This is a genomic window from Sinomicrobium endophyticum, assembly GCF_052983315.1.
The window spans coordinates 173,015-230,685 of the sequence record NZ_JBRKIS010000002.1 but is presented as its reverse complement, the minus strand read 5'-3'; the positions used below and the strand labels follow the sequence as shown (position 1 = coordinate 230,685).

The window sequence follows — 57,671 nt, the reverse complement described above, 5'->3', positions numbered from 1 at the left end:
TGGTATTGTCTTTCAGAATATGGGGACGGTACTTTTGGAGAAAAAGGAATAACATAACAAAGGCCAGAGTCACCAGGATGATGTATCCGAAAAGTATCCAGTAATAATTGGTCCCCTTCCATAGGTGCGACTCATACTCCCTTTCCAACGATCGTAATACCTCGTATTTCTCTCCTTCCACTACCTCGCCATTGAGAATAATACGTTTTCCCCTCTCAACAGTCCCTTTGGTGGCATAAATATTCTTGAGGTCTTCTTCCAGCGCCTTGTCGGACAATTCTTTGTTTAGGCTTACATTTGGCTGCACAACACTCTTGAACAAATGATAAAAATCATCCTGAAATGCAGAAAGCTTTCGTTGTTCCAGATAGCTGAAAAGCGCCTTTTCCAGATCTCTTATGCGAATGAGTTTATCTCTGGCAAGAGTACTTACCTCGTTACCTTTTACCAGGTTGACAAACCTGCTGTCCGGCATAAGCTCATCATCTGCTATTACCCCGTCGGTATATATCCTGGTCAGAAACTCCTGCCCTGCCCTTTCAAGATTTTTATTCTGAAAGACTTTCGGGTATTCTTTTTTATAATTAGCTATTGCCGTTGAAATTATATTGGCATTGTACGAATAATACGGAACAAAATCTGCCTGTACCGCCGCCTTCTCTTTCTCAACCTCCTTTTCGGTTTTTAAAATCGGAAAGTCAAACGGGGCATACAGGTTTTCGTATTGCCACGGTTTTCCTTTCTGAAATTCATATTTGAATTTCCCGGCCTTGGGAAACAGGTAAACAACCAATGCCGTAGCACATATAAGAAGAAAAGACTTGTAAATCAATGACTGGTTACGGTATATGTTATGCAGGGCATCTTTCATTAACAGGTATATTTACTTCAAATTTACACAAAAAAGCGTCACTGCAAATTTTACGCGGGCCAATAACCTTCTCTTTCGGAAGTGTTTTTGAAGTGGACAGCATTTTTTCCGGCCTCCTTCGCCCGAAATCTCCGGGAGCAGGTGTTTTATTCGTGGTAAAATTCATATCTTTAAACTTCTTATACAACTCTGCTAACTCTCATAACTATGAAAAAAATCTACGTAATCCTGTTACTGTGCTGTAGCTGTTTCACAAGCTTTGCGCAACAAAATCTTGAAAAGGACATTGCTGATATCGAATCGAAAGTCATTGAATGGCGAAGGTATTTTCATCAGAATCCCGAACTCTCCAACCGGGAATTCAACACCTCAAAGAAAATTGCGGAACACCTGAAAGGACTCGGAATAGAAGTACAGACGGGAGTTGCCAAAACCGGGGTTGTCGGTATCCTCAAAGGGAAAAAGCCCGGAAAGATCATCGCCTTACGTGCCGACATTGATGCACTGCCTGTGACTGAACGGGTGGATGTCCCTTTTAAGTCTACCGTACAAACAGAGTACTTAGGAAAGGAAACCGGTGTTATGCACGCCTGCGGACACGATACACACACTGCTATAATGATGGGCGTTGCAGAAGTCTTATCCAAAAATAATGACTTTGCGGGAACGGTAAAATTCATTTTCCAGCCGGCTGAAGAAGGTCCGCCACCGGGAGAAGAAGGAGGTGCCGACCTTATGGTACGCGAAGGAGTTCTGAAAAATCCGGATGTGGAAGCCATTTTCGGTCTTCATATAAGTTCTATGCTGGATGTGGGACAAATTATATATAAACCTGGCGGTACCATGGCTGCCGCACAGGAATTTGAGATTCACGTAAAAGGTGAACAATCACACGGTTCTGCACCATGGACAGGGATAGACCCCATATTTGTATCTGCCAAGATCATAGATGGATTACAATCTATTATCAGCCGTGAAATGGAACTTACCAATGAAGCTGCAGTGATTACCGTAGGCAAAATAACCAGTGGTGTACGTCATAATATCATTCCCGAAACCGCGGAAATGCTCGGTACTATCCGTACTTTAGACTATGATATGCAAAAACTGCTTAACAGCAGAATGGAAGAAATGGTAACTACTATAGCCAAGGCATATAAAGCAGAAGCCACAATTAAAATCGCCAAGGGGATCCCGATAACCTACAACGATCCGGACCTCACCGCAAAGACCCTGCCTTCGCTGCAAAAAGCGGCGGGTGAAGAAAATGTCATACTCACCAAGGCCGTAACAGGCGCTGAGGACTTTTCTTTTTTCCAGGAAAAAATTCCGGGATTTTACTTCTTTCTCGGGGGAAAACCCAAAGACAAAGCTCCTACACAGCACCATACCCCGGACTTCTATGTGGATGAAAGCGGTATGATACTCGGAGTCAAAACCTTTACGCAAATTGTTTTTGATTATTTAGGGAAATAAATGAGTTTAATATAATAATCCGGAGTGGCAGATTATGGTACGCCGGTAATCACATTTTTTGTTATGCATACATTGTTATTGTTTCTCGGGAAAATTCCCTGGTGGGGATGGGTACTTGTTTTTCTTATTCTGATTGCCATACGCGACATTTTTGTACAGAGATCACATACTATCAGCCATAACTTTCCCATTGTAGGACATCTGCGTTACTTTCTCGAGAGTATAGGCCCGGAACTCCGCCAGTACCTCGTAGCCAATAACCGCGAAGAACTCCCCTTTAACCGGACGGAACGGGGCTGGATATATGCTTCGGCAAAACGGGAAAATAATTACGAAGGTTTCGGCACGGACCAGGACATCTATTCGCATCAGTATATTTTTATAAATAATGCTATGCTCCCTTTTAAGATACCGAAGGGACACCCGAATACTACCGACAAACATTTTCTTCCATGTGCCAAGATCATGGGGGCTTACCGCAACAGGAAAAGGCCTTTTCGCCCCGGTTCCGTTATCAATATATCGGCCATGAGTTTTGGTTCGCTGTCTGCAAAGGCCGTGGAATCCATGAACCTGGGAGCAAAAAAGGCAGGCGCCTATCACAACACGGGCGAAGGAGGACTTTCTCCCTATCATTCTATGGGTGCCGATGTAGTGTTTCAGATAGGTACGGGATATTTCGGGGTTCGCGATAAAGAAGGAAACTTTTCCATGAAGAAACTAAAGAAGCTTACCGAAGAAAATTCTTTTGTCCGGGCTATAGAGATTAAACTCTCCCAGGGAGCCAAGCCCGGTAAAGGCGGTGTGCTTCCGGCAAAGAAAATCACCCGGGAAATAGCTGATATTCGACATGTAGATATGGGGAAAGATGTGCTCTCTCCTGCAAACCATACCGCTTTTTCTTCCATAAAAGAATTGATTGACTTTATCGAAAAAATCGCAGAAGAAACAGGTCTTCCCGTAGGAATCAAAGCTGCTGTGGGTAAACTTGACCAATGGCACGAACTGGCTTCTCTCATGAAAGAAACCGGAAAAGGTCCGGACTTCATTACCATTGACGGCGGTGAAGGAGGCACAGGTGCTGCCCCTCCCAGCTTCGCCGATCACGTTTCCCTGCCCTGGGTCTATGGTTTTAGTGATGTTTACCGTATATTCAAAGAACTGGATATCGCGGACCGCCTCGTATTTGTAGCCAGCGGGAAACTGGGGTTTCCGGCAAAAGCCGCAATGGCATTTGCCATGGGGGCAGATTGTATCAATGTGGCCCGTGAAGCCATGATGAGTATCGGTTGCATACAGGCCCAGTCATGCCATACCAACCGCTGCCCCAGCGGGGTGGCCACACAGAACAAATGGCTCCAAAGCGGTATAAACATCCCTCTCAAATCGGACAGGCTTCAACAGTATTTTGATACTTTCCGCAAAGAATTCCTGGAAGTAACGCATGCCTGTGGCTATGAACATCCCTGTCAATTTACCATGTACGATGTAGATATAAGTGTAGGAGACCGCAATCTTACACAAACTCTTGCTGCCACCTATAAATACAACAAGGTTAAAGTTCCTTTCGAAAACACGGAAAAACTCAAAGAATGTCCGCATCTGGGAGGTAAAAGCAAAACCAATAGCTGAAAACCCGGTCAAAAACTCCCGGTTTTGTGTAAAAATCGGGAGCTTGAATACCGTACTACACATTCATCCCTCACTTTTAACGAATTTCATTAGATATCTTCAAGGGAATACTTTAAAAAATAAAGAAAAATATCACATTAAAAGTAGACAAAAAACTATAAAAACATAATTGTGTTAAAAATAATGCAACAGTACTTTTTTATACTTGTTAAAATTCTTTTGCACAATATTTTTAAGGCAGGATAGTTTTATATTTATCAAAAAAGCCCCCATGACGCTTATAAAAAAAAGTATACTTTTTGCTTTATCCCTGTTATGCTATATTTCCTTTGCTCAGCAAAAGTATACCCTCAGTGGTACGGTAACCGATAAAAGAAGTAACGAAAGCCTTATCGGTGTAAATATTGTAGTGGCACAATCCGGCACAGGAGTATCTACCAATGAATACGGATTTTATTCCCTTACCCTTCCGGAAGGCAAACACACGGTTCAGATAAGCTATTTAGGTTTTTACACCATTTCCCGCGAAATTGATCTGCAAACGGATACGCGTCTCAACTTTCAGTTAAGCGAAAGCTCTCAACAACTGGATGAAGTCGTGGTTACCGAAAATTCCGGCCTGCAGAACATCAGTTCCCCGCAAATGAGTGTAAACGAGTTGTCTATTAATACTATCAAAAAAATGCCGGTAGTGCTTGGAGAAACCGATATTCTGAAATCTATCCTCTTACTACCCGGTGTTACCAGTGCCGGAGAAGCTGCCTCCGGCTTTAATGTGAGAGGCGGAGCGGCCGACCAAAACCTTATTCTCCTTGATGAGGCAACCATTTTCAACTCTTCTCACCTCTATGGCTTTTTCTCCGTGTTTAACCCGGATGCCATCAAAGATATCAAGCTGTATAAAGGCGGGATTCCCTCTCGTTACGGGGGAAGAGTATCTTCGGTCCTGGATATTTTTCAGAAAGACGGTAACAGTAAAAATTTTCATATGAACGGGGGGATCGGGGTACTTTCCAGCAGACTACTGGCCGAAGGTCCGATAGTAAAAGATAAGGGATCTTTCCTCGTTGCGGGTCGTAGCTCGTATGCCCATCTCTTTCTGAAACTAACCGACAACCAGAATGCCGCATATTTTTACGATCTGAACACCAAAATCAGCTATCGTTTTAATGACAACAACAGTATTTTTATCTCCGGATACTTCGGAAGGGATGTTATAAGTATCCGCAACAGTTTTAAAAACACTTACGGGAATTCCATCTTTAATTTCCGGTGGAACCATATTTTTTCCGATAAAATATTTTCGAATCTTTCGTTGATCTACAGCGATTACTACTATGGCCTTAGCCTGGACTTCGTGCAATTCAACTGGGATTCAGGAATTCAGAATTACAATATCAAATACGATTTTAAGCACTATCTCAATCAGAACCTGAAGCTTTATTACGGCGTGAACGGAGCGTATTATAAATTCAACCCCGGGGAAGTTACCCCTACCGCCGAGAATTCCGGGGCAAATTACAGGAAACTGGATGATAAATATGCCCTGGAAACCGCAATATACCTGGATATAGAACACTCTATTTCGGAAAAACTCAACCTGCAATACGGTCTCCGGATCAGCAGTTTTTACCGCCTTGGACAAACCAATATGAATCTCTACGAAAACGGCAATCCCGTTGTTTTTAACGAAGATTACGGAATTTATGAAAAGGCAGAACCTACAGGCACGGAAACCAAATCGAGAAAGGAACTCATAAAGACCTTCACCTATCCCGAACCCAGGGCTTCCCTGTCCTATAAACTAAACAACAACACCTCTCTGAAAGCCAGCTATAACCGGATGGCTCAATATCTGCACCTTATTTCCAATACCAGCTCTCCCACCCCCCTGGACGTATGGGCGCCAAGCGGGAAGTATATAAAACCCCAGTTACTGGACCAGTACGCAATAGGCTATTTTCACGATTTCAAAAATGGTAACTATTCCCTGGAAACAGAAGGATTCTACAAAACCATAAAAAACCGGATTGATTACATAGACGGAGCAGACCTTATTGCCAATAATGCCATAGAACAGGTTATTCTGAACGGAGAAGCCCGGGCTTACGGAATAGAATTTCTCCTCAGGAAAAAGAAAGGACCATTACAGGGCTGGCTGTCCTATACCCTCTCCCGTTCCGAGCAAAGAACCGCTGCACGCACCCCTCAGGAAACAGGAATAAACCATAGTCAGTGGTATAATACACCATATAATAAAACGCACGACGTGTCACTTACCGGTTCCTATACTTTTAATCCCAAACTCACTCTCGGGCTCAATTTTATAGTACAATCCGGACAACCCGTAACCTATCCGGACGGGTATTACGAATACCAGGGAGTACATTTTCCAAGTTATAACGGAAGAAATGATGAAAATCTCCCCGCATACCACCGTCTTGACCTTTCTCTTACCTACATCCCGAAGCCGGAAAAAGAAAAAGGTTGGCAAAGCGAGTGGGTTTTTGGTATTTACAACCTATACAACCGAAGGAATGCTGCCTCCATAACGTTCAGACAAGACCGGGAAACAGCCAGGAATGAAGCGGTAAGGTTATCCATCTTCGGTATTGTTCCTTCCGTTTCCTATAATTTTAAATTTTAATAAGATGACAACAGCTATCCGATACATATTTCTTTTTACACTGACAGTAGCGTTGGTGAGTTGTGAAGATACGGTTCAGGTAGATCTCCCGGAAGCTACTCCGCGCCTGGTTATAGAAGCATCTATAAACCTGCCTAAGGAAAGTCTTCCAAAGGCACAGCAGATAAAACTTACCACTTCCGCGCCTTACTACAATAACAAAGTCCCCGCCGCAACAGGGGCATCCGTAGAAATCACAGACGGTAAAGGGACAGTGTATGTATTTGCGGAGGACGGGAATTCCGGAGTATATAAAAATTCGGAATTCGTGCCGGAAATCGATCAGTCGTATACTCTTGATATTGTTTATGACAACGAACACTACAGGGCCACGGAAACCATGAGGTCTGTAGCAGAAATAGAAGATATTATCCAGTCCCGGGGCGGAGGATTCAGTGGAGACGACTATGATATTAAGGTCTATTTCACCGATCCGGCCGATGAGGACAATTACTATCTCTTCGAATTTATCCCAAATATCGATCTCATTCCTAACTTACAGGTATACGAAGATGAATTTATTCAGGGAAACCGGATTTTTGCATATTATACCGACGAAGACCTGAAACAGGGAAATGAGATTACCATAAGGATGTATGGCGTAACGGAACGCTTTTACAACTTTATGAATATCCTGCTCGAACAAAGTTCCAGCCAGGGCAATCCGTTCCAGACCCAGCCCGCAACGGTACGGGGGAATTGTGTGAACCTTACCGACAAGGACAATTTTCCCTTCGGCTATTTTCGCTTGTCAGAAATGCATGAAGTAGTATATACGTTGCAATAAAAATTACCGGACAATCCCTCCTGGACTGCAAGTTCAGAGGTTAGAAAGTAGCAATCCTGCCCCTCCGGCCGGGAAATTGCCATAGTTATCAGGTTACCCGGTTATTTAGTCAACACGCAATTAACCAATAACTGAACAAAGTAAAAGTTTATAGAAACTAAAGTAGCTGCAATAGTCCCGATATTATCGGGGCAAAGAGGTATTCAAAGGAAACAAACCACTAATACTTGTTCCATGCAAGTATCGGAATATAAATCTCACTTGGTGAGTTAAACTGAAAAGCGGGATGTTCTTTCCAAACATCCCGCTTTTCTTATTTCGTATTAAAACTGCCGAAAACACTGTTTCCGTAACACAATAATCAAATTTACTTCAGTTCAAACCCTACATGTACCGTAGCTTTGATACTCATTTCTCCTATGGCTACAGACTCTCCACTACCGGAAGCATCGGCTTCGGCCTTCATCATGGCATATCTGGGCATTGGTATGGGTTCAGGTTGTCCGGTTTCGGACAGGTAAACAGGTTCGCCTACACTTTTACCAAGAGCAGAAGCATATTCTTCCGCTTTTTTCCTGGCATTTTCTACCGCTTTTATACGGGCCTGGCTTTTCAATTCCTCAATATTCGAAGCATTGAATTCTACTCCGTCTATACGGTTTACCCCGGCATCCAGCAATCCCTGGCTCAGGGCTTCGTATTTAGACAGGTCTTTCAGACGTATGGAAAGAGATTGATTGGCCACATACTTGTACTCCTTGGTCTGGTAATCGTAATTCTTATTCAGGTTCAGATACTCGGTCTTTACGTCCTTGCTATCTATTTTCATATCCTTGCAGAATTTCAATACCTTATCGATAAGGGCATCATTAAGCTTTTTCACATCCAGGGCGGATTTACCTTCGTTTTCCACCCTGACTTTAAGGGTTACGTTATCCGGAACCACTTTTACCGTTCCTTCTCCCGAAACGGAAATTATACGGGACGGGTCCTTTACCATTACGGAAGGAGTTTGTGCTTGTAATGCCATAGTAGTACCTAATACTAAAGTTAAAAAGATTTTTTTCATAATATACATTGCTTTTTGTGTTTATATTCTTCCCCTTATACAACTGCCGTGCCAAACCGGAAATTCACAATTATTTTATATGAAAAACAAAGGAATATCCTAACGGAATCCTTGGAAACCAGAATGATTTTCTGCAAGATTCCAAAGTAACACAAAGGTAGATTTTTTTGACAGATGGAAGTTATATTTTCCCCATTTTCCCAAGAATGTATAGCAGAACAATCGGCAAGGCAAGCAGCCCCACCATCAAGGGATCCTGGGTGATCAGCCCGGGCTGAAAGGCAAGTGTCAGCACGTAACCGCCAATGGCGCCACCAAAATGCGCCGTATGCCCTATATTTCCTACCCGGTTTTTCATACCGTAGATGGAATAGAGTAAATACCCGATACCGAATATATATGCCGGAATGGGAATGGGAATGAAAAAAAAGTAAATGCTCATGCCCGGATTGAGTAGTATACCGGAATAAATAATTCCGGTCACGGCTCCACTCGCACCAACAGCGCTGTAATAACTCTCATTTTTATGGAACTGAAAAGACAACAGGTTTCCGGCCAGCAAACTCGCCAGGTAAATTCCCAGAAATTTCAGATCACCGAAATGAAATACCACGATCGGGGCAAAGAAGTAGAACGTTATCATGTTGAACAGCAAATGCGTAAAGTCCACATGCAAAAATCCGGAGGTCAGCATACGCAGTTTTTCTCCTTTTTTTATTGCCTTTATCTCAAACTTATAACGTTCAAAAAAAGAAGGATCGTTAAATCCTTTGATGGAAACCAGTACATTAGCAGCAATCACCGCTATCATCACTATATTCAAATCCATAGAATGGTATGTTTGTAACCTTATGTGTTCAAATATAGCTATATTTGCCGAAAATTCTAAGAGATATAATGCAGCTTCTGATCTTTATTCTGGTATACCCCGTATTGTGGGTTATTTCTTTACTCCCTTTCCGGATTCTTTACCTGATCTCCGATGTAGTTTGTCTTATACTCTACAGAATTGTGGGATATCGTAAAAAAACCGTAAGAAACAACCTGAAACTAGCCCTTCCCGGCCTGCCAGACGAAGAAAGACTGGATATCGAAAAAAAGTTTTACAGGCATTTGTCTGATGTTTTCCTGGAAATGATAAAATCCCTTTCGATCTCAAAAACCGAAATAAAAAAACGCTATACTTTTACCAATATAGAGGTAATACAAAAGCTGGAAAAGGAAAAAAGCATTGTATTGATGTTTCCTCATTATGCCAACTGGGAATGGAGTTCCACAATAAACCTATATGTCACTACTTCCAAAGGATATGCCGTATATCAGCGAATTAAAAACAAATACTTTAACGATCTGGTTAAAAACATTCGGGAAAAAAATGGTACTACCCTGATCGAAACCAGGGAAACCATTAAGGTCATACGAAAAAACCAAATGAACAAGGTTCCTGCTATTTACGGCTTTTTAAGTGACCAGTCCCCTCAGTTGAGCAAAGCAGTATACTGGCAGGAATTTATGGGTATAAAGGTCCCTATACACATAGGCCCTGAAATACTTGCCAAACGAGCAGACCTGACCGTGGTATATATGCACACTGAAAAAATAAAAAGGGGATATTACAGCACAACCCTAAAAACACTTACAACATCCCCTGTAGCACATCCGGATTATCAAATAACCGATATGTATATGCAGGAGGTGGAACAACAAATAAGAAAAGCCCCGGAATACTATTTCTGGACCCACAAACGGTGGAAACACATGGGAAAAGAACCTGTACAGGATTGACACACAAGACTTATAACGTGTGATCGCTACGAATATTTTGGGGCCACCCCTAAGTCTAAAATCTAATATATCCTATCTGATATCTAAAAAGTAATTTTCTCCCAGGAACCTGCATAAACCGGCGCTATCTTATTCAGAGAATTTTTAAGACTTACGATATCCACTTTCGGACCGTCGGAAAAGATATTGAGTATTTCATCCTTCTTGGCGTCAAAAAAAACCTGAAGCAAAAAGGAATTAGGCCGGGTGGAGTTAACACGCTCCAGGAATTTCATGGATCTGGCCATAGATTCTTTCCCCGAAGCCGGATCTTCGATCATCCTGTCCAGTCCCATCCGGTGGTATTCATACAAAGCGGTACGATAGCTTTTAAACGGATTGGATAATAAGTTATCTACGAGTCCCCATCGGCTCTTGTTTCCGTCCGATTGTTTCCATCCGGAATAATTACTACTCTGTGCGAGGTTGACAATATTCCTGGCCTGCTGGTAATAGTCCGTTCCCCCTTCCGGTGCAAAAGTATCCGCATCCATTCCGAGTATGACATAAACATAATACGTGATCACCGATACGAGATTGGACTCAAAAGTGTTCAAATTAAAGAAAAGCGGTTGAAATTCCAGGTAACGGAAATCAAACTGCCTGTCCTGGAAATTAAATACCGGAGATTCGTAAGCCGTATTGTATACCGGACGTGAAGACTGCACCTGAAGAGAGGCGGAAAAACGGTCCGATTCATATTGGGAAACCGTTATATACATGCTACAGTTTATCCTTTCCTGCATAGCATACATACGGTTTGTCCATTTGGTTTTGTTTATAAAATCGGTAAGGGATTTTTCCAGAGTTTCAAATATCTGCCTGTTACTCTGTCGTACCTGGTCGGCATCTACTATTACTTTGCAATTGAGTTCCTGTGCATGGAGAAAAGAACTCCATAATGTAAGAAGCAAACAGAATAAAAGAGCTGATTTTTTCATTTTCGGTTCAAGTAAATGCGACTGTTTTTAGTAAATTATACCAGGAAAGAAACCTGCTCACATCCCGTTCCGAAGTGGGGACTTTCCATCATTCCTCTACGGCATTCTGCGTTGTATCTCCGTAAAAATATCCCGGGCAACGTCCGATTTGGGTTTCAGTTCGAACGACACCTCGTGTTCATCCCTGTCTATAAAGGTAATCTTATTTGTGGATTTACCAAAACCAGCCCCCTTGTCATTAAGTGAGTTCAGCACAATGGCATCCAGGTTTTTTCTGCGGAGTTTTCCTTTGGCATTCTCCGTTTCATCATTGGTTTCCAGGGCAAACCCCACCAGGTACTGGTCTTTTTTAATGGCTCCTATCGAAGCAAGGATGTCTTTCGTAGGCTCCAGTTCTATAGTCAGGGAAGTATCTTTTTTCTTTATTTTCCGGTCCTGAACGGTCACCGGCCTGTAATCGGAAACAGCAGCGGCCAATACAGCTATGTCCGTATCGGCAAATATTTTATGTACGGCCTGGTACATCTCTTCGGCGTTCACCACCCGAATTGTCTCTATTCCCGGAATATCCGCAGGGAGATATGTCGGACCGATAACCAGTTTTACTTCTGCTCCAAGCGACACCGCAACCCTGGCAAGCTCTATTCCCATCCTCCCGGAAGAATGGTTTCCGATAAAACGAACCGGGTCTATGGCCTCATAAGTTGGTCCCGCGGTTATAAGCACTTTTTTTCCGTGAAGTGGCAGGTTATTCCGAATATGCTTTTCCATAAAAGCCACAATATCTTCCGGCTCCGCCATGCGGCCTTCTCCGGTAAGTCCGCTGGCAAGTTCACCGTGAGTAGCGGGAATTACTATGTTTCCGTAAGCCTTAAGGGTATTAAGCGTATTTTGTGTAGAAGGGTGTTTATACATGTCCAGATCCATTGCCGGGGCAACATAAACCGGGCATTTGGCAGACAGATATGCCGCCAGAAGAAAGTTATCCGAAACGCCGTTTGCCATCTTAGCCATACTATTGGCCGTGGCCGGGGCAATAATCATGTAATCCGCCCAGAGTCCGGCTTCCACATGGTTATTCCACACCGCACTACCATCTTCCTCATCTGTAAAGGAAGAAAGTACCGGGTTTTTGGAAAGTGTGGATAATGTAAGCGGGGTGACAAATTCCCTGGCATTTTCGGTCATTATTACCCGCACATTGGCTCCGCCTTTAATAAATAACCGCACCAGAAAAGCAGTCTTGTAAGCGGCAATGCCCCCCGTAATGCCTAAAAGGATATTCTTGCCGCTTAAAACAGACATTTACGCTTCTTTTTCGGTATTTCTGTAATATATTTTATTATTTAACCACTCTTCTACCGCAATAGCGTGAGGCTTGGGAAGTTTTTCATAGAACTTGGAAACCTCGATCTGTTCCTTGTTTTCGAATATTTCTTCCAGGCTGTCGGTATACGTGGCAAATTCCTCCAGTTTTTCTATCAGTTCCTTCTTGATCTCGGAATTGATCTGAATGGCCCTTTTGGCAACGATAGATATTGCCTCGTAGATATTCTCCGTCGGGGCATCCATCTTGTTTTTGTCGAGGGTAATGGTAGAAACCGGGGCCTCTGTTTTTCTCAAATTGCTCATCTCTCTCTTCTTATTTGCTAAATTGTTGTAATTCCTGTTCTACTACGGCCATCATTTTTTCGGCCTCTTCGGCATACTTCGTATCCGGAAAATACCTTTTTAAGGTATTATAAGAATCCTTGGTATGATTCAAACGCTCTTCCATTCTTGCATAAATACTATTTACTGCAAGGTTATAGGAAGAAAGCATCCTGTAATACATCGCATCTTCCCGAAAAACGGTTCCGGGATAATTCGAAAGAAAATTGTCAAATGATTTTATAGCCGCTTTGTAATCACGGATACGGTTAAACTGTTTGGCAACTTCAAAATCCTTCCTCTCCAGTTTGGTCCGTAATTCACGGATCAGTTCGTTAGCCTCGCCAAGATACTCGGAGTCAGGATAAGTATTGATGAATAACTGCAATTTGTCTACTGCAGTATTTGTTTCCCTCTGGTCCAGACTATACTTGGGAGACAGCATATAATAACTCTTGGCCCCCAGGAAAGCTGCTTCTTCCGCCTTATCACTTTTCGGATAGGATTTGGAGAAACGATCAAACTGATAAGCGGCCAGGTAGTAATCTTTGGTCTGGTAATAGGCATTTGCATGAAAGTACACTACCCTTTCTCCCTGTGGTTTTCCCGCATATTGAGGTACCACCTGTTCCAAAAGGCGATTAGCTTTTTTATAATCTCCTTCATTGTACAATTTCTCTGCCAGGTCATATTTCACCTTGACATCCTCGCTTTTCAATGCCTTCTGAAATTGACCGCAGGAACTAATCAGGGCAGCAGTGGCAGCAATGTATAAAAGTTTCTTCATGCTTTAACGCGTAATTTTAAGTGGTTTCCTTCCGTGTGTATCACGACCATGACATTTACCGCTAAAATTAACGGCAAAATTAGCCAATAATTGGATAATACAAAATTTATTATCGCCGAAGATACAATTTACACTCTTTCCTGAAAACAAGCCGGGGCGAATTTTAACCTTATTTTTAGAATTCGCCCCGGTTTCTGTCTGTATGTTTCTGTCGAATGGCTGAACTTATACGGTCCCTGAGCGAAGCCGGAGGGCATTTTTCTCCACAAAACCGGCAATTCTCTTCTCCAGGTCCCTATCTACTTTTACCAAAGGCAGGCGCAATACATCATCAGCCAGACCAAGAGCACGGAATACCGATTTGATGCCGGCAGGATTCCCCTGCTCAAAAACCATATCTATAGCATCCATAAGTTTATAATGCAACATATATGCTTCCCTGGTATTTCCCTCCAGTCCGTACCTTACCATATCTGTAAATTCTCTGGGAAATCCCTGTCCTACTACCGATATTACCCCTGCTCCCCCGGCAAGTACCATAGGCAGGGTTACCATATCATCTCCGGAAATTACCAGGAAACCTTCCGGTTTGTCTTTGATAAGGCGCATGGCCTGGACAATGTCTCCCGCCGCTTCTTTTATACCTATTATATTGTTTACATCCCTTGCCAGCCTGAGCACGGTTTGCGGCAACATGTTAGAAGCCGTCCTTCCCGGTACGTTATAAAGAATAATCGGGAGCGGGGATGCCGCTGCTACAGCTTTGAAATGTTGATATATCCCCTCTTGCGTAGGTTTATTATAATAAGGTGACACCGATAATATAGCATCAAAGTCAGACAGGTCTGTAGTCTGCAACTCATGTACGACCTCCGCCGTATTGTTTCCGCCTACTCCCAGCACCAACGGAAGTTTGCCTGCATTTGCCTTTATTACGGTTTGTTTTACTGTTTCCTTTTCATTACTGTTCAATGTCGCGCTTTCTGCAGTGGTTCCGAGAACCACCAGGTATTCCACTCCTCCTTCAATGCAGTGAGTCACAATTTTTTCAAGCGCTGCACGGTCTACACTGTTATCCCTTTTAAACGGGGTTACCAAAGCCACCCCGGTGCCTGTGAATTTTGACATCTTATATTTTATTTAAAATAGTGAGATATTTAATTAACTCTTCCCTGAATTCCGGAAATCTGTCCGGACTGACGTTCAATATAAAATCATTTCCTTTTTCATACTCTCCCGTAAGCCCCACTTTAAAAGCAGCTCTTACCTGAAGCGTTGCCAGTCCCAGTAACAAATTCGGTTTACTGTAATAACTCAGCAACATATCATACGGCTTTTCCAGTAACTCTTTATAATGTCCGTTACGGATCTCTCCCTTCCATCCCAGCTCTTCTTCGCGAAATACCGGTATACCGTAATAAGCGTTGGTATCTTGTTGCCTCGTAAACCCTATGACCCTGAAGTTCTCCTGCCGGATTCCCATTTCCTGTGCCAGTACTTTAAAGACTTCCGTATTATCAAATTCGTCCAGGTTAATCACGCAGGCCAGAGAAGACACCTTTCCATTCCCTTCACCCTGCCTGTTTCCAGTGACAGGCAGACCATTTTTGAGAATTTTATGTGCGGCTTTCTCCTTGTATTTCTTAAAAAACATATACCTTCGCTTTGTTTTGCAAATGTAATACATTACCATGCATAAAAACACAGGTTACCCGTATCATAACAACATGAAAATAACACATTTTGTTATTTTTATAACGATAATATTATTTTTCTCCTGCAAAAGAGGAGATGTTGTTACAGAGCCACAAATTTCCCGTATAGAAGGAAAAGAAATCAACATTAATGACAGCATTGCCGAAGACCGGGCTATTGATGAGTTTGTTAAACCGTTCCGCGAACATATAGCTAAAGACCTAAGTGCTCCGCTTGCATACAATCCTTCCGACCTTAGTAAAACGGACGGTGATCTGAATACAGCTATAGGAAACCTGATGGCCGATATCGTTATGGAAAAATCCCAGCCTGTATTTAAAAAGAGAACTGGCAGGAATATTGATGCCGTACTACTCAATTTTGGCGGTATACGCTCTACTATGGCCAAAGGGCATGTAACAGCACGGACAGCTTATGAAGTAATGCCTTTTGAAAATGCGATAGTAGTTCTGGAACTTACCGGGGACAAAGTTCTGGGACTCGCCGATTATCTTGCAAAAGCAAAAACCGCACACCCGGTTAGCGGCATGCAATTAACACTGGGCAAAGACGGAAAAGTAAAAAAAATTCTCATAGCCGGAAAACCGCTGGATAAAAACAAGCACTATTACATCGCCACTTCGGATTACCTGATGAATGGCGGGGACAATATGAACTTTTTCCTGAACCCGGTAAGTACCACGCCGCTGGATTACCGCATCCGGAATGCCATGATCGACTATTTTACCGAAACAGATACCATTCGAACGCAACAGGACAATCGTTTTATTCGTGAATAAAGATAGCCTTATCTCATAACAATTACCCGTTGCCAGGCGTTATATAAGACACCGATCGTAAAACCTTATAAACAACAAAACATGATCCCGGTAACAGATTTACTTTTTAACTGCCTGCCAGCAATTATCACGGGGCTGGTTGCCTATTATTTTTTCCGACAGTTTGTCCAGAATGAAAATGCACGCCGACGTTTTATGCTGAAACGCGAAAGCCAGAAAGATATTCTTCCCGTCCGTCTGCAGGCCTATGAGCGTATGGTGCTTTTCCTGGAACGCATCAACCCCTCCAAATTACTGCTTCGCATTTCCCCTAACGGAGCCAATAAGGATGATTACGAAGCCCTTCTAATCCGCAATATAGAGGAAGAATACGATCATAACCTGTCCCAACAGATATACATGAGCGACGAGTGCTGGAATGTGATAAAAACCGCCAAAAATACCACTATACAACTCATCCGCAAGGTCAATATGAGTGAAAAAGCAGATTCGCCCGACAAACTCCGCGAAATCATCCTGAACGAAATGTTCGATAAAATCTCTCCATCTGCCACAGCCCTGGCCTATATAAAAAGGGAAGTAAGCGATTTCCTGGATTAAAAATCCAAATAGACGCGAAAAAGAAACAAACGCAAAAGTTGAGGAGTTTTTTAGTGGATAGTTCGGAGTTATCTCTGCACCATACAAATGCCTCCTTTCCTGTAAACACCTAATCTAGAGACAAAAACTAGCAAACTGAAAATTTCCCTGACTAATAAAAAACCGGCACTCTGGGATGCAAATTACACCCTGGTTCGAGGTAGCTGTTTTTTTACTTGGTTCACAACTTTCCGCAGTGATTTCGAAAAACAGCTGAATATTACCGGAAAGGTTCGTAACTTTGCTCCGCAGGCCGTCTTATCGCTCCCCGGTCCCGATATCGGTATTCCGGGGGGAGGAAAGTCCGGACACCATAGCGCAGCGTAGCGGGTAACACCCGCCCTTCCGGGTTTACCGGGAGAGGACCAGTGCAACAGAAAGAATGTACAGGTAATGCTGTAGTGAAATCAGGTAAACTCTACGCGGTGCAACGCCATGTATACCGGCATTTAAGGGTCGCGCGCCCGATACCGATTCTATCGGGATGCCGGAGGGTAGGCGGTTAGAGATCCCGGGCAACCGGTATCCCAGATAAATGATAAGACTCGACAGAATCCGGCTTACAGGCCTGCTTTTTTTAGATATGAGATTTAAGATTTTAGATTCCAGATGTAGGATTTTAAAATCTTTCGGGGAATGTAGCCACACTTCATAAATGCCGTGCCACTCTGTTTCCTTACAAACCCAACAAATCCCAATTAGACAAATAAATCCGAGGACAGGTACCGGTCGCCACGGTCACATATAATAGTTACAATAACTCCCTCTTTCAGGGTTTCAGCCAGCTTCAGAGCTGCACATACCGCTCCCCCGCTGCTCATACCGGCAAATATTCCCTCTACACGAGCCAGTTTCCGGGTCATTTCAGCCGCTTCGGTTTCACTAACCTCTATAATTTCATCTACTTTGGACGGATTAAATATTCCTGGCAGGTATTCCTCCGGCCATTTGCGTATACCGGGAATACTGGAATTATCGGTAGGCTGCACACCGACGATACGGACATCCGGATTTTTCTCTTTCAGAAAAGTAGAAGTCCCCATAATAGTTCCCGTAGTTCCCATTGCAGAAACAAAATGGGTTATTTTCCCCTCGGTATCCCGCCATATTTCCGGACCTGTGGTTTTATAATGTGCTTTCCAGTTATCCTCATTTCCAAACTGGTTCAGCGATACATATCCCTCTTCTGTAACCTTTTTTTCTGCATAATCCCGGGAACCTTCGATACCGGAATCCGATGAAGTAAGCGTTACTTTGGCTCCGTAAGCACGCATGGTCTGTACCCGCTCCCGGGTAGAGTTCTCCGGCATAACCAGTTCGATGTCCAGTTTAAACAAACCGGCTATCATAGCCAGGGCTATGCCCGTATTGCCGCTTGTCGCCTCGATCAACCTGGTTTCCGGCTTAATTTCACCCCGGTCCAGGGCACTTTTTATCATATTATATGCTGCCCTGTCTTTTACGCTACCCCCGGGGTTATCCCCCTCCAGTTTCAGTAACAGGGTGACTTTCTTATTTTTTACCAGGGTGTTTGTAGCCACAAGCGGCGTGTTTCCTATATTACCGAGTAAGGTCTTATACATATCCAAAATGTTTTACTATGCTTTCTCCATAGGTTATGTGGATTAATAACAAAAGGAAATCCGGTTTTGACAGATTCCCTTATACAAAAGTATCATTCTTTTTGCCGAAGAAAAACGCTCTTATTAAAAAGATAGTTCCCGGCTACCGTCCGTATTTCTTTTAAGGTAAACGGCAACAGCATTTTCCGGCAGTAAGCCTTCGATCTTTTCCGGCCATTCGATAAAAATCCAGGCATCTGCATACAGATAATCTTCAATACCCATATCCAACGCTTCATCTTCATCTTTAATTCTATAAAAATCGAAATGATATATCCGGGTGTTCTCCCTTCCTTCATACTCATTTACAAGTCCGAAAGTCGGGCTCCCCGTAACGTCATTTACTCCCAAATGGTACGCCAGCGATTTTATCAGGGTAGTCTTCCCAACCCCCATATCTCCGTAAAACAAAAGTGTTTTATCCGGCACCTCGTCCAGGAGCTGCCGGGCCACCGCATCTGTTTCTTCCAGGGTATAATTTATTTTCTTCAATGCCAAAGGGTATTTTATATCCTACCTGGGTTCCAGGACAATAAAAGGTATGATCATTTCCTCAAGCGATATTCCTCCGTGCTGATACGTATTCCGGTAATAACTCACATAATGGTTATAATTATTCGGATAGGCGAAAAAGAGATCATCCTTTGCAAAAATAAAAGAGCTACTCATATTTATAGACGGTAAATGCACATCTTTTGGACTCTTTACCGCAAAAACTTCCTTTGGTTCGTAAGAGAGGCTCCTCCCGGTCTTATAACGCAGGTTAAGGCTGGTTTCCTTATCTCCTATTACTTTAGACGGGTTTTTGACGTTAATGGTTCCGTGGTCTGTAGTAAGCAACAATTTAAAACCCAGTTGTTGCGACTGCTGTATGATTTCCAGCAAAGGAGAATTTTTAAACCAGCTTTTGGAAAGCGACCTGTAGGCCTTATCATTGGAAGCAAGTTCTTTAATAACTTCCATTTCGGTCTTGGAATGCGAGAGTATATCTACAAAATTATACACCACTACCGTCAGGTCATTATCTTTCTGTGACCTGAAGTTCTGCGCCAGTTGCCTTCCTGCCTTCAGGCTGGAAATCTTATGGTATTCCCATTTGAGATTCAGCCCGAGACGACGTATCTGTTCGTGCAGAAAATCTGCTTCATGCAGGTTTTTCCCTCCTTCATCCGTATCGTTCTTCCAGTATTTCGGATACAGTTTCTCCATCTCTGCCGGCATTAATCCCGCAAAAATGGCATTCCGTGCGTATTGCGTGGCAGTAGGAAGAATACTGAAATACGGCACTTCATTTTTGTTTTTGTAATGCACATTAACCGCATCTTCAATGGCCATCCATTGATCATATCTCAGATTATCGATCACCACCAGCAATGTAGGGGTGTTCTTCTCCAATTCGGGCACCACCAGTTCACGGAACAGGGTATGCGACATTACCGGTCCTTCCCCGTCCGAAAACCACTTCGGATAATTTTTTTCTATAAATTTACCGAACTGGGTATTAGCCTCTGTCTTCTGCGACTCCAGTATTTCCACCATACCTATATCCTCTATATTTTCGAGTTCCAGTTCCCAGTACAAAAGTCTTTTATAGAGTCCGACCCATTCTTCGTAAGAATTGACCATAGCCATATCCATAGCTATTTTACGGAACTCCTGCTGATAGTTCGCCGTGGTTTTTTCAGACACCAATCGCGAGTGGTCGAGATTTTTTTTCAGCGAAAGCAATATCTGGTTCGGATTAACCGGCTTTATCAGGTAATCCGCTATTTTAGAACCAATAGCCTCTTCCATGAGATACTCTTCCTCACTCTTGGTGATCATTACTACCGGAAGATTGGGTCGTTTCGCCTTGATCTCCGTAAGGGTTTCCAGGCCGGTCAGTCCCGGCATGTTCTCGTCCAGGAAAACAATATCATAACTGTTCTTATCGACATCTTCTAACGCATCGGCCCCACTCTGACAAGTAGAGATCGTATAATTCTTTTTTTCAAGAAAGAGAATGTGTGGTTTCAACAAATCAATTTCATCATCAACCCACAGTATTTTTATGTTACTCATATCCGTATATTTGTATTTTTCATTTCGTAATTCCTTTTTATCAGACGGGGAAAAAACCGGATCGCGGTTTACTGGTTTCACGCCTAAAACAAACATTTGAAAACCCATAACGGGCATTTTGACAAGCAAATATAATTACTAACCGATATACAAATAAGGCAAAACTCAGAGTTTGCAAAATTTTATATAAATGAATCATACTAACAAGCTCAAAATATTTAACGATCCAATTTACGGATTTATTACCATACCCAACACCCTTGTTTTTGACCTTATAGAACACAAATATTTTCAAAGGCTCCGCCGGATATCCCAAATGGGATTGTCCTATCTGGTTTATCCTGGGGCTCATCACACCAGGTTTCACCATGCCCTGGGCTGCATGCACCTCATGCAAAAAGTGGTTCAAACCCTTCGTTTTAAAAAGGTTGAGATATCCGAAGAGGAAGAAGAAGCCCTGCTGATAGCTATTCTGTTGCACGATATTGGGCATGGACCTTTTTCTCATGCCATGGAGCACAGTATTGTAAACGGGGTGAGCCACGAACAGATATCCCTGCTTTTCATGAAAGAACTGAACCGTACTTTTAACGGAAGTTTAACGCTGGCCATAAAAATGTTCAGGGGCGAATACCATCGTAAATTCATGCACCAATTGATTTCCAGCCAGTTCGATATAGACCGTACGGATTACCTGAAGAGAGATAGTTTTTATACCGGGGTGGCTGAAGGAAACATAAATTCCGAAAGGTTGATTACGATGCTCAATGTAGTAGATAATGAGTTAGCCATTGAGGAAAAAGGAATCTATTCCGTAGAGAAATTCCTGGTGGCACGACGCTTGATGTACTGGCAGGCGTATCTCCATAAAACAGGACTTTGTGCCGAACAGCTCCTTATACGTGTTTTACAAAGAGCTAAAGAACTGGTTTCCGAAGGAGTGGATATTAAAGCCAGTTCTGCCCTCGAATATTTCCTGACCCATAAGGTGGAAATACAGCATTTCGATGCTTCCGTCCTCGATATTTTCTCCAGGCTCGACGATTACGATATTATCTCGGCCATGAAAGAATGGCAATTCCACGACGATTTCGTTTTATCGCGGCTCTGTACCATGATCCTGAACCGCGACCTGCTCAAAATAAAATACCGAAAAAAACCCTTCCCGGAAAAAAAACTGGAAAAACACGTAAATCTGTTTAAAGAAAAATATAAAGTCCCCGAAGAAACAGCACGCTATTTCGTTTTTACCGGAAAAGTGGAAAATCTCGCTTACAGTATGGACAAAGAAAATATTCACATCCTCATGAAAACCGGAAAAGTCTCCGATGTAATCAAAGCATCAGACCTCCTGAACCTGAAAGCATTGTCCAAACTGGTAACCAAATATTATGTCTGTTATCCGAAACATAGCTAAAAAGCCGGCAAAAAAAAATAAAAAAACGTAAAAGAGACATCCCTCTGTATTTTCAACCTGCGGTAATTCACAGACTTATACCAGATATATGTAACACACTACCCATACACTTCATCTATTAACTTAACGGGGTGATAACTTAATATTTACTTTTTTTATACTTTTGCAAGAATGAAATTTACAGCAAGTCAAATAGCAGGCATACTGGAAGGGGATGTTATAGGAAACCCGGATGTGGAGGTTTCCAGGCTGGCCAAGATAGAAGAGGGCACTGAAGGCGACCTTACTTTCCTGGCCAATCCCAAGTACAGATCGTATATTTACACTACGAAAGCTTCGATTACGATTGTAAACAAAGATTTCGAAGCAGAATCCGAACTTTCCACTACCCTTATAAAAGTAGAAGATGCCTATAAAGCATTTTCCAGGCTACTGGAATATTACAACCAGGTAAAAATGAATAAGACCGGAATAGAACAACCTTCTTACATTTCCGGATCTGCCAGTTATGGCGAAGATATCTACCTGGGTGCTTTTTCTTATATAGGCGATAATGTAAAAATAGGGAACAACTGTAAAATATACCCCAACGCTTATATAGGTGATAATGTTTCCCTGGGAGATAATGTCGTTATATTTGCAGGCGCTAAAATTTATTCCGAAACAATAATAGGGAATAACTGTGTTATTCATAGTGGTGCCGTCATAGGAGCGGATGGTTTTGGCTTTACCCCTGACGAAAACGGGAGGTACTCCAAAGTTCCTCAAACAGGAAACGTAATACTGGAAGATTACGTGGATATAGGAGCAGGAACTACTATAGACAGAGCTACATTGGGCTCTACCATTATTAGAAAAGGAGTTAAACTGGATAACCAGATCCAGGTAGCGCATAATGTGGAAATAGGCGAAAATACCGTAATAGCCGCACAGACCGGCATTGCAGGATCTACCAAAATAGGAAAGAATTGTATGATTGGCGGACAGGTAGGGATTGTAGGCCACCTGACCATAGGTAACCGGGTTAAGGTTCAGGCTCAATCCGGAATCATAAGAAATATACAGGATGACGAGACCTTACAAGGATCTCCCGCATTTGCTCTTGGCGATTTTAACAAATCTTATGTCCATTTTAAAAACCTGCCCAAATTAGTTCAAACCATTCACCAATTCGATAAAAAACGGAACGATAATGAGTAGTGATAAAGTTGTCAGACAACGCACCATTGCAGAAGAAGTCAGGCTACAGGGAGTAGGCCTCCACACAGGACACGAAGTAACTATGACTTTTAAGCCTGCCCCGGAAAATCACGGCTATGCTTTTAAACGTATTGACCTGGAAGGCAGTCCGGTTATTGAAGCCGATGCTAATTATGTGGTTAACACCCAGAGAGGAACAAACCTGGAGAAAAAAGGAGTTCGTATACACACCTCCGAGCATGTTCTTGCCGCCCTGGTAGGACTGGAAATTGACAATGTGTTGATTGAACTGGATGCTCCGGAACCTCCTATCATGGACGGTTCTTCCAAATATTTTGTCGAAGCCCTGGAAAAAGCGGGAGTGGTAGAACAGGATATGGAAAGAGAAGAATACATCGTAAAAGATGTTATTTCCTATACGGATGAAGAGACCGGAAGTGAAATCACCGTTATTCCGGCAGATGAATACCAGGTAACCACCATGGTAGATTTCGGCACTAAAGTACTGGGAACACAAAACGCCACCCTGAAGCAATTGTCCCAGTTCAAAAAAGAAATATCCAATGCCAGAACATTCAGCTTCCTGCACGAGATAGAAACTCTTCTGGAACACGGACTGATCAAAGGAGGAGATCTTAACAACGCCATTGTATATGTGGACAAGGAACTGTCTCCGGAAACCATGGAAAAACTAAAAGTAGCTTTTCAGAAAGATTCTATTTCGGTAAAACCGAACGGTATACTGGATAACCTTACCCTCCACTACCCCAACGAAGCGGCACGCCACAAGCTCCTCGACGTTATCGGGGATCTTGCTTTGGTAGGCACACGCATTCGCGGCAAGATCATTGCCAACAAGCCCGGTCACTTTGTAAATACTCAGTTTGCTAAAAAACTTTCCAAGATCATTAAGATCGAGAAAAGAAACAAAGTACCGCAGTACGACCTGAACCAGGCTCCTTTGATGGATGTTACCGACATTATGAAAAAGTTGCCTCACCGGCCGCCGTTTCTGCTGGTTGACAAGATCCTCGAACTTTCGGACACTCATGTTGTAGGGGTAAAGAACGTAACCATGAACGAACCGTTCTTTGTCGGTCACTTTCCCGGGGCGCCGGTTATGCCCGGTGTGCTGCAGGTAGAAGCTATGGCACAGGCGGGAGGTATCCTGGTTTTGAGTACGGTACCGGACCCCGAAAATTACCTCACTTTCTTTATGAAGATAGATAAAGTAAAGTTTAAACAACAGGTAGGACCGGGAGACACACTCGTTTTCAGACTGGAACTCGTAACTCCGATACGGAGAGGTATATGCCACATGCAGGGATACGCTTATGCCAACGGAAAATTGGCCACCGAAGCCGAAATGATGGCACAAATAGTAAAAGTAAAAAATGAAGATGATTAGGAAAGCGGCCAATCCGCCTTTCCCCATACATTTCTCATTATAATTTTCGATCAATCGACACACATGAATCAGCCTTTAGCATATGTACATCCGGGTGCCAAAATAGCCAAGAACGTAGTCATCGAACCCTTTACCACCATTCACAACAACGTGATCATCGGAGAGGGAACCTGGATAGGTTCTAACGTGACTATTATGGAAGGCGCACGGATTGGAAAAAACTGTAATATTTTCCCGGGAGCAGTTATCTCAGCTACTCCGCAGGACCTGAAATTCCAGGGAGAAGAAACCATCGTAGAAATTGGTGATAACACAACCATCCGGGAATGTGTCACCATAAACCGCGGTACCGTGGACCGGATGAAAACCGTTATCGGTAAAAACTGCCTGATAATGGCTTACTGCCACATTGCTCACGACTGCATTGTGGGAGACAACTGTATCTTTTCCAACAACAGTACCCTTGCCGGACACATCACCGTCGGCGATTACGTAGTTCTTGCCGGAATGACGGCCGTACACCAGTTCTGCTCCATAGGGAACCACGCTTTTGTTACCGGAGGATCCCTGGTTCGGAAAGATGTTCCACCCTACATTAAAGGAGCCCGGGAGCCCCTGTCGTATGTAGGTATTAATTCTGTAGGACTCCGAAGAAGAGGGTACTCTGCCGACAAGATCCGGGAGATACAGAACATATACAGGATATTATACCAGAAAAACTATAATAATACCCAGGCCATGGAGATCATAGAAGCAGAAATGGAAGCAACTCCGGAAAGGGACGAGATACTCCAGTTCATACGCGACTCTCAAAGAGGTATTATGAAAGGATATTTCAACGCCGGGTAGACCTTTGCCCGTCGTTTTTGTTTTAAAAAGAAGTTTAAGCGATAAAAATATAAAAACATGGCAACAACGTCAGATATCCGGAAAGGATTGTGTATTCGATATAACCATGACATCTTTAAAGTTATAGAATTCCTGCATGTAAAACCGGGAAAAGGCCCGGCTTTTGTTCGTACCAAACTGAAAAGTGTCACGACCGGTAAAGTGATAGATAACACTTTTTCCGCAGGCCATAAAATAGAAGATGTGCGGGTGGAGACCCATACCTTTCAGTACCTTTATCCCGAAGGGGAAACCTTCCATTTTATGAATACGGACGATTTTAACCAGATCTCCCTTTCCAAAAATGTTCTTGATGCACCCGATCTGCTCAAAGAAGGAGAGGTAGTAACTATTCTCATCAATACTGAGGATAGCATGCCCCTGTCCGTAGAAATGCCTTCGCATGTCGTTCTTGAGGTTACACATACCGAACCCGGCGTAAAGGGAAATACCGCGACTAATGCCACCAAACCGGCAACGATGGAAACCGGGGCTTCTGTAAATGTTCCGCTCTTTATCAATGAAGGAGATAAAATAAAGATCGAAACCGACAAAGGTACCTACGTAGAACGGGTAAAAGAATAGCCTTTAAACGGAAAGCACATATGAAATTTCCACAAGTACACACATTGCGGCAGATAGCAACTATCCTGGATTGCGACTACGTGGGCCGGGAAGATTTCCCTGTTCAGGGAATGAACGAAATACACGTTGTGGAACCCGGCGACATTGTCTTTGTTGACCATCCCAAGTATTATGACAAGGCACTCCGTTCAGCCGCCACGGTAGTGCTTATCAACAAGCAGGTGGAGTGTCCGGATGGTAAGGCCCTGCTTATTTCGGACGACCCTTTCCGGGACTTCAATAAGCTTACCGATCACTTCCGCCCTTTTGAAAAAGCCGGAGCCTCTGTCTCCCCTACTGCCACTGTAGGCAAAAACACTATAATACAACCCAATGTATTTATCGGTAATCATGTTGTTATCGGAGATAATTGTCTCATTCATCCCAATGTCACCATATACGATAACACAGTTATAGGAAACAACGTTACCATACATGCCGGTACCGTTCTCGGAGCCGATGCTTTTTACTACAAGAAAAGACCGGAAGGTTTTGACAAACTATTATCCGGTGGAAACGTGGTTATCGAAGACTTTGTCGATCTCGGCGCCCTGTGTAGCATAGACAGGGGAGTCACGGGAAGTACCCGGGTAAAAGAAGGGGCCAAGCTGGATAACCAGGTACAAGTGGGACACGATACGGTTATCGGGAAAAAATGTCTTATCGCATCACAAACCGGTATTGCAGGCTGTGTTGTTATTGAAGATGAAGTAACCATATGGGGACAGGTAGGTATAACCAGCGGCATTACTATAGGCGCCAAAGCAGTTATCCTGGCACAGTCCGGAATTAGCAAATCGCTGGAAGGAAACACCGCTTATTTCGGTTATCCTGCCGAGGAAGCCCGTAAAAAGTACAAAGAACTGGCCTCCATACGGAAAATACCGACAATAATAGAAAAACTCAACAAGGGATAACCATACCGGAAATACCTCCGCGGAAGAAAACGGTTACATCCCGGTTTCGCAATACCACCAGGGGATTTCGCCTAACAAAAAAATAACAATTCCCGCCTAACATTAAACGGCAAAGCGTAATGCATAATCCATATAAAACCCTATTTTTGCATAGCCTATTAAAAATTCAAATATAATGAGTGTTTTAGTCAACAAGGATTCAAAAATAATTGTACAAGGTTTTACCGGTAGTGAAGGTACTTTTCACGCCGAACAAATGATAGAATACGGAACTAACGTAGTAGGTGGGGTAACTCCCGGAAAAGGAGGACAGGAACACCTGGGCCGCCCAGTTTTTAACACGGTAAAAGACGCCGTGGAAAAAGCCGGAGCAGATACTTCTATCATCTTCGTTCCGCCTGCCTTTGCTGCAGATGCTATTATGGAAGCTGCTGATGCAGGTATTAAAGTGATCATTACCATTACAGAAGGAATTCCGGTGGCCGATATGATTACCGCTTCCAACTATATTAAAGGAAAGGATTGCCGTCTGATAGGACCTAACTGCCCCGGTGTTATTACTCCCGGAGAAGCCAAAGTAGGTATTATGCCCGGATTCGTTTTCAAAAAAGGAAATGTAGGTATTGTTTCCAAGTCCGGCACCCTTACTTATGAAGCCGCCGATCAGGTGGTTCGGCAAGGATTGGGTATTACCACTGCAATTGGTATCGGAGGAGACCCTATCATCGGAACTACGACCAAAGAAGCGATTGAACTGCTCATGAACGACGAGGAAACAGAATGTATCGTTATGATCGGGGAAATAGGCGGACAACTCGAAGCGGACGCAGCCCGGTGGATCAAAGAAAACGGGAATAAAAAACCCGTTGTCGGATTCATCGCAGGAGAAACTGCTCCTAAAGGAAGAACAATGGGCCATGCTGGTGCCATCGTAGGTGGTGCGGATGATACTGCGGAAGCCAAAAAACGAATCATGAAAGAATGCGGTATCCATGTAGTGGATTCTCCCGCGGAAATCGGCAAAAAAGTAGCCGCAGTTCTGGGATAAGCATTCCTTAAATAAAATTCCTGTTTTCAGGATATTCAAAATCCATTAGCCTTCGGACTGATGGATTTTATTTTTTAATCTTTTAAATAAAAATCTCGGGGCCTCACCCGATTCCGGGTGTGTAACCAGAATGCACATAATATACTTTAATCGTATGCCATAACCAAACGGTTACCGGGAGCACAAATATATCGATATGCAAGCCCTCGGCAAACCGGGTAAAATAACCGGCCCGGATGAAGATTACCTCTTCAATTTTGAAAAACCGGCACCCGTAAAATGATAATAATAAACCTCTTACGACAAATCCCCGCTAAATTGACGGGGATTTTTGTTTTGTGGTATATCTATTTGCTATATTTGGTCATTGCTTATCAGGTAAAAGACGGAAAAAATGATAAATAAATTATACATCATACACTCCGCCTTTTTGCCTTTAGTCTCAAAAAATTAATATCGGAACGGGTGTTGACCTATTAAAAACGAATAAAAAACATCAGATGAAACTTTTAGAAGGAAAAACAGCTATTATTACGGGCGCAAGCAGGGGAATAGGAAAAGGTATTGCGCAGGTTTTTGCCCGGCAGGGTGCCAATGTTGCATTTACATACAGTTCCTCGGCCGAAGCCGCCGCCGAACTGGAAAAAGAACTCGTTTCCCTAGGGGTAAAAGCAAAAGGTTACAAAAGTAACGCGGCAAGCTTTGAAGAAGCTCAGAAACTGGCAGAAGACGTACTTGCAGAATTTGGTAGTATAGATGTTCTTATAAATAATGCGGGAATTACCAAAGACAACCTTCTGATGCGTATTTCCGAAGAAGATTTCGACAAGGTCATTGAGGTAAACCTCAAGTCCGTCTTCAATATGACCAAAGCCGTACAAAGAACCATGTTGAAACAACGCAAAGGCTCTATCATAAACATGAGTTCCGTTGTGGGGGTAAAAGGAAATGCGGGACAAACCAACTATGCCGCTTCCAAGGCAGGTATTCTCGGTTTTACGAAATCTGTAGCTCTCGAACTCGGTTCCCGTAACATCCGTTGCAATGCCATAGCTCCCGGGTTCATAGAAACGGAAATGACAGCCGTACTCGATGAAAAGACTGTTCAGGGATGGAGAGATGCCATTCCCCTAAAACGCGGTGGTACTCCCGAAGACGTAGCCAATGCCTGTGTTTTCCTGGGTTCTGACATGAGCGCTTATGTAACAGGCCAGGTGCTCAATGTAGACGGCGGAATGCTTACCTGATTTCGGGCGGAATATCTTTGCCCCAACGCATAATGAAATAAAGGATTAAATGTCGGTTATATACCTCATTATAGCAGGAGTAGTTGCACTACTCGCAGCAGTGTTCCAATACGGAAAAGCAAAAGGCAAGTCAAAAGAAAACTTGCTTTTTGCTTTTTTGCGTTTCCTGTCCGTATTTGCCATTCTGTTACTGCTTATCAATCCGAAATTCCGGAAAGTGGCCGTCTATGAGGAAAAACCTATCCTGGCTATCGTTGCGGATAATTCTTCCTCTATCCCCTACCTAAACCAGCAACAACATATACGGGAAATTATCTCGCAACTGAAACAAAACGGGAAACTCACGGAAAAATTTACTTCCGACTACTATACTTTCGGAGAAAATCTGAAAAATGGCGATGCATTGTCCTTTGAGGAACGACATACCAACATAAACGAAGCCCTGACTTCTCTGAAAGAAATTTACAGGGGAAAAAACGCATCCATTATAATTCTTACCGATGGCAATCAGACCTATGGCGAAGATTACACTTATACATCACTGAACTATCCCATGCCCGTATTTCCGGTGGCATTGGGAGACACCACCACCTATGATGATCTCCGGATACAAAGACTTAACGTCAACAAGTATGCGTACTTCCGGAATAAATTCCCCGTAGAGATCATTCTTAACTACGAAGGAAAAACCGCGGTAAGTTCTACTTTTCGTATCACATCCGGAAACCGGACACTTTACAGTCAGAATGTCAATTTCTCCCCTGAAAAAAGATCGGAAATCATCCGGACACACCTCGATGCCGGCGCCCGGGGACTACTCACTTTCCGGGCTGAAATATTACCTGTAAAAGACGAAAAAAACACTAAAAACAATTATAAAGAATTCGGTATAGAGATCATCGACCAGAAAACAGAAGTCCTCATCCTTTCGGATATTGTACATCCGGATCTCGGGGCGCTGAAGCGGAGTATCGAATCCAATGAAGAACGTACTGTCACCATAAGTAAGCCCAACCTTGGCGCAAACCGTATTAACGATTATCAACTCGTCATCCTTTATCAGCCAAACACTTCATTTACCAACGCATTCCGGCAACTGGAGAAATTGGAAAAAAACACCTTTATTATCGGGGGAAAAAACACCGATTGGAATTTTCTGAACCGGATACAAAAAGATTTTTCGAGAAAACCGGGGAACCTCACCGAAGAAGTACAGGGTAGTTATAACGAAAGTTATTCCGTATTTGCTTCCGAAGATATCGGTTTTTCCCGTTACCCGCCCCTGCAGGTACCTTTCGGAGACATTGCCGTAAACACCTCCTACGAAACCATTTTATTTCAGAAGATCAATGGTGTAGTTACCAAAAACCCGTTACTTTTCACTACAGAAAAAGACAATAAAAAAACGGCCCTGCTCCTGGGAGAAGACATTTGGAGATGGAGAATGCAGGATTACCGGGACAATAGAAACTATGAAAAGTTCGATAAATTTATAAGTAAACTGGTATTCTATCTCGCGTCTGACAAAAAAAGGGACCGCCTCGAAACAGATCACGAAACCCTGTACGACGGTACTATCCCCGTAGTTATTACCGCACAGTATTTTGACAACAATTACATTTTTAACCCCGAAGCTTCCTTGCGTATCGAAGTCAGGAATAAAAACAACGATACCGAGAAAACCTACCCGATGTTGCTCCGTAACAACTATTACGCAGCTGACCTCAGCGACCTGGAAGCAGGAGAATACACTTTTAAAATACGGGTCGAAGGGGAAAACATACAACGCTCCGGACAGTTCCGGATACTGGAATTTGACGTGGAGCAACAATACGGGAACGCCGATATCCGTAAACTGCAAACTCTTGCCGGGAATTCAACGGGGAAACTATTTTACGATACACAAACCGGAAGCCTGCAATCTGTTCTCATGGAAGACGAAAGGTTTAAACCCGTCCAGAAAAGTAAAGAAAATATCGTACCTTTGATAGATTGGAAAATCCTGCTGTTTATTATTGTACTGTTACTTTCGGCAGAATGGTTCCTCAGAAAATACAAAGGGCTTATTTAAGGTAAAAAGCAAACAAGCCAAATAATTTCCCCGCGAAGCAGACCAAATTACGGACTAAATAATCACAAACTATATAGAAAATGGACAGATTACCAAAAATAGGCTTACCTATTATTATAGGTATTGTAATTCTAATTATTCTCATTTTTAAATCCACAACAAGCATAGATTCCGGAAAGGCCGGAGTATTGTACAAGACATTCGGAGGTGGTGTTGTCACGGACAAACCTCCTTTGGGTGAAGGCTTTCACTGGGTTTTACCCTGGAATAAAGTCTATGTATACAATGTAAGGCAACAGGAACTTTCCGAAAAAATGCAAGTGCTCTCCTCCAACGGATTGCAGATTGGACTGGACGCCACAGCATGGCATCAGCCCGTCAGAGAACAATTAGGCTCCCTGCACCAGGAAAGAGGAGAAGGCTATATTACTGATGTTATTCTCCCGGCCATCCGGTCGGCAGCCAGAAGTGTAGTGGGCAGATACACCCCGGAACAATTGTATTCTACCAAAAGAGATGCCATCCAGGAAGAGATATTTGAAGAGACCAAAAAAATACTGGACAAACAATACGTGCAGTTAAATGAAGTCCTGGTCCGGGACATTACCCTCCCTCCTACTATCAAAACTGCGATAGAAACAAAATTAAAGCAGGAACAGGAAACCCTGGAATATGAGTTCCGATTGGAAAAAGCTGAAAAAGAAGCTGAGCGCCAGCGTATAGATGCTGAGGGTAAAGCCGCTGCCAACAGGATACTAAGCGCCTCCCTGACGGATAAAGTACTCCAGGAAAAAGGTATACAGGCTACTATAGAACTTTCCAAATCCCAGAATGCCAAGGTAATTGTTATCGGGTCCGGAAAAGACGGTATGCCTATTATTCTTGGGAACCAGTAACATAAGTTATCTCCCTATTCGTATATAAATACTGTGATGTCCCGCCTTGGTGCGGGACATTTTTGTTTATCTCTTTCACCCATGGTCTACAATCCGCGGTGTCTCGTTACTGGTTTATCCCTGTTTTTCCCATAAACTTTGTTAACAATTCCCGGGTAAAAATCCCCGCTCTCTCCCCAAAATATAAACGCAATTTTTATCTTTGTGACGTAAATATTTTTCTATGGAGCAATTTGTGGTTTCTGCGCGTAAATACCGTCCCCAGACATTTAAAGATGTCGTGGGGCAACAGGCCATTACCAACACCCTGCTGAATGCCATAGATAATAACCACCTCGCACAGGCTTTGCTGTTCTGCGGCCCCAGAGGTGTGGGAAAAACCACCTGTGCCCGTATCCTGGCCAAAAAGATCAACCAGGACGGTATGGAAAATCCGGAAGAGGATTTCGCCTTCAACATTTTCGAACTGGATGCAGCTTCCAATAACTCGGTAGACGATATCCGGAACCTTATAGACCAGGTCCGTATACCTCCGCAGACCGGAAAATATAAAGTATATATTATCGATGAGGTGCATATGCTCTCTCAGGCAGCTTTCAACGCTTTTCTGAAAACTCTTGAAGAACCGCCGAAGCATGCCATTTTTATCCTGGCAACCACAGAAAAACACAAGATCATACCAACGATTCTTTCCCGTTGCCAGATTTTCGACTTTAAGCGCATTACCGTAAGAGATGCCGCCGAATATTTAAAGTACATTGCCGAAAACCAAGGCATAGAAGCAGAAGATGATGCCCTTCACATTATAGCACAAAAAGCCGACGGGGCCATGCGTGATGCCTTGTCGATATTTGACAGGGTGGTAAGCTTCTCCGGAAAATCCCTAACCCGACAGGCAGTTACGGAGAACCTTAATGTGCTGGATTATGACACCTATTTTAAAGCTACCGACCTCATACTGGAAAATAACATTCCGCAATTGCTTGTAGATTTTAACGAAACCCTTGCAAGAGGTTTTGACGGTCACCATTTTATTGCCGGACTGGCCTCCCATTTCCGGGACCTGATGGTGTGCAAAAATGAAGCCACCATTCCGCTTCTGGAAGTCGGTAACGAAGCGAAACAACGTTACCTGGAACAATCCCGAAAAGCATCCATGCCCTTCCTCATGAAAGGAATAGAACTGGCAAACACCTGCGATCTCAATTACAAAACGAGTAAAAACCAGAGATTACTTGTAGAACTTAGCCTTATGCAGCTTGCCTCCATCACTTTCGATGGAGAAAAAAAAAATGATACACACTTCATAATTCCCCCGTCTCATTTCCGGCAAAACGGAGCCGGGGACAAAAAAGTGAACACACCTCCCCCCGTGGCGAAAACAGTACCCGAACAAAATAATCCCACTCCGGTTACCACAGCCACCGTTCCGAAAACGGAAACAGAAAATACCGCTACATCCCCGCCCCCGGAAACTTTTACTGCCGTACAACAGGAACCGGAACAACATGACAGCCAGGTACAGAACAACGCCATCGATATCCGCAAAAAACACGTCTCAGGGCTATCCCTCTCCAGTATCAAAGCCAAAAAAGAACTGGAAAAGAACAAAAAGGAATCCCATATAGACGAATCCAAACTGCCACGAGAATCTTTTACCGAAGAAGAAATGCAGGAGGCCTGGGACAACTATGTAAAAATGATGAATGAAAAGGGAAAAAAGATCATAGCTTCCAACCTGGCAACAGACCGACCGAAACTGAAAAATGACAAAACTATATGGATCGAATTGCCTAACGACACCATGAAAAAGGAAGTGGAACGGGACCAGTTCCCGCTCATGGAATACCTGAAAACAGAACTCCGGAACCACTTCATAAGCCTGCAGGTTACCGTAAATGAAAAGATCGAACGAAAATATGCATTCACTCCCCAGGAAAAATACGTCAAACTCGTGCAAACCAACCCTTTGATAGAAACTCTTCGCAAAGAGTTTGACCTGGACATCTAAAACATCCGAAGCGAATTAAGAAACAATACATCGCACTCATATACGTACTATGGATTTTATAAAAACCACGGAACAGGACTCCAACTACCGAAATTTGGAAAAAATGTCGGTAAACGAGATCCTGGCCAATATAAACAAAGAAGACAAAACTGTTCCCCTGGCCGTTGAAAAAGCCATCCCGCAAATAGAGGCCCTGGTTGAACAAATAGCAAAGAAACTGAAAAACGGCGGCCGCCTTTTTTATATAGGCGCCGGAACAAGTGGCAGACTAGGCATCCTCGATGCTTCGGAATGTCCACCTACATACGGAGTCTCCGATCAATTGATCATGGGGCTTATTGCCGGTGGTGATACTGCCATACGTAAAGCTGTGGAAAATGCGGAAGACAGCTGGGAACAGGCCTGGAAAGATTTATCTCAATACGATATTTCTCCCCTGGATGTAGTTATCGGGATCGCCGCATCCGGTACCACCCCCTACGTAATAGGCGGGCTGGAAACATGCAATAAAAACGGTATACTTACCGGCTGTATAACCTGTAATGAAGGTAGCCCACTGGCTCTTGCCGCACAATACCCTGTTGTAGCTATTGTAGGTCCGGAATTTGTTACCGGAAGTTCGCGTATGAAGGCGGGGACAGCACAAAAGCTGATCCTGAATATGATCTCTACCGCTACCATGATACAACTTGGCCGGGTTAAAGGAAATAAAATGGTGGATATGCAACTGAGCAATATAAAACTGGTAGATCGCGGAGTTAGAATGTTAATGGAAGAACTGGGCGTATCCAGGGAAGAGGCCGAAACCCTTTTAAACAAAAACAGAAATGTAAGGAACGCGATCAAAGCATACCAATCTGAAAAGTAAGTGTGCCCATTAGGCTATGAATCAGAAATAAAACAATAACTAATTGACACATTACCAAATTTTCTAATTAAATAAATCACCGAAAACCAAGACCTTGAGACGAACAGACCGAAAACTATTCCTGAAGAGCCTGAAATATTTTGCCTATACCCTAATGTTGATGTTCGGTGCTCCAATTATTATTTACCAGGCCTTCAAAAACCAGGGACATCCGTTTTACTGGCCGGTACTGATCCTGGGGCTTCTTGCTGCAATAGGCGCTATCGTCATGGCATTTATAAGCCTTAAGATAATGATGAAATCTTTTTTCGGAGACTAAAAAAACTCCGTCTCTCCCGATAAAACAGGAGAAGGACGGAGTTATCTTATGATTCCATGTTATTTTATTTTTTTACCCGGACCGGGTAGGCAGGCCGCTCCATCTTTTTCGGAGGATTAGCTTTTAACTCCTTCATCACTTCTTCGATGGCTTTTTCCAATTGAGGATCCTTTCCGTTTATAACCTGTTCCGGCCATTGCTCCACTTCTATATCTGGGGCTACACCTTCGTTTTCCACACGGAAACCTTCATCGTTATAGAAAGCTATGTTAGGTGCGGTAACCGATCCTCCATCTATAAACCTCGGATAACCCAGCACACCTACCAGGCCTCCCCAGGTTCGTTTACCGATTATTTTACCCAGTTTAAACTTACGGAACATCCATGGCAGGAAATCTCCCCCGGAACCTGCGGTTTCATCGATCAGCATCACTTTTGGCCCCTGTATGGAAGCACTTGGCGACTTCAGGTCCATACCGTAACGGAAATTCCAATATGCCTGCTCGGGTCTTTTGAGAATATCTATGTAATAATCGGCAAGATATCCGCCACCGTTAAACCGTTCGTCTATAATAATAGCTTTCTTATTGGCTTGCGGGAAAAAATAACGTTTAAAATACTCATGTCCGGCGTCGGCCGTGTTCGGCACATATACATAAGCTACCTGCCCATCTGTCGCTTCGTGCACCTTTTTGATATTATTTTCCACCCAATCCCTGTTCCTTAGGGCCCATTCCCAAGGTATAGGTGTCACTTTAACTTCCCTTGCTCCGGATTTGCTATCCGTACTATTCACCGTAAGTCTTACGATTTTATCGGCTGTGTTTTCGAAAAAGCTGTACAGGTTATCCTCAGCAGTTATTTCCTTACCATTTACCGCAAGAAGATAATCCCCTTCTCTTACATCCACACCAGGTTCGGTCAAGGGCGACCTCATCTCCGGGTTCCAGTTAAGTCCGCCGTATATTTTCTTAAAACGATAGCGATTACCGGAGACTTCGTAATCGGCTCCGAGCAATCCGCCCTGCACCGTTTTCGGCTGATGCAAACGGTCTCCGGTACTGTTGAAACGATGATGTCCTACCCCGAGTTCACTGAACATCCATTCCATAATCCTGTACAAATCACTGTGACAGGAAAGGTCCGGCAGAAAAACTTTATATTTTTCCTTCATGGCATCCCAATCTGCCCCATGCATTCCGGGATCATAAAAGTAATCGCGGTTTACCCTCCATGCTTCGTGAAAAATATTATTCCATTCGGCCACCGGGTCTATTTTCACTTGTATGGCTTCGACATTAAGAGTTCCGTTATCCGGCTTTTTACCCATATCGGTGATTCCCCATTTTCCTTTACTCCGATACAACATTTTTTCTCCTTTGGCTGCAATTACATAAGTATCTGTTTCCATAATTCCCTCATCTTTCCTTTCCTTGAGATCATATTTATGTAACATGGCGGAACCACCGTGTGGAGCTCTTGCCAGGTAATACAATTCCCCTTCTTTTGCGACTCCCAGGTTTGAATACATACCGGCAGGAACCGGAATATCTACAATACGGTGTTCTATACCCTGCCAGTCTATTTGCAGGGAAGCAACCTTATCCTTGCTCTTGTCTTTTTCTTTTTCATCTTTTTTATCGTCAGACTCTTTTTCAGAGTCGTCCTCCGTATCATTTTCCTTTGCAAACGGTGATTTTATCTTCTTTTGGAGTGTCACCAGATAAATGGAGTTGTTCATTTCCATATCTATGGAAGACTGATCGAACCAGTTCACTACAGGGCCGGCATCCGTGGATGCAAGCATATAGATATATTTTCCGGAGGGGTCGAATACGGGGCTGGAAACACTGGACAATCCATCCGAAAGCGGATAAGATTTATCCTCTTTTACCGAATACAGAAATACCCTTTCAAAATGGGTATCGGTAATTATCGTATAGGCAATCCAGTTGGAGTCGGCTGACCAGTCTCCGAACAGTTCCCGGTAAGTTCCGGGAACATATCGTTCGTCCGAAGCAATTTTCACCACCTTACCGGAAGCAACATCGGCAAGATAAAAACTTCTTCCATTGTCGGAAAAGCACAATTTTTTGCTATCGGGAGACCAATGAATATATGCATAAAAACCGGCTCCTCGGGGTTTTATTACTTTAGCTTCTCCTTTTCCATCCTTATCCCGGATGTGCATTGCATATTCCCCTCCGGCATCGGAAAAATATGCAATGGACTTTCCGTCCGGGGACCACGAAGGACTATTTTCATGTACCCCCGGGGTGTTGGTAATATTCAAAGGATCTCCTTTTTTAGCCGGTACTGTTACTATTTCACCGCGAAAATCCACTGCTACTCTTGCTCCCGAAGGCGAAACGGAAGCACTTCTTACATAGTTTGCCCCGGATACAAAACGCTGTCTCAGTTCCAGAAGATCCGTAGCTATACCAATCCGGAGACGTCTGGAATTGCCACTTGCCGTATCGTAGATATGCAGGTAACCTGCCTGTTCGTAAATCACCTGTCCCTTATGAGCGTACAGGTTCATCACCGGAAAGTCTTTATAATCGGTCAGTTGTTTTACTTCTTTGGTGCCGGTATCATAGGAAAAAAGGTTGAATTCTCCATTCCGGTCGCTTCGGAAATAGACTCCGGATTCTACCCAGCCCGGGTTGGTATCGTTACACCCACCTGCCGGCTTAGGAATCTCCACTACAGCATGATTATCCGTATCGTAGAGCCATATACGCGAAATAGTACCTCCCCGGTAATGTTTCCACTGGGCAAATACATCTCTTAAGGGGGTATAGGCTATATGTTTACCATCCGGCGCATAGGTGGCCCAAAATCCGTTTGGAATATCCAACTGCGTTACCTTTCCGCCATCTACACTAACCGTAAACAACTGGGTATAACGGTTTGTAAAAGTATTTCTCTGTGAAGCAAAAAGAACATTTTTACCATCGGGTGAAAATCCTCTTACCATATCTCTGTACGGATGCCAGGTAAGGCGCCGGGGTACACCTCCGGTAACAGGAACAACATATACATCTGTATTTCCGTCATATTCGGCATTAAAAGCTATTTTGGAACCGTCCGGTGAAAAAACCGGGTTAGATTCCACTCCCTCATCAATCGTAAGCCGAATAGGATTGGAGCCGTCTTTATTGGCTACCCAAAGATCTTCGGCATAAATGAACGCTATATGGGTATCGCTCATTGCAGGCTGAGATAAGAGCCTGGTATCATCCGGATCGGGGGCACTCTTTAAGAGGAAAATGTTCAAAGCAATAAATGAAAGGGACAGCATTGTTTTCATACGTATTCTCATAGTTGGTTATTAAAATGTAATGATAATAACGGGAACAGGCCCGTAAAGAAGCTAGAAATAATACCCGAAGCCGTTGAGGAAAATCTCCGGGCTTCGGGTATAGCGGTCTGTTATTATTCGTTTTCTTTTAAAACGGTAAACTCAATGGAAGAGGAATTGTATACCCTGTGGGTTTGCTTTTGAAAATCTTCCTTTTTAGCGTAGAAAATGTTATCCACATAGGTTTGCGGGTTCAGGTCGATCAGGGGGAACCATGTACTCTGTACCTGCACTTGTATTTTGTGCCCTTTTTTAAAGGTGTGGAACACATCCTGCAGTTTCACGTTGACATCGGTCACTTCATCCGGCACGAACGGTTCCGGTTTTTCAAAACTATTGCGGAAACGGCCGCGCATCACTTCACTACGCACCATCATATGGTAATTACTCATTTTCAGGTAATCCTGCGTTTCTTCGTAATCTTCCGCATCCGGGGGATATACGTCGATCACCTTGACGATCCAGTCGGCATCGGTCCCGGTGGTGGACACTTTCAGCCTGGCAAGAATATCCCCGGCCAGTGTCATATCTTCTTCCAAAACCCCGGTTTCAAAAACCAGCACATCCGGTCTTCGCGCTGCAAAACGCTGGTCATCCGTCATGTATTTTCTGGGGGTAAAGACTACTTTAATATCTTCGGAATAAGGTACCGGTTTTTTAGGGTCGCTTATGAATTCCTGGTACGAAAACTCCATAGTCATTACCTGCGACAGGCTTTGATTCCTTCCCATACCATACACTTCTTTGCTGGTATTTTCCGGTGGCCAGGTATCGAATTTCTGCCATTCGTGTTTCCCGGTATCAAACATATACGCTTCGGGCAGACCGGAATTCTTATCCCCACTTCCTTTCAGGAAATGATCAAAGAATTTTGTCTCTATCTCTTCCTGGTAAAATTTGGATATATCATCACCGAAATACACATTACCTATAGCCTGGCGCTTGTTTAACCTTATCCAGTCGCCGTGGCTCCACGGCCCCATAACGATTGTATTATAATTGTCACTGCTCTTCATAGCCTTGTAAGTGGACAACGGTCCGTAAAGGTCTTCCGCATCGAACCATCCTCCCACTACCATTACGGCAGGTTTTATATCTTTCAGGTGCTGGATAATACCTCTCGGTTTCCAGAAATCATCATAGTTCGGATGGTCTTTTAACTGCTGCCAGAACACGTTATCTTCCTTATAGTATTTGTCCAGGTTAGACAACGGGCCCGCATCCAGGAAAAACTGGTACTGGTCCTGTGTACCCAGGTCCGGAAGTTCGTACCAGGCTTCGGTAGTGGGCTTGTCTTTCATATGCCCAAACAACGGGGTAACTCTCCAGTAACTCAACATGTAAGCCCCGTTATGATGAAAATCATCAAAGAAAAAATCTCCTATGGGAGCCTGGGGGGATACGGCTTTCAGTGCAGGATGCGCATCGAGAAGACTATACGTGGAATAAAATCCGGGATACGAACCTCCCCATACACCTACACGGCCGTTATTATTATCTACATTCTTTACCAGCCAGTCGATCGTGTCGTAGGTGTCGGAAGCTTCATCGGTCTGTTTCCTTTTTTTATTGGGAATGTAAGCTCTCATGTTATCATATACCCCTTCGCTATTCCAACGGCCTCTAACATCCTGGTACACGATAATATACCCTTCTTTCATCATGGTTTCGTTGGGCCCTATTTTGGAACGATATTGTCCCTCTCCGTAAGGTGCACAGCTATAGGGCGTACGTTGGAGAACAACCGGATATTTTTTGGATTTGTCCTTTGGGCTGTAGATCGTAGCGTGAAGTTTAATACCATCGCGCATGGTAATGGCCACTTCCTGCTTATCGTAATGTGACTTTACATCATATTCCTGCGCTATACAGGAGATAAAGACAAATAATGTAAATAACAGAACGGAAATTTTCTTCATGGTCAGAATTTTATTTGTGTAAGGCATTAGAAAAGAGTAAATATATAACAAAAAAAGCACGGTTGTCCCCGTACTTTTCCTGTTTTGTAAAAAAGGTATTCTTATTTAACACTTTCTGTTCCGGTCTTCAACCAGTCGTGATAGGTGTCCGTATCCGTATACTGTTGTGGTGGTCCGAGCAATTCCATGTCGGGGGTCATGATAATGTAATAAGGCTGTGATGCCGTGTGGAAGTTAATGGACTGGAAGGTAGCCCACTTCTCCCCGATGGTCCGGATTTTTTTCACCCGTCCGGATTCCAGTTGATAATTAAACTGTTTTTCTTCCGGAAGTTCCTTACGGTCGTCTACATACAGGGAAATAAGCACATAATCATTCTTCAGAAGCTCATACACTTTGGGTACACTCCATACGTTTTCTTCCATTTTCCGGCAATTTACACAGGCCCAGCCGGTGAAGTCCAGCAAAATGGGTTTGTTGTTCGCTTTCGCATATTCCAGGCCTTCGTCAAAATCCTTAAAACAATTCAGTCCCAGGGGACAATCGCTTTCCTGTTGTTTGACACTGTAGAATGCCGGTGGCGGGAAACCGCTGAGCAGTTTGAGATGACCTCCGAATATCCCTGAGACCAGATAGATCACAAAAGCGGTTATCAGAATACCTGAACTCACCCTCAAAAAGCTGAGTTTCTTCAACGGACCGTCGTGCGGGAACCTGATCTTCCCGAAAAGGTAAAGAGCCATCAGGGCAAAGATCACTACCCATATACCTATGAATATCTCCCGTTTCAGTATACCCCAGTGTTGTACGAGGTCTGCATTGGAAAGGAACTTAAAGGCCAGGGCAAGTTCCAGGAAACCGAGTATGACTTTTACCGTGGTCATCCATCCCCCGGAACGCGGCAGGGAATTGAGCCAGTTCGGAAAAAGAGCGAAAAGGGCAAAAGGTAAAGCCAGTGCAAAACCAAAACCGGTAATCCCGGCAGTGAGTTGTGTTGCCCCTCCTTCTGCTGTGAGCGATCCTACCAGTAACGATCCTAAAATGGGACCGGTACAGGAGAAAGAGACTATGGCCAAAGTCAATGCCATAAAAAAGATACCGATAACCCCTCCCGTACCTGAGGCCGAATCCATCTTATTCCCCCACGAACTGGGAAGGGTAAGCTCATAATACCCGAAGAAGGAAAAGGCAAAGAATACAAAAATGACAAAGAAGGCTATATTAAGCCATACGTTTGTGGAAATGGTATTGAGTATTTCCGGGTCCAGTGAATCCAGAAAGTGGAATGGCAGACTTAGCAATACATAGATCAATACTATGAATACTCCGTAAAGTATGGCATTGGAAATTCCTTTCTTCCGGGTTCCGGACTGCTTCGTAAAAAACGAAACGGTAAGCGGTATCATAGGGAATACACAGGGTGTCAGTAATGCCAGTAAGCCTCCCAGAAACCCCAGGATGAAAATTCCGGCCAGGCTGTTGCCGCCTCCATCTCCCTGTTCTTCTCCTTTCAGTAGTTCCGGGTTCTTCAGGTCCAGTTTCAGTTTTTTGGAAAGCAAGGCGCTTTTTTCGTCCACTTCCAGTTGTTTTACTGCCGCATTTCCCCCATCCAGGGAAAAGGCTAGGTCTGCGTCGGAGAAGATACAACTTTTGTCATCACAGGCCTGGTATTCCACCCCTCCCTGTATAGCCTTAACTTCCGGGTTGCGTAATTTTATCTTCTGTTTAAACACGGCTTTCCCGTCAAAATAGGAAAGTTCCATATCAAAAATATTGTCGTATTCCGTATGGGCTTCACTCTCCAGGATACCGCCTTCCAGTTCAAAATCCTCTCCTGCTCCTTCAAAGGTAAAAGAAGTCGGAATGGGGCCGCCTTCGGGAATATTTGTAGTATACAGGTGCCAGTTCTCCACAATGGAAGCTGTAATAACCAATTCGTACTCCGTATCCGAAATCTTCTCTACGGAAGTATCCCAGCTTACTCTTTCGGCCTGTGCCAGTATCTTAGGAGAAAAGGTTATAAAAAACAATCCGATCAGGATGGGAAGAATATGTTTCATTATTAGATATTAGATTTTAGAAGTGAGATTTCAGCTGTTAGGTTTTGATTTTATTTGTGCTATATCAGATTCTGGTTTCGGGATGGGCTTTAATATCTGCCGAAACATAAAGTGTATTTACTGTTTCCGGGGTTATTTTGTACCTGTTGTCCAAACGGTAGCCCACCACCCAGACTATGGCATCACCGGAGCATAAGAGCCAGGTATTCTGTTTATCCAGCACCGATATCTTTTCGTCCTTAAAAAACTTGCTCAGTTTCTTGCGGTTAGTCATTCCAAAAGGGTAAAAATAATCGCCTTTTTCCCATTTTCTCAATTTCAGCGGATAGTTTAACTTATCTTTATCAATTGCCACCGTATTTTTACCGTTATTTCCGATGATTTCCGTTTCCGAAAACCGCAAATGTATAGGGTTCCGGACCTCTTCTGTCCCGGCATCGATAACAAAGCAAGAGTCTTCCTCTTTTTTTAATGGTTCCACAAACAGGTTTTCCCTGTCTTTCAGCATAATAAATCTGCCGGAGGTAATTTGTTTTCCGGACATGGCATTCAACAACTTCCGGATCTCATCCACCGGAAAAGAGAAGTCCTTAAACAGGTAATACAGGTAGGATTCCTGCGGATGCAACTTATTCAGCTCTTCTACGGAAATTATCCATCGCTCTCCTTCTTTTCGCATTATACGTTCCCGTATCTCATTCACGTGTTTCATCAGTATGGTCTCACATTCCGCCAGATGTCTTTGTGTGCGCCCGAACTGCTGTAGAAAATCAGCCGATAATGTCTTTAGTTCCGGGACAACATTGTGGCGGACCTTATTCCGGAGGTACTTGGTATCCGCATTACTGCTGTCCTCCCGCCACGGCCAGTTATTTTCCTGCAAACAGCCGAATACCTGTTCCCTGGAAAACGGAAGCAAGGGCCGCACGATCTTCCCGTTCACAGGCGGAATACCGGACAGGCCTTCTATCCCTGTTCCGCGGGACAGGTTTATCAGAAAAGTTTCCAGGCTATCATCGGCATGATGCGCGGTAAGCAGGTACTCCCCTTTTCTTTCATTCAACAAACGGTCAAACCAGTTATACCGGAGTTCGCGGGCAGCTATCTGTATAGATGTACCTTTTTTTCGGGCATAGTCCTCGGTCTGAAAATGCACTACGTTAATATCGGCCCCGAGTTCTTTCGCCAGTTCCCGTACAAACTTTTCATCTCCGTCACTGTCTTCTCCGCGAAGATGAAAGTTACAATGCGCCAGCGCTATATCCAGTCCGGCTGCATGGCAAAGCCGGACCAGCACCACACTGTCTATACCACCACTGATGGCAATCAGCAACCGGGCCCGCTTTAAAAACGGGAATTCCTTTTCTATATGTTCTTCAAACAATCGTAACATCTAGCTAAAATAACGGTTCTTCGGCAAAGCTAAAAATCCGGTGTTCTGTTCTGTTTTCACATCTGTGCTCATCACAAGTTATACACCTTAAAACATCAAAAGTCCCAAAACTTTTATATAATTTATCGCATTCCGGTTTATTCCTCCAGCACCTTTCGCATAGCTGCTGCCTTCAGCATACATTCTTCGTACTCCTTTTCCGGATCGGATTCCCCCGTAATGGCCCCGCCTACCGTAAAGGATATATAACGGTTGGCTTTGTTGTAAAGAATACTTCGGATAACCACGTTAAAATCAAAATCTCCCGATGGGGTAAAATATCCCACTGCCCCGCTGTAAAGCCCCCGTTTGGTGGCTTCCAGTTGTTCGATGATCTTCATAGCCGATATTTTAGGTGCACCGGTCATGCTTCCCATAGGAAAGGTGGAGCGCAATATATCTACGGACGGAACACTGTCTTCCACTTCGGCCGCTACGGTAGACACCAGTTGATGTACCTGTTCAAACGTGTATACCCGGCACAATTCTTCTACCTGAACACTTCCCTTTTTTGCCATGACGGACAGATCGTTGCGCACCAGGTCTACGATCATAATATTCTCCGAGCGTTCTTTGGGTGTATTTTCCAGTTCTTCTTTCAGTTTGCGGTCTTCTTCCGGGGTTTCCGCACGCCTTGCCGTACCTTTTATCGGCTGGGATATTACCCGGTTTCCGGTCCTTTTCAGATACCGCTCCGGTGAGGCAGACAAAAGATATTTGTCTTCCAGTTTCAGACAGGCGGCAAAAGGGGGACGGGAAATGGCATTAAGCCTGAAAAAAGCAGGTACGGGATCAAGTGACTTCCCTTGCACATAAAATTCCTGGCAGAAATTAGCCTCGTAAATATCTCCCCTGCGGATATGTGCAAGTAACTGTTCCACTTTTTGCAGATACGCTTCTTTGGGTATTCTCGCTTTAATATCTCCTTTTCCTATCCGTTCCGGATGCACAGTACTTTCGCTAGCTGTTTTCCGGATACCTTCAAAATCCTCCTCGACTTCATCGTCTACCATAGGCATATAACAAAACTCCGCGGTATTGCCTTTGATAAAAATGATCTTCTTGGGCTGAAAGAAATACAGGTCCGGAAAGTCCAGATGGTCTTCGTTTGCTGAAGTCAACCGTTCCACATCGTTCTTCAGGTCATACGACAGGTAACCGAATATCCAGTCTGCCATGGTAGCCTGGTATTCCTTTAAATCGTCAAAAGCGTGGTAATGATCGGTCTTTATGGCGGTGAGGGCGTCTACGGCCAGTACGGCATCAAATGTAGGGTACAGATGCTCATAATTATTACTGTCCAGCCATATTACCTCGGTATGTTGTTGTGCCCATAAAAGTAGTTTTTCTTTAAATCCGTCCCCGTCTTCCAGGGGAAATACAACTTCCGTTCTCTGCATTCCTTAGTTTTAGAAAATAAGAATGTTACAAATTTAACAAATCCTTTACGAAAGATGGTCTGTCAAAAGGATTTTATTTTGTAGTATTGCAGTGTGAAAAACAAGTACTGAGGTTATCACTATTGAAATTTTTTGTTTACCTCATTATTTCTGATAGAAAATGCAAAATACACACAACATATCTACATCAGTTTTCCTGAGACTTCCGGTTTCAGAAATCCGTCCTGTTGTGCGTCGTACCCCCCGTCGCCCGTAAGGGTGTACTTTTATTTTGGAACTTAGGTGAGTCCGGTTCCCCATTCAAAGAAAATTCCACTTATTTTTTCAACCAAGTCAAAGCAAAATGGACATTGTTATTGCTGACAAGTCGCATATAAAATTCGCTTCCCTTATCTGTGACACGATCGAAGAATCGGCCAAGGTAAGAGGTACCGGTATTGCCAAAAGAACTCCGGAATACATTATTTCGAAGATAGAGAGCGGCAATGCGGTTATTGCCGTAGATGGCGATAAATTTGCAGGGTTCTGCTACATCGAAGCCTGGGGGCACGAAAAGTTCGTCGCCAATTCCGGGCTCATTGTGCATCCGGACTACCGGAACCTCGGTCTTGCCAAAAAGATCAAAAAAACCATTTTCGACCACTCCAGGGAAAAATATCCGGATGCCAAGATATTTGGTATTACTACCGGGCTGGCCGTAATGAAGATCAATTACGAACTGGGATACAGACCTGTAACTTTTTCCGAGCTTACGGACGACCCTACCTTCTGGAAGGGCTGTCAGACCTGTAAGAATTATGACATCCTGCAACGGACGCAACAAAAGATGTGCCTGTGTACCGGGATGCTCTACGATCCTGCAGAAAAGGAAAACAACGAAGAAAAGCACCCCTATAACAGCAAGGTGCTCCAAAGGTTGAAAAACATCAAACAAGCCCTTTTTCTACAGAAGAAAAAGCCTTCCAAAAACTCCATAATTCCCTTAGAAGAAGGATTTATAAGTCTGAAAAAGGTTATGGATAAATTAAAAGGAAAATAGTTTTGGAGTTGGGGAATCACGGAGTCGGTTAGGAATATCCTCCGAATGAACCTCCTACTAACAACTCTAAAATGAATAAATCATAAAACTAATTATATAACATTATACAGTCTTGAACCAGGAGACAAGGAAACCGGGAAAACTCTCAACTAAAAAACTCCGGGACTCCGAGACTAAAAAACTAACAACAATGAAAAAACTCGTTTTGGCATACAGCGGCGGACTGGACACTTCTTATTGTGCAAAATACTTATCCCAGGAAAAAGGGTATGAAGTACACGCCGTAAGTGTAAACACCGGAGGATTTACTGCCGAAGAGAAAAAAGAAATAGAAGAGAAAGCCCTGAAACTCGGGGTAGCTACATACAGTAATATAGAAGCGGTAGACTCTTTCTATAACAAAGTAGTCAAATACCTTATTTTCGGGAATGTTTTAAAAAACAACACCTACCCGCTTTCCGTCAGTGCCGAACGGATCGTACAGGCTATCGAGATCGTCAATTATGCCAAGAAAACAGGCGCTCAATACATCGCCCACGGCAGTACGGGGGCCGGGAACGACCAGGTAAGGTTTGATATGATATTTCAGATACTGGCCCCGGAAATAGAGATCATCACCCCTATTCGTGACGAACAGCTTTCCAGGCAGGAAGAGATCGATTACCTGAAGAAAAACGGGGTGGACATGTCCTGGGAAAAAGCCAAATACTCTATAAACAGGGGGCTTTGGGGTACCAGCGTAGGTGGTGAAGAAACCCTTACCTCCCATCAGTCACTCCCTGAAGAAGCCTACCCGAGTCAATTGAAAAGCGAAGGATCCCAAAAGGTGAAACTCACTTTCAAAGAAGGGGAACTGGTTGCTATAGATGACAAAGAGGACAGTCCTGTAAAAAACATAGAGCTGCTCAACAGTATGGCTTCCCAATATGCCATAGGGCGTGATATCCATGTCGGTGATACCATTATCGGTATTAAAGGAAGGGTAGGTTTTGAGGCCGCTGCCCCATTGGTTATCATCAAAGCGCACCATACCCTGGAAAAACACGTACTTACCAAATGGCAGCAGCACCATAAAGAATACCTGGCCAACTGGTATGGCATGCTCCTTCACGAAGGACAGTATCTCGACGAGGTGATGCGCAATATCGAAGCTTTCCTCGCCGATACACAGAAAAACGTTTCCGGAGATGTGTTTGTCACCCTGTACCCGTACCGTTTTGTAGTAGACGGTATTCAATCCGGACACGACCTGATGAATGCTTCATTCGGCAGTTACGGCGAAATGAACAAAGGCTGGACCGCGGATGATGCCAAAGGGTTTATTAAAATAAACTCCAACCAGAACAAGATCTATTACCACGTAAATAAAATAAATTAAAGTACGAAGCACGAAGGTAGAAGTAAAGATATAATGCCCTTCGTCTGAAATTTAAACATCTAAAAAATGATACAAGCAGGAATAATCGGGGGTGCCGGATACACCGCTGGGGAACTAATACGATTGCTACTGCACCATCCCGCAGCAGAAATAAATTTTGTTTACAGTACTTCCAACGCCGGCAACGCCATAAGTGACATTCATCAGGACCTCCTTGGAGAAACGGAGCAGGAATTTACCAGTGAAATAAACACCGAAGTAGATGTACTTTTTCTCTGTCTCGGTCATGGTAATTCCAAAGCCTTCCTCAAAGAGCACCGTTTTTCCGGTAAGACGAAGATCATAGACCTGAGTAATGACTTCCGTCTGACTCCCGATGCCGATTTTAACGGCATGCATTTCGTATACGGATTACCCGAACTCAACAGGGAGGAGATCGAAAATGCGCAATACATAGCCAATCCGGGTTGCTTTGCCACTGCTATTCAACTAGCACTGCTTCCCCTGGCAAAACACGGGCTGTTAAAACAGGATATTCATATCAATGCGGTAACCGGGGCTACCGGGGCGGGTACTTCCCTCTCCCCCACCTCACACTTTCCGTGGCGCGACAATAATTTTTCGTATTACAAACCTTTTACCCATCAACACCTGGGAGAAATAGGACAAAGTATAGCGCAGTTGCAGCATACATTTGACAAAGACGTGCTCTTTATGCCCAACCGGGGAAATTTTTCCCGCGGGATCTTCGCCACTGCGTATACGGAATTTGACGAAAGTGTAGATAAAGCCAAAGAAATATACCGGGATTTCTATAAAAATGCCGTTTTTACCACGTTCAGCGATAAAGAGTTACATCTCAAACAGGTGGTCAATACCAACAAATGTCTTATCCACCTGCATAAGCACAAAAACAAACTGTTGATAACCTCTATTATCGATAACCTGACCAAAGGAGCATCCGGACAGGCCATACATAATATGAACCTGGTATTCGGACTGGAAGAAACCCTCGGGCTCGGATTAAAAGCCTCGTATTTTTAATACAGGCTCCGTACAGACGTACGGCCGTACGTCTCCAATCTATTAATTATAAAGCATCGTTCGGCCGCACGACGCTGCTAGGGCCACAGGCCGATAAAAACCAACGCATGAAAATAGCCATAATAGGAACCGGAAACCTGGGGCTCTCCATAGCCAAAGGACTCATCATCAGCAACTCGGTCACCACCCTTTACCTTACCAAAAGGAATCCGGGTGCCATTAAAAACTGGGAAGAATACGGTAATGTAACCGTTACTTCGGACAATCGGGAAGCAGTAAAGCATTCGGATATACTGATCTTTGCCGTACAGCCGGGACAGTTTGAAGGAATATTACAGGAAATAAAGGATTTACTGAACGAAAAACACGTACTGATTTCCACGATCACCGGGTTTAAGATCCGGAAAATCGAATCTGTTATCGGCAATGAACACTATATCATCCGTAGTATGCCCAATACGGCAATTTCCGTCGGTAAATCCATGACCTGCGTGTGCAGCAACGAAAAAGGAAAACAACGTGTGGAACTGGCCAGGGCTATTTTCAACAAACTGGGAACTTCCGTAGAGATCCCTGAAGAACAGATGCGTGCGGCTACCGTGATCTGTGCCAGCGGCATCGCTTTCTGGATGCGCCTTATACGCGCTACTACCCAGGGAGCCATTCAGTTGGGTTTCGATGCCAGGGAAGCACAGGAACTGGCCATGCATACTTGTATGGGAGCCGCTACCCTGCTCATAGAATCCGGTAATCACCCGGAAGAAGAGATCGATAGGGTAACCACCCCCAGGGGATGTACTATAGAAGGTCTTAACGAAATGGAACACAGCGGGCTAAGTTCCTCTCTTATCAAAGGAATCGTGTCCTCTTTCAATAAAATAAACCAGATTGCCGATCTGTAACTGTATAGATATGAGATTTTAGAACTTAGATGATAGAATTTCGAACTACATCTCACATCTGAAATCTCACATCTGAAATCTATAAAAAAATGAAACTATTTGACGTTTACCCATTATATGACATTACCCCGGTACAGGGAAAAGATGTCCATGTTATTGATGACAATGGCGCTACCTATCTCGACCTTTACGGCGGACATGCGGTGATCTCCATAGGACATTCTCATCCTAAATATGTATCCGCAATATCCGAACAAGTCGGTAAACTCGGGTTTTACTCCAATGCCGTGCAAAATCCGTTGCAGGTGAAACTGGCGGAAAAACTCGGTGCGCTTTCCGGATGTGACAATTACGAACTGTTCCTCTGCAATTCCGGGGCTGAAGCCAATGAAAATGCGTTGAAACTCGCTTCTTTCCATACCGGAAAGGCCAGGATCATTGCCTTTAACAATGCCTTTCACGGACGAACATCCGCTGCCGTAGCCGCTACGGACAATAAAAATATCAATGCACCGATCAATGCCCAGCACCAGGTAACTTTCCTGGAATTGGGAGATCTTGCTTCATTGGAAAAAGAATTACAAAAAGGAGATGTGTGTGCGGTTATCGTGGAGTTTATACAGGGTGTAGGCGGATTGGACGAAGCTACGGCAGATTTCTATGAGAATGCAGACAAACTCTGCAAACAACATGGCAGCGTGTTCATCGCGGATGAAATTCAATGCGGATATGGCCGTACAGGAGATTTCTTCGCTTTTCAGAAGTATAATGTTACGCCGGATATCATTTCCCTGGCGAAAGGTATGGGTAATGGTTTTCCCGTAGCGGGAATTCTCGTTCACCCGTCCATCAAAGCTAAACATGGCATGCTGGGAACTACTTTTGGCGGAAACCACCTGGCATGCGCAGCCGCCATTGCCGTCCTGGATGTTCTCAAGGAAGAAAAACTCATGGACAACACCAGGGAAGTTGCTGCCTATTTTGTAGAAAAAGCCGGAACCATCCCGCAGATAAAGCAGGTAAAAGGCCGGGGATTAATGCTGGGACTGGAATTTGATTTTGAAGTGGGTGAACTCCGGAAAAAACTTATTTACGATCATCATATTTTTACAGGCGGAAGCAGCAACAAAAAACTGCTGCGGATCTTACCTCCGCTGACTGTGAAGAAAGAACATATCGATACGTTTTTTGAAACTTTAAATGAAATCCTTAATGCGTAAAATGCAGTGTAAAGACGCCATGCATGGCGTCTCTCCACAACCGTAATATAAAACAGAAAAACAAATGAAACACTACCTGACAACAGATGACATAGACAGTGTCCCGGAAATCATAGCAGAAGCCATTGCATTAAAAAAAGATCCTTACCAGTTCGAGGAACTCGGAAAGCGTAAAACGCTGGGGATGCTATTCTTTAATTCCAGTCTGCGTACGCGTCTCAGTACACAAAAGGCAGCCATGCAACTGGGAATGCAGGTTATGGTTATGAACTTTTCGGGAGAAGCCTGGTCACTGGAGTTTGAAGACGGTAGTGTAATGAGCGGTTCTACCTCCGAACATATCAAAGAAGCTGCCGCGGTAATTTCTCAATACTGTGATGTTATTGCGGTAAGGGCCTTTCCTACGCTGACAGATAAGGAAAAAGACGAGGAAGAATATGTTTTAAAAAGTTTTCAGAAATACGCCTCCGTCCCTGTTGTAAATATGGAAAGTGCAACAGCCCACCCTTTACAGGCCCTGACGGATGCCATTACGATAACTGAACTGAAAACCAAAGAAAAACCGAAGGTGGTTCTCTCCTGGGCCCCGCATCCCAAGGCATTGCCGCATGCTGTTGCCAATTCCTTTACGGGTATGATGCGGAAGATGGATGTGGAGTTTGTCATCACCCATCCTGTCGGGTATGAGCTCAATCCGGAGGTTACGGGAAACATCCCGATAATCTACGACCAGGATGAAGCATTGAAAGATGCCGATTTTGTATATGTAAAGAACTGGAGTTCCTATAAAGATTACGGCCAGGTATTGCATACCGATCCGGGCTGGAGGATTACCCCGGAAAAGATGGCTTTGACTGATAACGGTAAGTTTATGCATTGCCTGCCAGTGCGAAGAAATGTTATCGTGGATGATGCTGTCCTGGACAGCCCGCAATCCGTCGTTATACCACAGGCCAATAACCGGACATTTGCTGCGCAAATTGTCCTGAAACATATATTGGAATCATTATAGTAAAGACACACGGCCGCGTGGCTCAATCAGGAGTCACCCCCGTGTGGCTCCATCAAAAACCCGGGCCAAAAAAAGTAAAAAAATGAAAACCAAATTATCTGTAGTCAAAATAGGCGGAAACATCATAGAAAACGAATCGGCGTTGCAGGATTTCCTTAAGGGTTTCGCGACGATGGAAGGTCATAAGATACTGGTTCACGGCGGTGGCAGGACGGCTACCCGTATTGCGGAACAACTCGGTGTGCCTGCACAAATGGTAGGTGGCAGGCGCATCACCACCCGCGAAACCCTGGACGTGATCGTTATGGTCTATGGGGGGCTTACCAACAAGAATATCGTTTCACGCCTGCAAAGTTTTGATTGTAATGCCATAGGACTATCCGGAGCGGACGGCAATACCATTGTTTCCGATAAAAGACCGGTAAAAGACATCGACTATGGTTATGCCGGGGATATAAAACAGGTAAATGCCAACGCAGTTAAAGCTTTGCTGGAAAGTGACATGGCTCCTGTATTCTGTGCTATCACCCACGATAAAAAAGGGCAATTGCTCAACACCAATGCGGATACCATTGCTTCCGAAGTAGCGATAGCCATGAGTGAACATTTCGAAACTTCATTGTACTATTGTTTTGAGAAAAAAGGGGTGTTGCGAAGCGTGGAAGACGATAACTCAGTTATAGAACATATCAATACGGAAATATACGAACAATTGCTCGCCGAAAACGTCATAGCGGACGGCATGCTGCCCAAAATGCTCAATTGCTTTAATGCCCTGCAGCGACATGTCCACAAAGTGCATATCGGACTGCCGGGTATGATCGTCGGGAAAGAAAAACTATATACAACGCTAACGTTATAATAGGGATTAATCGTAAAGATGCACGGCCGTGCATCTCAACCGGATAAACTACCTAAAAGATATAAAAATAGAAATGATAGACCAGCTCACACCATCGGCCATAGTGCTGTTAAAACAACTGATAAGCACCCCTTCTTTTTCTTCGGAAGAAGACAAAACTGCGGCCCATATAGAGAACTGGCTGCAATCGCACCATATACCTTTTAAACGAAGAGACAACAACGTATACGCCTTTAATAAGTATTTTGAAGAAGGTAAACCTACCCTGCTGCTCAATTCACACCACGATACCGTAAGGCCGAACACCGCCTATACCAAAGACCCCTTTGACGCCCATATCGAAGACGGAAAATTATACGGACTGGGAAGCAACGACGCCGGGGGATGCCTGGTGTCCCTCCTCGCCACTTTCGCTTACTTCTACGATAAGCCCGATCTGAATTACAACCTTGTTATCGTGGCTTCGGCAGAAGAAGAAAGTTCGGGCGACAAGGGACTGAACAGCATGCTCCCCGTGTTACCTCACATAGACGTTGCCATCGTAGGGGAACCTACGCTCATGCAACTGGCTATAGCAGAAAAAGGACTTGTGGTATTTGACGCCGCGGTAAAAGGCACGCCAAGTCATGCCGCACATCCCAATGACAATAATTCCATATACAATTCCATTAAGGTATTGGAATGGTTCCGGGACTATCGCTTTGAGAAGGTATCGGAAGTACTTGGAGAAGTGAAGATGACGGTAACCCAGGTCAATGCGGGTAAACAGCACAATGTAGTTCCGGCAGAGACCAACCTGGTTATCGACGTTCGGGTAAATGACAAATACACCAACCGGGAAATTGCAGACCTGTTACAGGCACAATCACCCTGCGATGTTATCACTCCCCGTTCGTTAAGGCTTAATTCATCATCCATCCCAAAGGAGCATCCTTTAGTACAGGCCGGAATAGCTTTGGGAAGAGAAACTTATGGTTCGCCTACGCTTTCTGACCAGGCTGTATTGACTTGTTCGTCCCTGAAATTAGGCCCGGGAGATTCGACACGATCGCATTCGGCAGATGAGTTTATTTATGTAAGGGAGATTGAGGAGGGGGTCAAGTTGTATGTTGAGTTGTTGGAGGGAGTGTTATAGTTTTGAGTTGGGGAGTTCGGAGTTGGGGAGTTCGGAGTTGAGGAATTTGGCGGCTACTTCGTGGTAAGCTTACGAGACTTTCAAAGGAAACGGACTTTCAATTCATTTCCGATACAAGCACCTGAGCATAAATCTCACTTAGTGAGTCAAAACCAAAAACTATTAATTCAGAGTTCATCAAATAAAAAACCAGAGGATGTGTTATTTTTAAGGCTTTAAAATAAATTAACACAACCCTCAACACTATGAAAAGTAAGTACCACTTTAAGTTTGAAGAACTGACCATGTATCAAAAAGCTTTGAACTTTGCAGATGAAATAAATGCGCAGATTAATAATTTTCCAAAATATGAAATATATCGATTAGCATCCCAGTTTATCCGGGCTGCTGATTCGGTTGCCAATAATATTGCAGAAGGATCATCCGGGTCAGCAGCAAGTTTTAACCGTTATTTACAAATTGCTTGGGATAGTGCTAATGAATGTGTGGTGTGCAGCACCAAATCAAGACGGCGCGGATATATTTCTCCGGAAACAGATGAACAAAACCGTGCAAACGTTACGGAGTTATGTAAAATGATAACTTCATATAAAAACTATTTGAAAAAGAAAAAACAGAAGTAGTTGAGACTTTGATGAGACTCAAAGTTAAAGAGTGTAAAATATAAAAAACTCAGAACTCATCAACTCAGAACTAAAAAACTCATAAACCAACAAACAATGAAACTCTGGGACAAAGGCTTTAGCACTGACAAAAAAATAGATCACTTTACCGTAGGAAATGACAGGGAACTGGACCTTCTCCTGGCCAAATATGATGTTATCGCTTCTACGGCGCATGCGAAAATGCTGGGGAAGATAGGTTTACTGACGGAAGAAGAAACCGGGCAACTGGTTGCGGAACTGGGAAACATCCAAAAGGATATCGAAGCGGGGAACTTCACTATAGAAGACAGCTTTGAGGACATGCACTCCAAAATAGAGTACCTCCTTATACAGAAACTCGGTGATACCGGGAAAAAGATACATACGGCCCGCTCCCGGAACGACCAGGTTCTCGTGGCAATGCACCTGTACCTGAAACACGAATTACAGGAGATCAGGGAACAGACTGTAGAACTCTTTGACCTCCTTATGGAACTGGCCGAAAAGTATAAGGATGTTCTCCTTCCCGGTTATACACATTTGCAGATCGCCATGCCTTCCTCGTTCGGACTGTGGTTTTCCGCTTATGCCGAGAGCCTTATAGACGATCTTTATTTTATTGATGCCGCTTATAAAGTGGCTGACCAGAATCCGTTGGGAAGTGCCGCCGGGTATGGTAGTTCTTTCCCCATAGACCGTACGTTTACTACGGAAGAACTCGGTTTTGCTACGATGAAATACAACGTGGTTGCCGCTCAAATGGGACGTGGAAAAGTAGAAAAAAGCGCTGCCTTCGGTATGGGGAGCATTGCCGCTACGCTTTCTAAAATGGCCATGGATGTATGCTTGTATATGAGCCAGAATTTCGATTTTATTTCCTTCCCGGACGAACTTACTACGGGAAGCAGCATCATGCCGCATAAAAAGAACCCGGATGTGTTTGAACTTATTCGTGGTAAGTGCAACCGGATACAGGCCGTACCTAACCAGCTTACGCTTATTATCAACAACCTGCCCAGCGGTTACCACAGGGACCTGCAACTGGTAAAAGAAGTCATTGTACCTGCCATACAGGACCTGAAAGCCTGCCTGGAAATGGCTGCTTTTACGCTGAAAGACATTCGTGTGAATAACGGTATCCTCGAAGACCGGAAATACGACTACCTCTTTAGTGTGGATACGCTTAACGAACTTGTACAGTCCGGAATGCCCTTCCGCGATGCTTATAAAAAAATGGGGATGGACATTGCTAACGGAAACTTCCAGCCCAAACGAGACATACATCATACTCATGAAGGAAGCCTGGGCAATCTTTGCCTGGAAGATATCCGAAGGAAGATGAAAAGGGGCTGATAGGTATATACCATGCGGTATGTTGAAGCAGTTACAAATACTGTCATCAACATCAGTGTTAGGATTTGATCTGCAACCATGAGAAGTGTTAACGGGGATGCCGGTTTTGTTAAAACAGTCACGAAGTTTGTCCCGGCAGGTATAAGAATATTTAATAATATAGCACGAGTCCCGGTGTACTTAACCCTGATGTTTGCGATCATGCCAATAGTCGGTATTTCAAATCCTCCCCCGGTGTTGCACCCGGGTACCTCTACTTCGATTGGATTTAGCACAGCTCCTTTTATTTAATGGGAGGAGCTTTTTATTCTTGTTTTATATTTTTTGGAATAGACTTTGCCAAAGACTTCTCTTTTTGTGTCACTAAAAGAAGTCCTTTATTTTTTTAGTCCTTTTAAGTTATTAAGTCCCTTTTGTCTGTTTTCAGGAGATGCTGCAGAGGTTTTACTCTGCTTTTTTATGGACGTTACCCCCCCCCGGGGGGACTGGTTCTTTCATTTAAATAGTTACCAATGGTTTCGGTTATGAAAGGTAGCAATTTTTCACGCACTAACTTTTCTGTTTATGACTGGCCATAATTTTATGTTTGTACTTTCCTTTCAGCGTTTACACCGCTATTTTTTATATACTGTGTTGGTGGTAGTCTTATTCTTTGTCTCCTTCTTCTTTGCGCCAAAAAGCAAATTGTTGATTGAGTAAAGTTACGGCAGGTTTGCCCCCTTTTTCTATACCTTGAACTGCAAGTTTTAAAATAGCCCCGTCCTGAGGTTTGTAAACCATTATAAAAGCTGACCTGGCATATTGGGTTTCACATCTTTTATCACCACCGGCTTCTTCGCCAGCTTTCAGGGCCAGCATCAATCTTTCGGCTAATGGTTTATCCCTGTTTTCATTAAATGCTTTGTAAGCATTTAAAACGACTTGTTCTCCTGGAAGGATATTGCCTATAACGGCAAAATCGTCACCCACTTTTTCGCCATTCCAATCCTGAATTTCGGCACCGGAATACACAAGAGGACTTGTGTCGGTATTTAGTAAAATGACTCCATATTGTTGTCTTTCGGGGTTGAATTTTTCGTCTTTCATAGCCGTCAATATTTCTTCCGGGCCTTTTCCCTGGTGCATTAATTCTACGCCTTTCATTCGCGCGAAATAATCACTCCCGGCCTGAACCACGATGGCTCCTTTTCCCGGAACGATTGATGCTATTCCGGATACATCAAAAGTACAAGAAGCGCCTACAATACCTATTTCACCGGTTCTCCGGTCTACCGCGATGATAGACCATGTAGCATGGCAATGTGTGGAAAAAAGTACGGCTAAAATTATTAATAATGTAATGCGAGTCTTATTCATTTTTCATACGATTTAGTCTGTTAATTATATTAAAGACAAAGCGAATGAACGTTTGTTACACTACTTTTTAACATTTGTAAGATAAATTTTATTTGAA

Annotated in this window: 48 protein-coding genes and 1 other RNA gene (1 of these 49 cut by a window edge); 31 read left to right on the top strand and 18 right to left on the bottom strand. The window is 43.7% G+C overall.

Annotated elements, in window-relative coordinates; genetic code table 11:
* Positions 1 to 871, bottom strand: partial view of an HD family phosphohydrolase gene (locus tag ACVBDU_RS01220; protein ID WP_447177961.1) — the beginning only. The gene continues 1,154 nt to the left of window position 1, outside the view; 871 of the gene's 2,025 nt are visible here — the first part of the coding sequence; the start codon lies at positions 869 to 871; its stop codon lies off the left edge, out of view.
* Between the two features lie 207 nt (positions 872 to 1,078).
* On the opposite strand from ACVBDU_RS01220, the gene ACVBDU_RS01215 reads away from it, so the two are divergent.
* The 4 genes from ACVBDU_RS01215 (at position 1,079) to ACVBDU_RS01200 (ending at position 7,452) form a co-directional block, all read left to right on the top strand.
* Entirely contained in the window at positions 1,079 to 2,347 is a 1,269-nt protein-coding gene (locus ACVBDU_RS01215) for an amidohydrolase (RefSeq protein ID WP_447177960.1), read from the top strand.
* A gap of 63 nt (positions 2,348 to 2,410) precedes the next feature.
* On the top strand, positions 2,411 to 3,979 hold the full coding sequence (locus ACVBDU_RS01210; RefSeq protein ID WP_447177959.1) for an FMN-binding glutamate synthase family protein: 1,569 nt from the start codon (positions 2,411 to 2,413) through the stop codon (positions 3,977 to 3,979).
* 271 nt (positions 3,980 to 4,250) lie between these two features.
* The gene (locus ACVBDU_RS01205) at positions 4,251 to 6,626 is read left to right on the top strand and encodes a TonB-dependent receptor (RefSeq protein ID WP_447177958.1); all 2,376 of its coding nucleotides are present in this window, start codon (positions 4,251 to 4,253) and stop codon (positions 6,624 to 6,626) included.
* A 4-nt stretch (positions 6,627 to 6,630) separates the two neighbouring features.
* Complete coding sequence (locus ACVBDU_RS01200; protein WP_447177957.1) at positions 6,631 to 7,452, top strand: DUF4249 domain-containing protein; 822 nt, start codon at positions 6,631 to 6,633, stop codon at positions 7,450 to 7,452.
* Between the two features lie 367 nt (positions 7,453 to 7,819).
* Here the strand turns inward: ACVBDU_RS01200 and ACVBDU_RS01195 are convergent, their stop codons facing one another.
* Positions 7,820 to 8,521 (bottom strand): SIMPL domain-containing protein, encoded by a 702-nt coding sequence (locus ACVBDU_RS01195; protein WP_447177956.1) that lies wholly within the window; start codon positions 8,519 to 8,521, stop codon positions 7,820 to 7,822.
* 181 nt (positions 8,522 to 8,702) lie between these two features.
* The gene (locus tag ACVBDU_RS01190; RefSeq protein WP_447177955.1) at positions 8,703 to 9,350 is read right to left on the bottom strand and encodes a rhomboid family intramembrane serine protease; all 648 of its coding nucleotides are present in this window, start codon (positions 9,348 to 9,350) and stop codon (positions 8,703 to 8,705) included.
* 44 nt (positions 9,351 to 9,394) lie between these two features.
* Between ACVBDU_RS01190 and ACVBDU_RS01185 the strand changes: the two genes are divergently transcribed.
* Positions 9,395 to 10,306 (top strand): lysophospholipid acyltransferase family protein, encoded by a 912-nt coding sequence (locus ACVBDU_RS01185; RefSeq protein WP_447177954.1) that lies wholly within the window; start codon positions 9,395 to 9,397, stop codon positions 10,304 to 10,306.
* Positions 10,307 to 10,389: 83 nt separating this feature from the next.
* On the opposite strand, the gene porD is transcribed toward ACVBDU_RS01185, so the two are convergent.
* The 6 genes from porD to ACVBDU_RS01155 all read right to left on the bottom strand — a co-directional run bounded on the left by porD (position 10,390) and on the right by ACVBDU_RS01155 (position 15,377).
* A complete protein-coding gene (porD, locus tag ACVBDU_RS01180; protein WP_447177953.1) occupies positions 10,390 to 11,286 on the bottom strand; it encodes a type IX secretion system protein PorD in 897 nt (298 codons plus the stop codon).
* A gap of 96 nt (positions 11,287 to 11,382) precedes the next feature.
* Positions 11,383 to 12,591, bottom strand: a complete 1,209-nt coding sequence (gene coaBC, locus ACVBDU_RS01175) for a bifunctional phosphopantothenoylcysteine decarboxylase/phosphopantothenate--cysteine ligase CoaBC (RefSeq protein WP_447177952.1) — start codon at positions 12,589 to 12,591, stop codon at positions 11,383 to 11,385.
* On the bottom strand, positions 12,592 to 12,918 hold the full coding sequence (locus tag ACVBDU_RS01170; protein ID WP_447177951.1) for a DNA-directed RNA polymerase subunit omega: 327 nt from the start codon (positions 12,916 to 12,918) through the stop codon (positions 12,592 to 12,594). It abuts the gene before it with no gap.
* A gap of 10 nt (positions 12,919 to 12,928) precedes the next feature.
* Entirely contained in the window at positions 12,929 to 13,723 is a 795-nt protein-coding gene (locus tag ACVBDU_RS01165) for an outer membrane protein assembly factor BamD (RefSeq protein ID WP_447177950.1), read from the bottom strand.
* 225 nt (positions 13,724 to 13,948) lie between these two features.
* Positions 13,949 to 14,851 carry a 4-hydroxy-tetrahydrodipicolinate synthase gene (dapA, locus tag ACVBDU_RS01160; RefSeq protein ID WP_447177949.1) on the bottom strand — a complete coding sequence of 301 codons (903 nt, stop codon included), beginning with the start codon at positions 14,849 to 14,851 and terminating at the stop codon, positions 13,949 to 13,951.
* Between the two features lies 1 nt (position 14,852).
* Positions 14,853 to 15,377, bottom strand: coding sequence for a DUF6913 domain-containing protein (locus ACVBDU_RS01155; RefSeq protein WP_447177948.1), 525 nt, complete (start codon positions 15,375 to 15,377; stop codon positions 14,853 to 14,855).
* A 73-nt stretch (positions 15,378 to 15,450) separates the two neighbouring features.
* Between ACVBDU_RS01155 and ACVBDU_RS01150 the strand changes: the two genes are divergently transcribed.
* The 3 genes from ACVBDU_RS01150 to rnpB all read left to right on the top strand — a co-directional run bounded on the left by ACVBDU_RS01150 (position 15,451) and on the right by rnpB (position 17,436).
* Positions 15,451 to 16,218, top strand: a complete 768-nt coding sequence (locus ACVBDU_RS01150) for a 5'-nucleotidase C-terminal domain-containing protein (protein WP_447177947.1) — start codon at positions 15,451 to 15,453, stop codon at positions 16,216 to 16,218.
* 81 nt (positions 16,219 to 16,299) lie between these two features.
* On the top strand, positions 16,300 to 16,818 hold the full coding sequence (locus tag ACVBDU_RS01145) for a DUF7935 family protein (RefSeq protein ID WP_447177946.1): 519 nt from the start codon (positions 16,300 to 16,302) through the stop codon (positions 16,816 to 16,818).
* 284 nt (positions 16,819 to 17,102) lie between these two features.
* An RNA gene (gene rnpB / locus ACVBDU_RS01140) (RNase P RNA component class A) lies at positions 17,103 to 17,436 on the top strand.
* A gap of 119 nt (positions 17,437 to 17,555) precedes the next feature.
* Here rnpB and cysM read toward each other — a convergent pair.
* From cysM to porX, 3 genes are all read right to left on the bottom strand, one after another.
* A complete protein-coding gene (gene cysM / locus ACVBDU_RS01135; protein WP_447177945.1) occupies positions 17,556 to 18,440 on the bottom strand; it encodes a cysteine synthase CysM in 885 nt (294 codons plus the stop codon).
* Positions 18,441 to 18,563: 123 nt separating this feature from the next.
* A complete protein-coding gene (gene tsaE / locus ACVBDU_RS01130; RefSeq protein ID WP_447177944.1) occupies positions 18,564 to 18,971 on the bottom strand; it encodes a tRNA (adenosine(37)-N6)-threonylcarbamoyltransferase complex ATPase subunit type 1 TsaE in 408 nt (135 codons plus the stop codon).
* 21 nt (positions 18,972 to 18,992) lie between these two features.
* Positions 18,993 to 20,540 carry a T9SS response regulator signal transducer PorX gene (porX, locus tag ACVBDU_RS01125; protein ID WP_447177943.1) on the bottom strand — a complete coding sequence of 516 codons (1,548 nt, stop codon included), beginning with the start codon at positions 20,538 to 20,540 and terminating at the stop codon, positions 18,993 to 18,995.
* A 190-nt stretch (positions 20,541 to 20,730) separates the two neighbouring features.
* On the opposite strand from porX, the gene ACVBDU_RS01120 reads away from it, so the two are divergent.
* From ACVBDU_RS01120 to ACVBDU_RS01060, 13 genes are all read left to right on the top strand, one after another.
* On the top strand, positions 20,731 to 21,957 hold the full coding sequence (locus ACVBDU_RS01120) for an HD domain-containing protein (protein ID WP_447177942.1): 1,227 nt from the start codon (positions 20,731 to 20,733) through the stop codon (positions 21,955 to 21,957).
* 171 nt (positions 21,958 to 22,128) lie between these two features.
* The gene (gene lpxD, locus ACVBDU_RS01115) at positions 22,129 to 23,157 is read left to right on the top strand and encodes a UDP-3-O-(3-hydroxymyristoyl)glucosamine N-acyltransferase (RefSeq protein ID WP_447177941.1); all 1,029 of its coding nucleotides are present in this window, start codon (positions 22,129 to 22,131) and stop codon (positions 23,155 to 23,157) included.
* Positions 23,150 to 24,565 carry a bifunctional UDP-3-O-[3-hydroxymyristoyl] N-acetylglucosamine deacetylase/3-hydroxyacyl-ACP dehydratase gene (locus ACVBDU_RS01110; RefSeq protein ID WP_447177940.1) on the top strand — a complete coding sequence of 472 codons (1,416 nt, stop codon included), beginning with the start codon at positions 23,150 to 23,152 and terminating at the stop codon, positions 24,563 to 24,565. The genes lpxD and ACVBDU_RS01110 overlap by 8 nt, the downstream gene beginning before the upstream one ends.
* A gap of 63 nt (positions 24,566 to 24,628) precedes the next feature.
* Positions 24,629 to 25,414 (top strand): acyl-ACP--UDP-N-acetylglucosamine O-acyltransferase, encoded by a 786-nt coding sequence (lpxA, locus tag ACVBDU_RS01105; RefSeq protein ID WP_447174085.1) that lies wholly within the window; start codon positions 24,629 to 24,631, stop codon positions 25,412 to 25,414.
* 57 nt (positions 25,415 to 25,471) lie between these two features.
* Positions 25,472 to 26,038 (top strand): elongation factor P, encoded by a 567-nt coding sequence (gene efp / locus ACVBDU_RS01100; protein WP_447177939.1) that lies wholly within the window; start codon positions 25,472 to 25,474, stop codon positions 26,036 to 26,038.
* Positions 26,039 to 26,058: 20 nt separating this feature from the next.
* Entirely contained in the window at positions 26,059 to 26,994 is a 936-nt protein-coding gene (locus ACVBDU_RS01095) for a UDP-3-O-(3-hydroxymyristoyl)glucosamine N-acyltransferase (protein WP_447177938.1), read from the top strand.
* Positions 26,995 to 27,169: 175 nt separating this feature from the next.
* Positions 27,170 to 28,042 (top strand): succinate--CoA ligase subunit alpha, encoded by an 873-nt coding sequence (gene sucD / locus ACVBDU_RS01090; protein WP_447177937.1) that lies wholly within the window; start codon positions 27,170 to 27,172, stop codon positions 28,040 to 28,042.
* A gap of 500 nt (positions 28,043 to 28,542) precedes the next feature.
* Complete coding sequence (fabG, locus tag ACVBDU_RS01085; RefSeq protein WP_447177936.1) at positions 28,543 to 29,289, top strand: 3-oxoacyl-[acyl-carrier-protein] reductase; 747 nt, start codon at positions 28,543 to 28,545, stop codon at positions 29,287 to 29,289.
* A gap of 49 nt (positions 29,290 to 29,338) precedes the next feature.
* Positions 29,339 to 31,360 (top strand): VWA domain-containing protein, encoded by a 2,022-nt coding sequence (locus ACVBDU_RS01080; protein ID WP_447177935.1) that lies wholly within the window; start codon positions 29,339 to 29,341, stop codon positions 31,358 to 31,360.
* Positions 31,361 to 31,440: 80 nt separating this feature from the next.
* Entirely contained in the window at positions 31,441 to 32,256 is an 816-nt protein-coding gene (locus ACVBDU_RS01075; protein WP_447177934.1) for a prohibitin family protein, read from the top strand.
* Between the two features lie 223 nt (positions 32,257 to 32,479).
* Positions 32,480 to 34,267, top strand: a complete 1,788-nt coding sequence (locus ACVBDU_RS01070; RefSeq protein ID WP_447177933.1) for a DNA polymerase III subunit gamma/tau — start codon at positions 32,480 to 32,482, stop codon at positions 34,265 to 34,267.
* A 49-nt stretch (positions 34,268 to 34,316) separates the two neighbouring features.
* The gene (gene murQ, locus ACVBDU_RS01065) at positions 34,317 to 35,135 is read left to right on the top strand and encodes an N-acetylmuramic acid 6-phosphate etherase (protein WP_447177932.1); all 819 of its coding nucleotides are present in this window, start codon (positions 34,317 to 34,319) and stop codon (positions 35,133 to 35,135) included.
* A 94-nt stretch (positions 35,136 to 35,229) separates the two neighbouring features.
* Positions 35,230 to 35,454, top strand: coding sequence for a DUF6095 family protein (locus ACVBDU_RS01060; protein WP_447177931.1), 225 nt, complete (start codon positions 35,230 to 35,232; stop codon positions 35,452 to 35,454).
* Positions 35,455 to 35,518: 64 nt separating this feature from the next.
* Here the strand turns inward: ACVBDU_RS01060 and ACVBDU_RS01055 are convergent, their stop codons facing one another.
* From ACVBDU_RS01055 to pabB, 5 genes are all read right to left on the bottom strand, one after another.
* Positions 35,519 to 38,779, bottom strand: coding sequence for a S41 family peptidase (locus ACVBDU_RS01055; protein ID WP_447177930.1), 3,261 nt, complete (start codon positions 38,777 to 38,779; stop codon positions 35,519 to 35,521).
* 113 nt (positions 38,780 to 38,892) lie between these two features.
* Positions 38,893 to 40,737, bottom strand: coding sequence for a CocE/NonD family hydrolase (locus ACVBDU_RS01050; protein ID WP_447177929.1), 1,845 nt, complete (start codon positions 40,735 to 40,737; stop codon positions 38,893 to 38,895).
* Between the two features lie 101 nt (positions 40,738 to 40,838).
* Positions 40,839 to 42,797 carry a protein-disulfide reductase DsbD family protein gene (locus ACVBDU_RS01045; RefSeq protein ID WP_447177928.1) on the bottom strand — a complete coding sequence of 653 codons (1,959 nt, stop codon included), beginning with the start codon at positions 42,795 to 42,797 and terminating at the stop codon, positions 40,839 to 40,841.
* Positions 42,798 to 42,861: 64 nt separating this feature from the next.
* Entirely contained in the window at positions 42,862 to 44,190 is a 1,329-nt protein-coding gene (gene tilS, locus ACVBDU_RS01040; RefSeq protein ID WP_447177927.1) for a tRNA lysidine(34) synthetase TilS, read from the bottom strand.
* A 137-nt stretch (positions 44,191 to 44,327) separates the two neighbouring features.
* A complete protein-coding gene (gene pabB / locus ACVBDU_RS01035) occupies positions 44,328 to 45,629 on the bottom strand; it encodes an aminodeoxychorismate synthase component I (RefSeq protein ID WP_447177926.1) in 1,302 nt (433 codons plus the stop codon).
* A 343-nt stretch (positions 45,630 to 45,972) separates the two neighbouring features.
* On the opposite strand from pabB, the gene ACVBDU_RS01030 reads away from it, so the two are divergent.
* The 10 genes from ACVBDU_RS01030 (at position 45,973) to argH (ending at position 56,218) form a co-directional block, all read left to right on the top strand.
* The gene (locus tag ACVBDU_RS01030; protein ID WP_447177925.1) at positions 45,973 to 46,668 is read left to right on the top strand and encodes a GNAT family N-acetyltransferase; all 696 of its coding nucleotides are present in this window, start codon (positions 45,973 to 45,975) and stop codon (positions 46,666 to 46,668) included.
* Positions 46,669 to 46,858: 190 nt separating this feature from the next.
* A complete protein-coding gene (gene argG / locus ACVBDU_RS01025; RefSeq protein ID WP_447177924.1) occupies positions 46,859 to 48,046 on the top strand; it encodes an argininosuccinate synthase in 1,188 nt (395 codons plus the stop codon).
* Between the two features lie 66 nt (positions 48,047 to 48,112).
* A complete protein-coding gene (gene argC / locus ACVBDU_RS01020; RefSeq protein ID WP_447177923.1) occupies positions 48,113 to 49,090 on the top strand; it encodes an N-acetyl-gamma-glutamyl-phosphate reductase in 978 nt (325 codons plus the stop codon).
* 107 nt (positions 49,091 to 49,197) lie between these two features.
* Positions 49,198 to 49,992, top strand: a complete 795-nt coding sequence (gene proC, locus ACVBDU_RS01015; RefSeq protein WP_447177922.1) for a pyrroline-5-carboxylate reductase — start codon at positions 49,198 to 49,200, stop codon at positions 49,990 to 49,992.
* Between the two features lie 89 nt (positions 49,993 to 50,081).
* On the top strand, positions 50,082 to 51,212 hold the full coding sequence (locus ACVBDU_RS01010) for an aspartate aminotransferase family protein (protein ID WP_447177921.1): 1,131 nt from the start codon (positions 50,082 to 50,084) through the stop codon (positions 51,210 to 51,212).
* A gap of 64 nt (positions 51,213 to 51,276) precedes the next feature.
* Positions 51,277 to 52,224 (top strand): N-acetylornithine carbamoyltransferase, encoded by a 948-nt coding sequence (locus ACVBDU_RS01005; RefSeq protein WP_447177920.1) that lies wholly within the window; start codon positions 51,277 to 51,279, stop codon positions 52,222 to 52,224.
* An 82-nt stretch (positions 52,225 to 52,306) separates the two neighbouring features.
* On the top strand, positions 52,307 to 53,086 hold the full coding sequence (argB, locus tag ACVBDU_RS01000; protein ID WP_447177919.1) for an acetylglutamate kinase: 780 nt from the start codon (positions 52,307 to 52,309) through the stop codon (positions 53,084 to 53,086).
* Between the two features lie 73 nt (positions 53,087 to 53,159).
* Entirely contained in the window at positions 53,160 to 54,221 is a 1,062-nt protein-coding gene (locus tag ACVBDU_RS00995) for a M20 family metallo-hydrolase (RefSeq protein WP_447177918.1), read from the top strand.
* A 245-nt stretch (positions 54,222 to 54,466) separates the two neighbouring features.
* The gene (locus ACVBDU_RS00990; RefSeq protein ID WP_447177917.1) at positions 54,467 to 54,844 is read left to right on the top strand and encodes a four helix bundle protein; all 378 of its coding nucleotides are present in this window, start codon (positions 54,467 to 54,469) and stop codon (positions 54,842 to 54,844) included.
* A gap of 96 nt (positions 54,845 to 54,940) precedes the next feature.
* Positions 54,941 to 56,218 (top strand): argininosuccinate lyase, encoded by a 1,278-nt coding sequence (gene argH, locus ACVBDU_RS00985; protein ID WP_447177916.1) that lies wholly within the window; start codon positions 54,941 to 54,943, stop codon positions 56,216 to 56,218.
* Positions 56,219 to 56,863: 645 nt separating this feature from the next.
* Here argH and ACVBDU_RS00980 read toward each other — a convergent pair.
* Positions 56,864 to 57,574 carry a DUF1028 domain-containing protein gene (locus ACVBDU_RS00980; RefSeq protein ID WP_447177915.1) on the bottom strand — a complete coding sequence of 237 codons (711 nt, stop codon included), beginning with the start codon at positions 57,572 to 57,574 and terminating at the stop codon, positions 56,864 to 56,866.
* Between the last annotated feature and the right edge of the window lie 97 nt (positions 57,575 to 57,671).

What these genes read in the sequence shown, in the direction of transcription:
- ACVBDU_RS01170 (WP_447177951.1), bottom strand. Translation starts at nt 12,918, where the DNA reads ATGAGCAATTTGAGAAAAACAGAGGCCCCGGTTTCTACCATTACCCTC.
- ACVBDU_RS01155 (WP_447177948.1), bottom strand. Translation starts at nt 15,377, where the DNA reads ATGTTTTTTAAGAAATACAAGGAGAAAGCCGCACATAAAATTCTCAAA.
- ACVBDU_RS01200 (WP_447177957.1), top strand. Translation starts at nt 6,631, where the DNA reads ATGACAACAGCTATCCGATACATATTTCTTTTTACACTGACAGTAGCG.
- argH (WP_447177916.1), top strand. Translation starts at nt 54,941, where the DNA reads ATGAAACTCTGGGACAAAGGCTTTAGCACTGACAAAAAAATAGATCAC.
- sucD (WP_447177937.1), top strand. Translation starts at nt 27,170, where the DNA reads ATGAGTGTTTTAGTCAACAAGGATTCAAAAATAATTGTACAAGGTTTT.
- porD (WP_447177953.1), bottom strand. Translation starts at nt 11,286, where the DNA reads ATGAAAAAATCAGCTCTTTTATTCTGTTTGCTTCTTACATTATGGAGT.
- ACVBDU_RS01050 (WP_447177929.1), bottom strand. Translation starts at nt 40,737, where the DNA reads ATGAAGAAAATTTCCGTTCTGTTATTTACATTATTTGTCTTTATCTCC.
- efp (WP_447177939.1), top strand. Translation starts at nt 25,472, where the DNA reads ATGGCAACAACGTCAGATATCCGGAAAGGATTGTGTATTCGATATAAC.
- lpxD (WP_447177941.1), top strand. Translation starts at nt 22,129, where the DNA reads ATGAAATTTACAGCAAGTCAAATAGCAGGCATACTGGAAGGGGATGTT.
- ACVBDU_RS01150 (WP_447177947.1), top strand. Translation starts at nt 15,451, where the DNA reads ATGAAAATAACACATTTTGTTATTTTTATAACGATAATATTATTTTTC.
- ACVBDU_RS01030 (WP_447177925.1), top strand. Translation starts at nt 45,973, where the DNA reads ATGGACATTGTTATTGCTGACAAGTCGCATATAAAATTCGCTTCCCTT.
- ACVBDU_RS01055 (WP_447177930.1), bottom strand. Translation starts at nt 38,779, where the DNA reads ATGAGAATACGTATGAAAACAATGCTGTCCCTTTCATTTATTGCTTTG.
- ACVBDU_RS01145 (WP_447177946.1), top strand. Translation starts at nt 16,300, where the DNA reads ATGATCCCGGTAACAGATTTACTTTTTAACTGCCTGCCAGCAATTATC.
- ACVBDU_RS01215 (WP_447177960.1), top strand. Translation starts at nt 1,079, where the DNA reads ATGAAAAAAATCTACGTAATCCTGTTACTGTGCTGTAGCTGTTTCACA.
- ACVBDU_RS01095 (WP_447177938.1), top strand. Translation starts at nt 26,059, where the DNA reads ATGAAATTTCCACAAGTACACACATTGCGGCAGATAGCAACTATCCTG.
- coaBC (WP_447177952.1), bottom strand. Translation starts at nt 12,591, where the DNA reads ATGTCTGTTTTAAGCGGCAAGAATATCCTTTTAGGCATTACGGGGGGC.
- cysM (WP_447177945.1), bottom strand. Translation starts at nt 18,440, where the DNA reads ATGTATAAGACCTTACTCGGTAATATAGGAAACACGCCGCTTGTGGCT.
- ACVBDU_RS01005 (WP_447177920.1), top strand. Translation starts at nt 51,277, where the DNA reads ATGAAACACTACCTGACAACAGATGACATAGACAGTGTCCCGGAAATC.
- ACVBDU_RS01045 (WP_447177928.1), bottom strand. Translation starts at nt 42,797, where the DNA reads ATGAAACATATTCTTCCCATCCTGATCGGATTGTTTTTTATAACCTTT.
- ACVBDU_RS01010 (WP_447177921.1), top strand. Translation starts at nt 50,082, where the DNA reads ATGAAACTATTTGACGTTTACCCATTATATGACATTACCCCGGTACAG.
- ACVBDU_RS01080 (WP_447177935.1), top strand. Translation starts at nt 29,339, where the DNA reads ATGTCGGTTATATACCTCATTATAGCAGGAGTAGTTGCACTACTCGCA.
- ACVBDU_RS01070 (WP_447177933.1), top strand. Translation starts at nt 32,480, where the DNA reads ATGGAGCAATTTGTGGTTTCTGCGCGTAAATACCGTCCCCAGACATTT.
- ACVBDU_RS01165 (WP_447177950.1), bottom strand. Translation starts at nt 13,723, where the DNA reads ATGAAGAAACTTTTATACATTGCTGCCACTGCTGCCCTGATTAGTTCC.
- lpxA (WP_447174085.1), top strand. Translation starts at nt 24,629, where the DNA reads ATGAATCAGCCTTTAGCATATGTACATCCGGGTGCCAAAATAGCCAAG.
- murQ (WP_447177932.1), top strand. Translation starts at nt 34,317, where the DNA reads ATGGATTTTATAAAAACCACGGAACAGGACTCCAACTACCGAAATTTG.
- ACVBDU_RS01075 (WP_447177934.1), top strand. Translation starts at nt 31,441, where the DNA reads ATGGACAGATTACCAAAAATAGGCTTACCTATTATTATAGGTATTGTA.
- ACVBDU_RS01210 (WP_447177959.1), top strand. Translation starts at nt 2,411, where the DNA reads ATGCATACATTGTTATTGTTTCTCGGGAAAATTCCCTGGTGGGGATGG.
- argC (WP_447177923.1), top strand. Translation starts at nt 48,113, where the DNA reads ATGATACAAGCAGGAATAATCGGGGGTGCCGGATACACCGCTGGGGAA.
- ACVBDU_RS00995 (WP_447177918.1), top strand. Translation starts at nt 53,160, where the DNA reads ATGATAGACCAGCTCACACCATCGGCCATAGTGCTGTTAAAACAACTG.
- pabB (WP_447177926.1), bottom strand. Translation starts at nt 45,629, where the DNA reads ATGCAGAGAACGGAAGTTGTATTTCCCCTGGAAGACGGGGACGGATTT.
- porX (WP_447177943.1), bottom strand. Translation starts at nt 20,540, where the DNA reads ATGAGTAACATAAAAATACTGTGGGTTGATGATGAAATTGATTTGTTG.
- argG (WP_447177924.1), top strand. Translation starts at nt 46,859, where the DNA reads ATGAAAAAACTCGTTTTGGCATACAGCGGCGGACTGGACACTTCTTAT.
- ACVBDU_RS01195 (WP_447177956.1), bottom strand. Translation starts at nt 8,521, where the DNA reads ATGAAAAAAATCTTTTTAACTTTAGTATTAGGTACTACTATGGCATTA.
- ACVBDU_RS01190 (WP_447177955.1), bottom strand. Translation starts at nt 9,350, where the DNA reads ATGGATTTGAATATAGTGATGATAGCGGTGATTGCTGCTAATGTACTG.
- ACVBDU_RS01120 (WP_447177942.1), top strand. Translation starts at nt 20,731, where the DNA reads ATGAATCATACTAACAAGCTCAAAATATTTAACGATCCAATTTACGGA.
- ACVBDU_RS01110 (WP_447177940.1), top strand. Translation starts at nt 23,150, where the DNA reads ATGAGTAGTGATAAAGTTGTCAGACAACGCACCATTGCAGAAGAAGTC.
- ACVBDU_RS00990 (WP_447177917.1), top strand. Translation starts at nt 54,467, where the DNA reads ATGAAAAGTAAGTACCACTTTAAGTTTGAAGAACTGACCATGTATCAA.
- tilS (WP_447177927.1), bottom strand. Translation starts at nt 44,190, where the DNA reads ATGTTACGATTGTTTGAAGAACATATAGAAAAGGAATTCCCGTTTTTA.
- proC (WP_447177922.1), top strand. Translation starts at nt 49,198, where the DNA reads ATGAAAATAGCCATAATAGGAACCGGAAACCTGGGGCTCTCCATAGCC.
- ACVBDU_RS00980 (WP_447177915.1), bottom strand. Translation starts at nt 57,574, where the DNA reads ATGAATAAGACTCGCATTACATTATTAATAATTTTAGCCGTACTTTTT.
- dapA (WP_447177949.1), bottom strand. Translation starts at nt 14,851, where the DNA reads ATGTCAAAATTCACAGGCACCGGGGTGGCTTTGGTAACCCCGTTTAAA.
- argB (WP_447177919.1), top strand. Translation starts at nt 52,307, where the DNA reads ATGAAAACCAAATTATCTGTAGTCAAAATAGGCGGAAACATCATAGAA.
- fabG (WP_447177936.1), top strand. Translation starts at nt 28,543, where the DNA reads ATGAAACTTTTAGAAGGAAAAACAGCTATTATTACGGGCGCAAGCAGG.
- ACVBDU_RS01205 (WP_447177958.1), top strand. Translation starts at nt 4,251, where the DNA reads ATGACGCTTATAAAAAAAAGTATACTTTTTGCTTTATCCCTGTTATGC.